General features: G+C 59.4%; 50 protein-coding genes (2 of these 50 running past the window's edge). 31 read left to right on the top strand and 19 right to left on the bottom strand.

From position 1 onward, the window contains the following. The 13 genes from FY528_RS14745 to FY528_RS14805 form a co-directional block, all read left to right on the top strand. Window positions 1-649, top strand: the 3' portion of a protein-coding gene (locus FY528_RS14745) for a PhoH family protein (RefSeq protein WP_262384012.1). Its footprint begins 458 nt before the window's first position; 649 of the gene's 1,107 nt are visible here — the last part of the coding sequence; its start codon lies beyond the left edge, outside the window; its stop codon occupies window positions 647-649. 160 nt (window positions 650-809) lie between these two features. Beyond that, window positions 810-1,244, top strand: a complete 435-nt coding sequence (locus FY528_RS14750) for a GNAT family N-acetyltransferase (RefSeq protein ID WP_149071800.1) — start codon at window positions 810-812, stop codon at window positions 1,242-1,244. Between the two features lie 157 nt (window positions 1,245-1,401). Beyond that, complete coding sequence (locus FY528_RS14755; RefSeq protein ID WP_149071801.1) at window positions 1,402-3,630, top strand: ComEC/Rec2 family competence protein; 2,229 nt, start codon at window positions 1,402-1,404, stop codon at window positions 3,628-3,630. A gap of 155 nt (window positions 3,631-3,785) precedes the next feature. Beyond that, window positions 3,786-4,598, top strand: coding sequence for an enoyl-CoA hydratase/isomerase family protein (locus FY528_RS14760; RefSeq protein ID WP_149071802.1), 813 nt, complete (start codon window positions 3,786-3,788; stop codon window positions 4,596-4,598). 154 nt (window positions 4,599-4,752) lie between these two features. Beyond that, window positions 4,753-5,256, top strand: a complete 504-nt coding sequence (locus FY528_RS14765) for a sterol desaturase family protein (protein WP_149071803.1) — start codon at window positions 4,753-4,755, stop codon at window positions 5,254-5,256. After that, entirely contained in the window at window positions 5,256-6,167 is a 912-nt protein-coding gene (locus FY528_RS14770; RefSeq protein WP_149071804.1) for a MerR family transcriptional regulator, read from the top strand. The genes FY528_RS14765 and FY528_RS14770 overlap by 1 nt, the downstream gene beginning before the upstream one ends. Before the next feature lie 253 nt (window positions 6,168-6,420). Next, on the top strand, window positions 6,421-6,936 hold the full coding sequence (locus FY528_RS14775) for a sigma-70 family RNA polymerase sigma factor (protein ID WP_149071805.1): 516 nt from the start codon (window positions 6,421-6,423) through the stop codon (window positions 6,934-6,936). Between the two features lie 226 nt (window positions 6,937-7,162). Further along, window positions 7,163-8,632: a bifunctional phytoene desaturase/3,4-desaturase gene (gene crtID, locus FY528_RS14780; RefSeq protein ID WP_149071806.1), complete on the top strand. Its 1,470-nt coding sequence runs from the start codon at window positions 7,163-7,165 to the stop codon at window positions 8,630-8,632. 99 nt (window positions 8,633-8,731) lie between these two features. Further along, window positions 8,732-9,574 (top strand): phytoene/squalene synthase family protein, encoded by an 843-nt coding sequence (locus tag FY528_RS14785; RefSeq protein ID WP_149071807.1) that lies wholly within the window; start codon window positions 8,732-8,734, stop codon window positions 9,572-9,574. 19 nt (window positions 9,575-9,593) lie between these two features. Continuing rightward, on the top strand, window positions 9,594-10,121 hold the full coding sequence (locus tag FY528_RS14790) for a hypothetical protein (protein ID WP_168682729.1): 528 nt from the start codon (window positions 9,594-9,596) through the stop codon (window positions 10,119-10,121). Between the two features lie 180 nt (window positions 10,122-10,301). Further along, window positions 10,302-11,150 (top strand): 4-hydroxy-3-methylbut-2-enyl diphosphate reductase, encoded by an 849-nt coding sequence (locus FY528_RS14795; protein ID WP_149071809.1) that lies wholly within the window; start codon window positions 10,302-10,304, stop codon window positions 11,148-11,150. A 10-nt stretch (window positions 11,151-11,160) separates the two neighbouring features. After that, window positions 11,161-11,910, top strand: a complete 750-nt coding sequence (locus tag FY528_RS14800; protein WP_149071810.1) for a fatty acid desaturase — start codon at window positions 11,161-11,163, stop codon at window positions 11,908-11,910. Between the two features lie 96 nt (window positions 11,911-12,006). After that, window positions 12,007-14,037: an ATP-binding protein gene (locus FY528_RS14805; RefSeq protein WP_149071811.1), complete on the top strand. Its 2,031-nt coding sequence runs from the start codon at window positions 12,007-12,009 to the stop codon at window positions 14,035-14,037. Here FY528_RS14805 and FY528_RS14810 read toward each other — a convergent pair. From FY528_RS14810 to FY528_RS14825, 4 genes are all read right to left on the bottom strand, one after another. Continuing rightward, on the bottom strand, window positions 14,018-14,752 hold the full coding sequence (locus tag FY528_RS14810) for a LytR/AlgR family response regulator transcription factor (RefSeq protein WP_149071812.1): 735 nt from the start codon (window positions 14,750-14,752) through the stop codon (window positions 14,018-14,020). The two genes, FY528_RS14805 and FY528_RS14810, sit on opposite strands and share 20 nt — an antisense overlap. Before the next feature lie 253 nt (window positions 14,753-15,005). Continuing rightward, window positions 15,006-15,386 (bottom strand): heavy-metal-associated domain-containing protein, encoded by a 381-nt coding sequence (locus FY528_RS14815; protein WP_149071813.1) that lies wholly within the window; start codon window positions 15,384-15,386, stop codon window positions 15,006-15,008. A 38-nt stretch (window positions 15,387-15,424) separates the two neighbouring features. Then, window positions 15,425-17,728, bottom strand: a complete 2,304-nt coding sequence (locus tag FY528_RS14820; protein WP_149071814.1) for a TonB-dependent receptor — start codon at window positions 17,726-17,728, stop codon at window positions 15,425-15,427. A gap of 98 nt (window positions 17,729-17,826) precedes the next feature. Continuing rightward, entirely contained in the window at window positions 17,827-18,273 is a 447-nt protein-coding gene (locus FY528_RS14825) for an HYC_CC_PP family protein (protein ID WP_149071815.1), read from the bottom strand. A 283-nt stretch (window positions 18,274-18,556) separates the two neighbouring features. On the opposite strand from FY528_RS14825, the gene mraZ reads away from it, so the two are divergent. The 13 genes from mraZ to ftsZ all read left to right on the top strand — a co-directional run bounded on the left by mraZ (window position 18,557) and on the right by ftsZ (window position 35,018). Continuing rightward, the gene (gene mraZ, locus FY528_RS14830; protein ID WP_149071816.1) at window positions 18,557-19,027 is read left to right on the top strand and encodes a division/cell wall cluster transcriptional repressor MraZ; all 471 of its coding nucleotides are present in this window, start codon (window positions 18,557-18,559) and stop codon (window positions 19,025-19,027) included. Then, window positions 19,024-19,956, top strand: coding sequence for a 16S rRNA (cytosine(1402)-N(4))-methyltransferase RsmH (gene rsmH / locus FY528_RS14835; RefSeq protein ID WP_149071817.1), 933 nt, complete (start codon window positions 19,024-19,026; stop codon window positions 19,954-19,956). Before mraZ ends, rsmH begins: the two co-directional genes overlap by 4 nt. Window positions 19,957-19,965: 9 nt before the next feature. Continuing rightward, the gene (locus FY528_RS21295; protein WP_187632137.1) at window positions 19,966-20,694 is read left to right on the top strand and encodes an FtsL-like putative cell division protein; all 729 of its coding nucleotides are present in this window, start codon (window positions 19,966-19,968) and stop codon (window positions 20,692-20,694) included. Further along, window positions 20,678-23,002 (top strand): PASTA domain-containing penicillin-binding protein, encoded by a 2,325-nt coding sequence (locus tag FY528_RS14845; protein ID WP_149071818.1) that lies wholly within the window; start codon window positions 20,678-20,680, stop codon window positions 23,000-23,002. The genes FY528_RS21295 and FY528_RS14845 overlap by 17 nt, the downstream gene beginning before the upstream one ends. A gap of 43 nt (window positions 23,003-23,045) precedes the next feature. Then, window positions 23,046-24,533, top strand: coding sequence for a UDP-N-acetylmuramoyl-L-alanyl-D-glutamate--2,6-diaminopimelate ligase (locus FY528_RS14850; RefSeq protein WP_149071819.1), 1,488 nt, complete (start codon window positions 23,046-23,048; stop codon window positions 24,531-24,533). Between the two features lie 119 nt (window positions 24,534-24,652). After that, entirely contained in the window at window positions 24,653-25,873 is a 1,221-nt protein-coding gene (gene mraY, locus FY528_RS14855; RefSeq protein WP_149071820.1) for a phospho-N-acetylmuramoyl-pentapeptide-transferase, read from the top strand. An 86-nt stretch (window positions 25,874-25,959) separates the two neighbouring features. After that, window positions 25,960-27,351 carry a UDP-N-acetylmuramoyl-L-alanine--D-glutamate ligase gene (murD, locus tag FY528_RS14860; protein ID WP_149071821.1) on the top strand — a complete coding sequence of 464 codons (1,392 nt, stop codon included), beginning with the start codon at window positions 25,960-25,962 and terminating at the stop codon, window positions 27,349-27,351. Window positions 27,352-27,411: 60 nt separating this feature from the next. After that, complete coding sequence (locus FY528_RS14865) at window positions 27,412-28,590, top strand: FtsW/RodA/SpoVE family cell cycle protein (RefSeq protein WP_168682740.1); 1,179 nt, start codon at window positions 27,412-27,414, stop codon at window positions 28,588-28,590. A gap of 42 nt (window positions 28,591-28,632) precedes the next feature. Continuing rightward, window positions 28,633-29,763, top strand: a complete 1,131-nt coding sequence (gene murG, locus FY528_RS14870) for an undecaprenyldiphospho-muramoylpentapeptide beta-N-acetylglucosaminyltransferase (protein ID WP_149071822.1) — start codon at window positions 28,633-28,635, stop codon at window positions 29,761-29,763. Next, on the top strand, window positions 29,760-31,190 hold the full coding sequence (gene murC / locus FY528_RS14875; protein ID WP_149071823.1) for a UDP-N-acetylmuramate--L-alanine ligase: 1,431 nt from the start codon (window positions 29,760-29,762) through the stop codon (window positions 31,188-31,190). The genes murG and murC overlap by 4 nt, the downstream gene beginning before the upstream one ends. After that, window positions 31,174-31,938, top strand: a complete 765-nt coding sequence (locus FY528_RS14880) for a cell division protein FtsQ/DivIB (RefSeq protein WP_149071824.1) — start codon at window positions 31,174-31,176, stop codon at window positions 31,936-31,938. The genes murC and FY528_RS14880 overlap by 17 nt, the downstream gene beginning before the upstream one ends. An 86-nt stretch (window positions 31,939-32,024) precedes the next feature. Beyond that, on the top strand, window positions 32,025-33,386 hold the full coding sequence (ftsA, locus tag FY528_RS14885; RefSeq protein ID WP_149071825.1) for a cell division protein FtsA: 1,362 nt from the start codon (window positions 32,025-32,027) through the stop codon (window positions 33,384-33,386). Between the two features lie 126 nt (window positions 33,387-33,512). Then, on the top strand, window positions 33,513-35,018 hold the full coding sequence (gene ftsZ, locus FY528_RS14890) for a cell division protein FtsZ (protein ID WP_149071826.1): 1,506 nt from the start codon (window positions 33,513-33,515) through the stop codon (window positions 35,016-35,018). Window positions 35,019-35,356: 338 nt separating this feature from the next. On the opposite strand, the gene FY528_RS14895 is transcribed toward ftsZ, so the two are convergent. The 9 genes from FY528_RS14895 to FY528_RS14935 all read right to left on the bottom strand — a co-directional run bounded on the left by FY528_RS14895 (window position 35,357) and on the right by FY528_RS14935 (window position 44,151). Next, window positions 35,357-36,472 carry a cytochrome-c peroxidase gene (locus tag FY528_RS14895; protein WP_149071827.1) on the bottom strand — a complete coding sequence of 372 codons (1,116 nt, stop codon included), beginning with the start codon at window positions 36,470-36,472 and terminating at the stop codon, window positions 35,357-35,359. Between the two features lie 139 nt (window positions 36,473-36,611). Next, a complete protein-coding gene (locus FY528_RS14900) occupies window positions 36,612-37,598 on the bottom strand; it encodes a hypothetical protein (RefSeq protein ID WP_149071828.1) in 987 nt (328 codons plus the stop codon). A gap of 37 nt (window positions 37,599-37,635) precedes the next feature. Further along, the gene (locus tag FY528_RS14905; RefSeq protein WP_149071829.1) at window positions 37,636-38,697 is read right to left on the bottom strand and encodes a cytochrome-c peroxidase; all 1,062 of its coding nucleotides are present in this window, start codon (window positions 38,695-38,697) and stop codon (window positions 37,636-37,638) included. Between the two features lie 3 nt (window positions 38,698-38,700). After that, window positions 38,701-39,474, bottom strand: coding sequence for an MbnP family protein (locus FY528_RS14910; protein ID WP_149071830.1), 774 nt, complete (start codon window positions 39,472-39,474; stop codon window positions 38,701-38,703). A 103-nt stretch (window positions 39,475-39,577) separates the two neighbouring features. After that, window positions 39,578-39,958 carry a hypothetical protein gene (locus FY528_RS14915; protein ID WP_149071831.1) on the bottom strand — a complete coding sequence of 127 codons (381 nt, stop codon included), beginning with the start codon at window positions 39,956-39,958 and terminating at the stop codon, window positions 39,578-39,580. A 67-nt stretch (window positions 39,959-40,025) separates the two neighbouring features. Further along, a complete protein-coding gene (locus FY528_RS14920) occupies window positions 40,026-40,553 on the bottom strand; it encodes an NADPH-dependent FMN reductase (RefSeq protein WP_149071832.1) in 528 nt (175 codons plus the stop codon). An 87-nt stretch (window positions 40,554-40,640) separates the two neighbouring features. Then, the gene (locus FY528_RS14925; RefSeq protein ID WP_149071833.1) at window positions 40,641-41,396 is read right to left on the bottom strand and encodes a succinate dehydrogenase/fumarate reductase iron-sulfur subunit; all 756 of its coding nucleotides are present in this window, start codon (window positions 41,394-41,396) and stop codon (window positions 40,641-40,643) included. A 132-nt stretch (window positions 41,397-41,528) separates the two neighbouring features. Then, window positions 41,529-43,463: a fumarate reductase/succinate dehydrogenase flavoprotein subunit gene (locus FY528_RS14930; protein ID WP_149071834.1), complete on the bottom strand. Its 1,935-nt coding sequence runs from the start codon at window positions 43,461-43,463 to the stop codon at window positions 41,529-41,531. 13 nt (window positions 43,464-43,476) lie between these two features. Further along, window positions 43,477-44,151: a succinate dehydrogenase cytochrome b subunit gene (locus FY528_RS14935; protein WP_149071835.1), complete on the bottom strand. Its 675-nt coding sequence runs from the start codon at window positions 44,149-44,151 to the stop codon at window positions 43,477-43,479. A 223-nt stretch (window positions 44,152-44,374) separates the two neighbouring features. On the opposite strand from FY528_RS14935, the gene FY528_RS14940 reads away from it, so the two are divergent. Then, window positions 44,375-47,284, top strand: coding sequence for a T9SS type B sorting domain-containing protein (locus FY528_RS14940; RefSeq protein WP_149071836.1), 2,910 nt, complete (start codon window positions 44,375-44,377; stop codon window positions 47,282-47,284). 115 nt (window positions 47,285-47,399) lie between these two features. After that, on the top strand, window positions 47,400-48,287 hold the full coding sequence (gene fabD, locus FY528_RS14945; RefSeq protein ID WP_149071837.1) for an ACP S-malonyltransferase: 888 nt from the start codon (window positions 47,400-47,402) through the stop codon (window positions 48,285-48,287). A gap of 132 nt (window positions 48,288-48,419) precedes the next feature. On the opposite strand, the gene FY528_RS14950 is transcribed toward fabD, so the two are convergent. The 4 genes from FY528_RS14950 to FY528_RS14965 form a co-directional block, all read right to left on the bottom strand. Further along, a complete protein-coding gene (locus tag FY528_RS14950) occupies window positions 48,420-48,761 on the bottom strand; it encodes a cupin domain-containing protein (protein ID WP_149071838.1) in 342 nt (113 codons plus the stop codon). Between the two features lie 69 nt (window positions 48,762-48,830). Then, window positions 48,831-49,226 (bottom strand): hypothetical protein, encoded by a 396-nt coding sequence (locus FY528_RS14955; RefSeq protein ID WP_149071839.1) that lies wholly within the window; start codon window positions 49,224-49,226, stop codon window positions 48,831-48,833. Window positions 49,227-49,339: 113 nt separating this feature from the next. Continuing rightward, a complete protein-coding gene (folK, locus tag FY528_RS14960) occupies window positions 49,340-49,822 on the bottom strand; it encodes a 2-amino-4-hydroxy-6-hydroxymethyldihydropteridine diphosphokinase (protein WP_149071840.1) in 483 nt (160 codons plus the stop codon). A 5-nt stretch (window positions 49,823-49,827) separates the two neighbouring features. Continuing rightward, window positions 49,828-50,688, bottom strand: coding sequence for an alpha/beta hydrolase family protein (locus tag FY528_RS14965; protein ID WP_149071841.1), 861 nt, complete (start codon window positions 50,686-50,688; stop codon window positions 49,828-49,830). Between the two features lie 281 nt (window positions 50,689-50,969). Here FY528_RS14965 and FY528_RS14970 point away from each other — a divergent pair, with 281 nt between their 5' ends. After that, window positions 50,970-51,959, top strand: a complete 990-nt coding sequence (locus FY528_RS14970) for a polyprenyl synthetase family protein (RefSeq protein WP_149071842.1) — start codon at window positions 50,970-50,972, stop codon at window positions 51,957-51,959. A 262-nt stretch (window positions 51,960-52,221) separates the two neighbouring features. On the opposite strand, the gene FY528_RS14975 is transcribed toward FY528_RS14970, so the two are convergent. Then, window positions 52,222-52,521, bottom strand: a complete 300-nt coding sequence (locus FY528_RS14975) for a hypothetical protein (RefSeq protein WP_149071843.1) — start codon at window positions 52,519-52,521, stop codon at window positions 52,222-52,224. 163 nt (window positions 52,522-52,684) lie between these two features. Between FY528_RS14975 and FY528_RS14980 the strand changes: the two genes are divergently transcribed. Both FY528_RS14980 and FY528_RS14985 read left to right on the top strand, forming a co-directional pair. Beyond that, on the top strand, window positions 52,685-54,085 hold the full coding sequence (locus tag FY528_RS14980) for a cytochrome P450 (RefSeq protein ID WP_149071844.1): 1,401 nt from the start codon (window positions 52,685-52,687) through the stop codon (window positions 54,083-54,085). Window positions 54,086-54,211: 126 nt separating this feature from the next. Beyond that, the gene (locus FY528_RS14985) at window positions 54,212-56,143 is read left to right on the top strand and encodes a hybrid sensor histidine kinase/response regulator (protein WP_149071845.1); all 1,932 of its coding nucleotides are present in this window, start codon (window positions 54,212-54,214) and stop codon (window positions 56,141-56,143) included. Window positions 56,144-56,147: 4 nt separating this feature from the next. Here the strand turns inward: FY528_RS14985 and FY528_RS14990 are convergent, their stop codons facing one another. Continuing rightward, on the bottom strand, window positions 56,148-56,850 hold the 3' portion of the coding sequence (locus tag FY528_RS14990; RefSeq protein ID WP_149071846.1) for an MBL fold metallo-hydrolase. It continues 422 nt past the right edge of the window; 703 of the gene's 1,125 nt are visible here — the last part of the coding sequence; its start codon lies beyond the right edge, outside the window; the stop codon is at window positions 56,148-56,150.

Raw genomic sequence — 56,850 nt, forward strand, 5'->3', positions numbered from 1 at the left:
CAAGGAGGTCAAAAAAATTATCATTTCCCGCCCCGTGGTGGAAGCCGGTGAAAGCCTCGGTTTTTTGCCCGGCGACATGAAGGAAAAGGTGGACCCCTACCTACGCCCGATCTACGACGCACTGGAGGATATGCTGCCCCCCGAGAAGTTTAAGTTCTACCTCGAGAACAAGACCATTGAAATAGCCCCGCTGGCCTACATGCGCGGCCGCACGCTCAACAATGCTTTTGTACTGCTCGACGAGGCTCAGAATACCACCCCTTCGCAGCTCAAGATGTTTTTGACGCGGATGGGCCCCTCGGCGAAGGTGATGGTGAACGGTGACCGTAGCCAGATTGACCTGCCCACCAAGCAAAAATCCGGGCTAAACCAGGCCTTGGATATTCTGCGCGGGGTGAACGGCATCGGGTTCGTAGAAATGAATTCGGAAGACGTGGTGCGTCACCGCCTGGTAAAGCAGATTGTGCAGGCCTACGACCGGTTTGATACGGAGCAGCAGAAAGAGCAGGCCAACCGGCCGCCCCGCGAGCATATCCCGTATCGGCGGCCGGGCGGCCCGGCTCAACCTACCGACCCAGCCAAACACCCCGATGCTCGCCGGGAAGACGATGGCATGCAGCAACTGCCCATCAACCACGAGCAAGCTTAGTCTGGTCCAGCACACGCTGACGAACAAAAACAACTGCCTGCTTTCGCGGGCAGTTGTTTTTGCTACCGATATACTTGCGGCCCCTTAGCTGCGGGTATTTGCCGCCAGCTAGCGAAGTATTCGTCAAATTCTTCCTTTATTCAGTACTCCTTAGTTTCCCATGCAAGCTTACCGCATCACTTCGCCTGCCGAACTCCAGGAGGCTTTTGCTATTCGCACGGCCGTTTTCGTGGACGAACAACAGGTCCCGCGCGAAGCCGAAAACGATGAACACGACCATACCGACGCCATTCACTACCTGGCCAGGGCCGATGATGGCACTCCTTGCGGGGCAGCGCGCTGGAGGCCCACCAACCAGGGCGTGAAGCTGGAGCGCTTCGCCGTGCTGGCCCCCTACCGAAGCCAGGCCGCCGGAGCAGCTCTGGTAACCCAAGTGCTCCAGGATGTAGCCGCCGCTTACCCGAATGCTACCGTGTATCTGCACGCGCAGCTGCCAGCCGTGCGCTTCTACGAGCGGCATGGCTTTGTGAAGGACGGCCCCCAGTTTACGGAGTGCGACATTGAGCACTATAAGATGCGGTGGCAGCGCCCGTAAAGCCGGTACAGAAACTTGAATAAAAAGCCCCGGGCAAAGCTGTCCGGGGCTTTTTGTTTCCCTGGGCTTGGCGCGCTGTGACTTGACTTGCTCGGTATTTTTCTACAGATTATTCCTCAGATAGTTAGCTATGGTTACAGCATAATCTTTGAACAATATGATACAATGGGCCCCATACGCCTTTGTGCGCCTGACGCTGGCACTGGCGGCTGGCATTCTTACCTATTTGTATTACGGGACCAGCCTACCCCCGCTTACCGGCCTGGTTATCGGGCTGAGTATCCTATATGCTGGTTTGCAGCTGTGGGCGGGCCGCAAGGCTTCACCCGCCCTACTCGATGGGCTGGGCTTGTTGGCGCTGGGAGTGGTCTATCTGGTTGGCTTGGCCCTCACGCAGCAAGCCACCGAAAGCCGGGCCCCAAATCATTTGCTACGATTCGGCAACCGCATCGAATTTTACCGCGCGGTGGTTGATGATTATACCGTAATCCGCCCGGCCACATACGCCTCCACCGTGCGGGTTTCGGCGGTGCGCGTAGCCGGGAAGTGGCAAGCGGCCGTTGGCAGTATTCGCGTGTCCATTCCCCGGGACTCAGGTAGTACGGTGCCCCAATACGGTGATGTATGGCTGGTGCGCGGGGCGCCTGCGCCCAGCAAGGCTCCGCTTAACCCCGGCGAGTTTGACTACCGCCGCTACCTGCAGTATCATCAGGTCTATCATCAGCAGTTCATTCACCCCGATCAATACCTGAAGCTCGGGGTGGATGTGCCCAGCCAATGGACGGCGCTGGGAATGCGCGCTGCCCGGGTTCTGGATGGCGTATTTCGGCAGTATGTGCACGCCAAGCGGGAATACGCGCTGGCCTCGGCGCTGGTGCTGGGTATCAAAGACGACGTAGACCAGGAAACCCGGCAGGCCTATGCTAATACCGGTACTACCCACATTATGGCGGTATCGGGGCTGCAGGTGGGGCTGTTGTTTGCGGCCGTTACCTGGCTGCTGAGCTTGTTGCCCGGGCGCCGCGGCCCGCTGTTTCGGTTTGGTACCGCGGGGCTGGGTTTAGCCGTTATCTGGAGCTATGCCCTGTTGACGGGCCTCTCGGCTTCGGTGCTGCGGGCAGCGGTGATGTTTACGTTCATTATTGTGGGGCGGGCTTCCGGCAGGCAGAGCAACATCTTCAACACCCTGGCCTTGGCCGCCTTTGCGCTGCTGTGCTACAACCCGTTCCTGTTAGTAGATGTTGGGTTTCAGCTGTCCTTCCTGGCCGTGCTCAGCATTGTGTACCTGCAGCCGCGCATTGTGGCCAGGCTGAGGGTAAGAGAGTTCTTCCTGGACCAGCAACGCCCCTGGCAGCCAAAGGCCGTGCAAAAATTCTGGAAAGCCAGCAGCTGGTTCGGGGACGTGGTGTGGCAGGCTACGGCCCTCTCACTCGCGGCGCAGGTAGCTACGTTGCCATTGAGCCTGCACTACTTTCACCAGTTCCCCCTGAGCTTTCTGGCCTCCAACCTGATTGCGGTGCCTATTTCCAGCGCGGCCGTGTATGTGGGGCTGGCTTTGCTGGTTGTGAAGGGCTTGGTAGCCGTTGTGGCCCTAGCGTTGCCAGCGGCGGGGGCGTGGTTGAACTGGCTGCCGCAAGCAATAGGCTTCGTGTTTGAGTGGATGATCTGGTTCTTCAACGAGTACATCTTCTGGGTGGGGCAGGCCATGCCCGGGGCCCTGCTCAAGGAAATTCACCTGTCGGCGTCGCAAACCTGGCTGCTGTTTGCCAGCATCATGGCCCTGCTGATTTTCTTCGAGGTCCGGCACCTGACTTGGCTGGGGGTAGTGTGCGCCCTGGCCGGCGTACTGGCCGGCAGCAAAGTGTGGGCTGCCCGCCAGCTGGCCGACGACCGAAAGCTGGTGGTATACAGCATTCCGCGCCGCTCGGTGCTGGGTTTCTGGCAGGGTCCCGCTGGGGACATCGTCATGGCCGATTCGCTGCCTCTCTCCGAGACGGAACGCACCTACCGCATTGTGCCCGGCAGTATTCAGCGGGAAGCACGACGGGTGCTGTACTTCCAGGGCTGGCCCCAGGCTCCTGTTCCCGCCCGGCGCCTGGGACAGTCGACTTTGCTGGTGTGGCACGGCCTGCGCGTTCTGCTCATCGACGGTAGACTAGCGGCGGCCCGCCAGCCTAGCCGGGCAGATATCATTATTTTGCGGCGCAACGCGCGGGTGTGGCCCGAGCAGCTGGCGGCGGCTTTTGGTACGGCTGCGCCCGTCGTGTTCGACTCTTCCTGTAAAGCCTGGTACGTAGCGCGGCAGGACTCAATCCTGCGGGCGGCTGGTTTCCGTACGTATGACGTCACGATGCGCGGGGCGTTCATCGTGGCGCCCCGGCGGTAGAGCGGCTTCTCAAACCTCTTAACCGAAAACTAGCGTACAAAGCGCCAGCGGGGTATTCAGACATAGCATCATTTTTGTTACGTTTGATTTGGCTGTGGTGCCTGCACCCGGCTTCTGCGTCGCTTCCCCTTACTTGCACGCCAGTAACAACGACCATGGACAATCTGCCTACTCAAGAGCTGGAGGCCCTGCGCTTCATCCAGTACGAATGCCGGGACGCCATCGGCTACATCACCCTCAACCGCCCCGAAAAGCGCAATGCCCTGAGTGCGGAAATGGTAACTGAGCTGAAGCTCGCTTTTACAGCCGCCGAAGAAGACGAGCACTGCAAAGTAGTGGTGCTACGCGCCAACGGGGCTGCTTTCTGCGCCGGCGCCGATCTGAGTTATATTCAGGAGTTGCAGGGCTTTGGCTACACCGATAACCTGGCCGACAGCACCCACCTCATGCAGCTCTTCCACCAGATCTATACCCTCAAAAAGGTGGTGATAGGGGAAGTGCAGGGGCACGCCTTGGCGGGCGGCTGCGGCCTGGCGGCTATCTGCGACTTCGCCTTCACCGTGCCCGAAGCCAAGTTTGGCTACACGGAGGTGAAAATCGGATTCCTGCCGGCTATTGTCAGCGTATTCCTGCTGCGTAAAATCGGGGAGGCCTGCACCAAGCAGCTGCTGCTGACGGGTGAAATCATCGGCGCCCAGAAAGCCGCCGAGTATGGGCTGGTAAATTTTGTGGTAGGGCGCGATGAGCTGGCCGAGCAGGTATACGCCTTTGCGCGCCGGCTCTGCACCGAAAATTCCGGCCAGAGCATGGAGGCTACCAAGGAAATGCTGGCCCGTCTCCCCGAAATGGCCCTGGAAGACGGTCTGCGCTATGCGGCGCAGATGAATGCCGAGGCCCGCGGTTCCGTGGACTGCCGCCGGGGTATAGCCGCCTTTTTGAACAAAGAAAAAATCAGCTGGGACCAGTAACCGCCCCAGACCTGCCCCAGGTACCGGCCCGATTTCACTTCGTAGGAGTGGAGTCGGGCCGGTATTTTTCTAACTTGCCCTACCAAAGGAGCGTTTTGTCGAGCTGAGTGGCGCCATTTTCATAACTTTTTAACCTCTGGCTGGTTACCAACTCATGACAATTCTGGCAGCCGTAGCCGTTACCGCGGCTACCTTTTTAGCAATGGAAGGCGTGGCCTGGGGCATGCACAAATTTGTGCTGCACGGCCCGTTGTGGTTTTTGCACCGCTCGCACCACGTGCGTCATCCGCACCGCTTTGAGCGCAACGACTTCTTTTTTCTATTCTACGGCACGGTTTCTATGCTGTGCATTCTGGCGGGTTCGGCTACGAAAGACTGGCCTTTCTGGGTTGGCATCGGTATTGCGCTCTACGGGTCGGTCTATTTCTTCGTGCATGATGTGCTGATTCATGGTCGCCTGCGCTTCTGGCGCAAGTCGCGCAATGCCTACCTGCGGGCCCTGAACATGGCGCACAAAATGCACCATAAGACTACCGGCCGCGACGGGTCGGAGGAGTTTGGGATGCTATGGGTATCACCAAAGTACTACACTCTGGCGTGGCGGCGGCCGGCTCCTGAGCGCCGAGTGACGAGTACCAAGCAGCAAAAGCAAGCCTAGTGGGACGGTTTTCGATCAGCGACCTGGAGCAGCTTTCCGGCATTAAGGCGCATACCATCCGCATGTGGGAGCAGCGCTACGGTATCTTACAGCCGGTACGCACGGCTACCAACATACGCACGTACTGCGACGAAGACCTGCGGCGCCTACTGAACGTAGCAACACTCTGCGCGCGCGGCCAACGCATCTCGCGTATTGCTCAGCTGGCCCCGGAGGAACTTAGCCGGGCCGTAATTTCCTGCTGCGACGACGCGCACGACTACTTCCAACAGGTAAACTCGCTGTTGGCAGCCATGCTGGCTATGGATGAGCGCCGCCTATGCTGCCTTCTCGACACGGCCATCCAGGAGCTGGGCTTCGAGGAAGCCATTATGCGGGTAGCCTATCCGTTCCTGCAGCGCATTGGTGTAATGTGGCAGGCCGGCTCCGTCAACCCTGCCCAGGAGCACTTGGTAACTAACCTGTTGCGCCAGAAGATGATGGCCGGCATTGATGCGCTGCCCCCTGTGCAGCCCCAAGAGGCCCGGCGGTGGGTGCTTTTCCTGCCGGAGGGAGAAATGCATGAGCTGGCTCTGCTATTTATGAGCTATGTATTGCGGGCCCGTAAACAGCACGTGCTGTACCTGGGCCAGAACCTGCCTACCACGGAGCTCGGGCCGGTGTGCGAAACCTACCAGCCGCATGCCGTGTGTACCGTGATGACGGCCATGCCCGAGCGTGACCGGGTGCAGGCGTTTGTAGAACAAGTGCATCACCTGTGTCCGGGCGTGATGGTGTACCTCTACGGTCCACTAGCCCAGCAGGAGGGGCTGCGGCTGCCTGCCAATACGGTGCGGGTGCGCCTGATGACGGATTTCCTGGCGTTGGCCAGCAGTTTGTGCACCTGTCCGGAGGCTGCCTCCGTGGCTTAGCCCGCTTTCGGGCGCTTTGCAACACCAGGTTCTGCCGCCTCATTTACTTCCGAAGCAGATTTCTGCCGGCTGCCAAGCCGGGAGCGGAATTTTATACGCTCAAAATTGTCCCTATAAATCAAGTGGTTACAGAATTAGGCGGCATTAAAATGCTCTAATACTCGGTTGTGGAAAATTTTCTTTTGTACAACCATGCGAGTTTCAATTCCTCTCGTATATTTGTTTAACTTTTTGCCACGAAAAGCTAAACAGTATGACCTCTTTGGAATTCACCAATCAAGTACAGAAGATTTCTTACTCGCTAAAGCCCGTGGCGATGAACCTGACTCGCGACGCTGACGATGCTAAGGATCTGGTCCAGGAAACCTTGCTGAAGGCACTGCTGAACAAGGACAAGTTCAAAGCGGGCACCAACCTGAAGGCATGGCTGTACACCATCATGCGCAACACGTTTATCAACAACTACAATAAGATAACGAAGCGCAACAGCAACATCGACAGCACGGAGTACTTCCAGTACTTCAACACGGATGAAAGCTACATCACCCACAACGGCGCTACCAGCGACTTTGTGGTCACCGACATCAACGAGGCCATTGCCGGTCTGTCGGCCGATTATCGCACGCCTTTTATGATGTACTACATCGGCTACAAGTACCTGGAAATAGCCGAGAAGCTGCAAATTCCGATCGGGACCGTAAAAAATCGGATTCACATTGCCCGAAAAGAGCTGAAAGACGTATTAAAGGTATACGCCCCCGGCGTGTAGGGAATAGGGAGAGAGTACAACCGCCCCGGGCGTATCACGGGCCGCGGGTGACGGAAGCGCAAGCTTCGTTGCTCGCGGCCCGGTTTGTTTCCGGCCGGCTCCCTGGTCAGCCGCTGCCGGCCCCACCTTTTTCCTGACGTACTTGCCCAACGGTTCGGCTTGAACGTGCATCTTCGTGCTTTGGTCCACGCGGTATTATTGCCTGATTTCTCTTTTCACTGCTTTTGTGAGTAAACACGTCATTGTTATCGGAGCTGGCTTTGCGGGGCTGTCCGCGGCCACTTCGCTGGCCCAGCAGGGGTACCAGGTTACGGTTCTGGAAAAAAATGAAGGCCCGGGCGGGCGGGCCCGGGTGTTCCGGGCTGCCGGCTACACCTTCGATATGGGCCCGAGCTGGTACTGGATGCCGGATGTATTTGAACAGTACTTCGCCCGTTTTGGCAAAAGCGTAGCCGACTATTACGACCTGGTGCGGCTGGACCCCTCGTACCAGGTGATTTTCAAAGGCCCGGAGGCGGTAGATATTCCGGCCCGGATGACGGAGCTCCGGGCGTTGTTTGAGCGGTTTGAGCCGGGCAGCGCTGTGCAGCTGGATGAGTTTCTGCGCCAGGCAGCCTACAAGTACGAGGCCGGCATCAACAAATTCGTGCACATGCCCGGACGCTCGCTGCTGGAATTTGCTGACCCCCGCTTGTTGGTAGATGCCGTGCGCCTGGACTTGCTGCAGAGCATGCACAAGCACGTGCGCAAGTTCTTCAAAGACCCCCGGCTGCTGGAGCTCGTCGAGTTTCCCATTCTTTTCCTGGGCGCTACTTCGGAGAATACCCCCGCGCTCTATTCCCTGATGAACTACGCCGACCTGGCCCTGGGGACCTGGTATCCGATGGGCGGCATGCACAAGATTGTGGAAGGCATGGCCCAACTGGCCCAGGAGCGTGGTGTGCGCCTGGAGTATAACACGCCTATCACGCAGATTGTGGTGGAGAAAGGCCGCGCCACGGGCGTGCAAACCACCAAGGGGTTTCGGGCGGCCGATGTAGTGGTGGCTGGCGCCGACTACCACCACGCCGAGCAGCAGCTGCTGGCTCCGGAGTGGCGCACCTACGACGAAAACTACTGGCAGAAGCGCACCATGGCGCCCTCCTCGCTCTTGTTTTACCTGGGTGTAAACAAGCGCCTGCCCAAGCTGCGCCACCATAATCTGTTCTTTGACGAGGACTTCAGCCTGCACGCCCATGAGATTTACGAGGAGCCGCAGTGGCCCAGCCGCCCGCTGTTCTACGCCTGCGCTCCTTCCCAAACCGACCCCAGCGTGGCGCCTGAAGGCTGCGAAAACCTCTTCCTGCTGGTACCGGTAGCCCCCGACCTGGACGACCCCGAGGAAACGCGGGAGCGGTACTACCACCTGCTGATGGACCGCCTGGAAAGCCACTGCGGCACCAGCATCCGGGATGCGGTAGTCTACAAGCGCAGCTACGCGCACCAGGAGTTTGGGCAGGACTACAACAGCTACAAGGGCAATGCCTACGGTTTGGCAAATACCCTGCGCCAAACGGCCATTCTCAAACCTTCTCTCAAGAGTAAGAAGGTCAGTAATCTGTATTTTACGGGTCAGCTGACGGTGCCGGGCCCCGGCGTGCCGCCGTCGCTCATCTCCGGCCAGGTAGTAGCCCGGGAAGTGCAAAAGGAGAATTAGTAATGGATAATTAAGAATTAAGAATTGGTAAAGCCGAAGCGACTTGTGGCGACACGAGTCCATTCTTCATGGCTAATTCTTCCTTATTAATTCAAGAAGATGGACCACATTGCGCTCTTTACGGAAACCAGCCGCGCCTGTAGCAAGCTCATCACCCAGCGCTACAGCACCTCCTTCACGCTGGGAATTCGGACCCTGGACTCCCGGTTTCACCTGGCCGTCTACTCTGTGTATGGCTTCGTGCGCTGGGCCGACGAAATCGTGGACACCTTCCACGGGCACGATAAAGCCGCGCTCTTTGCCGACTTCCGGCGTCAGACCTACGAGGCGCTGGAAATCGGCCTTAGTCTGAACCCGGTGCTGCACGCTTTCCAGGACGTGGTGCGGCGTTACGGCATCGACCGGGAATTTATCGAGGCCTTCCTGTTCAGCATGGAAATGGACCTCGACGACCGGAGCTACAATCAGTCCCTCTACGAGCAATACATCTATGGCTCGGCCGAAGTGGTGGGGTTGATGTGCCTGCGCATTTTCTGCGAAGGAGATGCGGCGCTGTTTGAGCGGCTGCGCGAGCCGGCCCGGCGGCTGGGCTCAGCTTTCCAGAAAGTGAATTTCCTGCGCGACATTCGTTCCGACTACGAGGAGCGGGGCCGCGTGTATTTTCCCGGGGTACAATACGAGCGGTTCACGGACGAAGTAAAGCGCACGATTGAGGCCGATATCCGCGCCGATTTTGAGGCTGGCTACGCGGGCATCGTGCAGCTGCCGCGGGCCGCCCGACTGGGCGTGTACCTCGCTTATGTGTATTATTTAAAGCTTTTTCACAAAATTCGCCAGCTTTCCTCGGCCAGTATTTTGGGCGAGCGGGTGCGGGTGCCGGACAATACCAAGCTATTGTTGCTGCTGGGTTCGTATTTTCGCTACCGCCTCCGGGCTATCTAGCCACGAACCTTGTCTGCCGGTGACATTTCCCCGCTTTCTTTTTCTCATCCTGCTCCTCACTTTTTCCACCCCCGTGTCCCTCGAAGCCAACCCTTACGACGTAGCCCAGCTACGCCGCCATTACCAGCAGGCGGCGGCCAGCAAAGAAGCCGGCGAGAAATTTCACAAGCTCATGGCCTCCTATACCCAGCAGGATGCCGTGGTACTGGCCTACAAAGCAGCCGCGGAAGCCATTCGGGCCCGGGATGCGTCGATGTTCAACAAGCTGACCTACGTGCAGAACGCCAGCAAGCAGTTTGAGCAGGCCGTAAAGCTGGACCGTGACAATGCCGAAATCCGGTTTCTGCGGCTGAGCGTGGAAAGCAACCTGCCCGGCTTTCTGGGCCTGAGCCAGCACGTGGACGAAGACCGCGCCTTTCTGGTGAGTACGCTTCTAAAGCACCCTAACTCTGGCCTTGATGCGGAGTCCTTTGGGCTGGTACGCAACTTCCTCGTCGACCGGGGGCACGTCTCAGGTCCCGAGGCCGAAAAACTAGCTCGCTTGTAAGTGCTCGGCGGGGAGTTCGTGAAATTATCTGAAAACGGCCCAACTATTCGCTGGCGGTGTTGTTAGCATAGGAAAGGACCTATTGTCGAGCTGCTGCCCGGAAAGAAGCCGACGAAAAATTCCTATCTTAAGCAAACCAGGTCTATTTCCCTGTTCGTACAGACAGTTCCTCTGTCAGCTATGCCGTACCACCTGAGCGTCCGTATCGACCCCAACTCCGGCTTTTGCTTTGGCGTCATCTATGCCATTCAAATGGCCGAAGACCTGCTGGATGAGCAAGGGTACTTGTATTGCCTGGGCGACATCGTGCACAACGATGAGGAAGTGGAGCGCCTGGAGCAGCGCGGGCTGCGCATCATCAACTATGAGGAGCTGGCCGCCCTGCGCGACGAGGCGGTGCTGATTCGGGCGCACGGGGAGCCGCCCAGCACCTACCAGATGGCCCTGGAAAACAACCTGACGCTGATTGACGCTTCCTGCCCGGTGGTGCTCAAGCTACAGAACCGCATCAAAACCAGTTTCGACCGTAAGGACCGGATTTACATCTACGGAAAGCACGGTCATGCCGAAGTGCGCGGCCTGTTGGGGCAGACCGGGGGCGAGGCCGTCGTGTTTGAAAACCTGGACGAATTGCTCGGCCACGAGCTGCCCAGCAACCTCACCCTGTACAGCCAGACTACCAAAAGCACCGATTCCTTCTACCGCATCAAAAACGAGCTGGAGCAGCGTGGTTACCAGGTAAATGCCAACGACACCATTTGCCGGCAGGTAAGCAACCGCGACAAAGACCTGCGGCGCTTCGCGGCTCAGTTTGACCAGATTGTGTTTGTTTCCGGCACGAAAAGCTCCAACGGGAAAGTTCTGTTTCAGGTGTGCAAGGACACCAACCCGGCAACTCACTTCATTTCCAAAACCGATGAGCTGCGCGCTGAGTGGTTCCGGCCGGGGCAGTCGGTGGGTATTTGCGGGGCTACCAGCACGCCCATGTGGCTGATGGAGCAGGTGCGGGATGCCCTGCTGGCCCTTTAGCCCGCTTTCTATGCAAGTTTCTGTTGCCAGTTCCCCGGCGCTGCCCACCTCACCCGCGCGGCGCCTCCGTCCGGAAGCGCTGGGTTACAAGGGAGTGGTAGCTGCCAGCCTGATTATCGGGGCCTGGGCGAGCTTGCTGGTCTTCCTGTTGGTGTTTTATCGGCCGGACTGGCAAACGCCCTGGCCTTATCTGTTGGTACTGGCGCAAACCCACCTGTACACCGGCCTCTTTATCACGGCGCACGATGCCATGCACGGCGTGGTAAGCCCCCACCGACGGTTGAACGACGCCCTGGGTCTGCTCACGGCCGGACTTTTTGCCTTCAACTGGTTTCCCCGGATGCTGCCCAAGCACCATGCCCACCACCGGCACGTGGCCACCCCCGACGACCCCGACTACCACGACGCACGGCATCCGGGTTTTGTACCGTGGTTTATTCGTTTTGCCTGGAACTACGTGACGGTGTGGCAAGTGCTGCTGATGGCCGCCACCTACAATGTTCTCAAGCTGTTCTTTCCCGCCGAGCAGGTAATAGCCTTCTGGATGATACCCGCTGTGCTGGCTACCTTGCAATTATTCTACTTTGGTACGTATCTTCCTCACCGGGGAGAGCATGCCCCGGATAATCCGCACAAATCCCGCAGCCAGCTGCGGCAGCACGTATGGGCCTTTGTGAGCTGCTACTTCTTCGGCTACCACTACGAGCACCACGACCAGCCGTTTTTACCTTGGTGGCGGCTGTGGCAAGCCAAGCGGTAGCAACACCAGTTGAGCATAGGTTGAGTAGTAATGATATAGTAAATATACTATATTTATAAGGCCCGCTTAGTACGTGGTCGATGATACCGCTGCTTTATGTTTTGTACACTTCGCGCCTGCCTGCTGCTGTTGATGATGCCTTGGCTCTGCGCGAATGGCGGGTGGGCTTATGCTGCGTGGCAGCAACCGCCGTTTCAGGGCCGACTCGTGCGAGTTACGCCCGAAGAACAGCAGGCTACGCCCCAGCCTTTACCCTCTCCTGATCCGGCCGAGTCGTTGCGGGTAGCCCGCCGCCAGTTGGAACTGCCCATGCAGGCCCCGCTGCGGCCCCAGGCGCACATGCGCATGGCCAGCGCCCTACTGGATCTGCGGCGCTACCACGAGGCGCTAGAACATGCCTTGCTGGCTTTGCGCCACAGCCAAGCCGGCAACGATGCCCGCAACACGGCGCACACCTACGATCTGCTTGGGCGTGTACAGGCCGCCCGCGGCGACAGTGGTCGGGCTCACCAGTGGTACCAGCGGGCTTTGCAGACGTTTACGCAGCTAGATGACCCCTGGAACCAGGGCGTAGTGCACGAGCATCTGGGTGATTTATATGCCAGCCAGCACGCCTGGCTGCAGGCAGCAGAAAGCTACCGCCAGGCCAGTGCCATCTGGCAGCAACTTGCGCAGCATTCGCGGGCATCCATTGGCTTGCACGCCGTGGGGCGTATGTACTTAGCGCAAGGAGCCTATAATCGGGCGCTGCACTATTTGCAGCAAAGTGCCCGGGGTGGACGGCAACTGCACGACAGCGTAGCGGTGGGTTATGTATTGCACTCTATGGGACAGGTATACGCCGCCGCAGGCAACAGCACGGCCGCCCGGCAGCAGTATTTGCAGGCGCTGGCCATGGTACCCCGGCGCCAGCCCCCTATGCTGCTGGCCATGCTTTACGAAGCGCTGGCCGATATCAACGACTCAACGGGGAACCTGGCCGGAGCCCGGCAGAACGTGGAGCAGGCCGTTTCGTTAGCCCTGCAAAGTGACGATAAACGGCGCCTGAGCAACCTGTATCTGCGGTTATCGGAGCTGCACCGGCGCCAGGGCCAGTACCGGGCCGCCTTCACCTACCTGACGCGGCATATCCAGCTAGCCGACAGCGTAGCGGCCGAGCAGCGCCAAGCTGAGGTGGCCGAAATCCGGATGCGGTACGAAACCGAAAAAAAGGAGCAGGAAATCATTGTCCTGCAAAAGCAGCGGCGACGGCAGGAAGCCAACCTGCGGCGGCAGATGTGGTGGCGTAACGGGCTGGGTTTGGGGGCCGTGGTATTGCTGGTGCTGGCCGGCGCCCTGTTTCTGGCCCGGCGACGGCAGGCGAGCATCAACCGCCTGCTCACGCGCCAGAACCAAGCTATCCAAAGTCAGAAAGAAGAACTCAACCGGCTCAATCGTAGCAAGGATCTGCTGTTCTCAGTGATTTCGCACGACCTGCGCGCTCCGCTCAGTTCCCTCTACACTCTATTGACGCTGCTTAATATGGGCGGGGTGCCCCCCGAGCGCCTGACAACGCACATGGAGCGCCTCACCCGTACGCTCAATAGCACGCTGGGTCTACTGGATAACCTGCTGAACTGGGCCATGGCGCAGATGCGTGATGAGGGCGCCCAGCTTAAAATTTTGGCGTTGGAAAGCATTGCCGCAGAATGCGTGAGCCTGCTGGCCCTGGATGCTGAGCGCAAACAGGTCCAGGTTCAAAACACACTGCCCGCCTGCCTGGTGAAAGCCGATGAGAATATGTGCCGCCTGATTTTGCGTAATCTGCTGGGTAATGCCATTAAATTTACGTCTGAAGGAGGAATTATCACCCTCTCGGGACGGCGGCGGGCGGATACATGGGAGATTTCGGTAGCGGATACGGGTGTCGGTATTGCCGCCGCCGATCAGGAAAAGCTGCGCCAGGCTACCATTGGCTATACCACGCCTGGCACGGACCGTGAAGAGGGTACGGGGCTGGGACTGCGACTGTGCCGGGAATTTGCCGAGCTCAACGGCGGACAGCTCACGTTTGAGAGCGTAGTTGGGCAGGGCTCTGTATTTCGCTTTACGCTGCCAGCAGCGGAGGCTAGTGCTGGCGCCGGATAAGCGCCCGGTGCACGATGCGCGCCGTTACTTGGTCGCGGTAGGTATGGCCCAGCGGGAGGGCCTGGGCGCCCACGCGCACTTCCTGGTTGCTGACGGAGTCGATGAGGGCTGCATTTACCAAGTACGAGCGGTGCGTACGCACAAATAGCCCCGCAGGCAGCTGCTCTTCCAGGTTTTTGAGGTTCACCAGCGTAAGGTGGGTGCGCCCATCGGCCGTGTTGATCTTGGTGAAGTCTTTTAGGGCTTCCATGTACAGCACATCACGGTAATGGAGCCGCACAAACTGGGCATCGGTACGAATAAAGAATGAGCCCAGCTCGGGCAGAGTTTCGCCCGAGGCGCCATTCGGTAAGGTAGTCTGCAGCAAGCCGGTTACTTTGTTTACAGCCCGCAGAAATCGGTCCAGGGTAATAGGCTTAAGCAGAAAATCCACCGCATCGAGGTTAAAGCCTTCCATGGCGTATTGCGGATGAGCCGTCATGAGCACCACCATGGGCGGATGCTGTAAGGACCGTACCAGATCAAGGCCGCTCAGGTGGGGCATTGTCACGTCGGAAAAAAGCACCTGTACTTCGTGGTGGAGCAGGTAGGCATGGGCCGCTACGGGGTCGTTGAAGGCCGCTTTTACGTCCAGCACATCCGTAAGGGCAGCGTAGGCCTGCAGCAGGTCCAGCACCAGCGGGTCGTCATCGAGTAAGGCGCAGGATATTTTCATGGCGGCGAAAAACGACGAGACGAGCAGAAGGTAATAGCGCGGTAGTATAAGCAAATGGTGCTATTAAATATAAAAATAAAGCTAGAATATACAGCAGCTTAGCAGTCAGAAAGTGGCCGCTGGCAGAGGAAAATGGCCCTAGGCAGCCTGCTACTTGGAAACAGCAGCCGGTTGGCCCACAAAATCAAAAGCCTGCATGTAAGGCGCCTAAGCTGCCCTGCATGCAGGCCTTCGGTGGTAGGGAGAAGCAGAACTACTCAGCGCCGTGCACGGCATTGGTTTTCTTGCAGCACTCCGGCAGGCGGGTGTAGGCCCGCTCGTCAGCGGGGGCCGCGTCGGCATCGTAACCGGTTTGCTGCACAGCGGCGCGGAGCTTTTCAGCGGAGGTTTTATCGGCCCGGTAGGTTACCGTAAGCACCTGCGAGGGCACATCCAGCACCGCCGACTGCACCCCTTTTTCGTAGGCTAGTGCCTTTTCCAGGCGGGCTTTGCACATATCACACACGGCCGAGGTCTTGATTTTAAGCGACTCAGCGGAGTTTTTGGCTTTCGCGGCGGGCGTTGTCTGGGCCTGGGAGAACTGCGCGCTCAGGAGCAGGGCCAGCGTACACAGCAAGGTTGAGAAGAATTTCATAGAAAGTCAGGAAAAGGTAAAGGCAGAGAAACAGAAACTTACTGGAGCTGGAACCGCAAACCGGCGTAGGTAACCCGGCCCACAACGGGCCCCCAGACCATAGCGGCATCAAAGTTCGGGCCGAAGGGGTCAGATGCTCCAATAATAGGATTGGCCTGCCGATAGTTCAACAGGTTTTCGGCGCCGGCATACACTTCCCAGCGCTTAAAAGCCCGCGTCACCTGGGTGTTAAACAGCACGTAGCGCGAAGTAAACTGCAGATCGGAAGCTGTAGGGGCCGCGGGGGCAGGGTCGTGCAGCGGGTCGTAGCCGTGGCCGGGGCCAGTGGCCAGGGGCCGGCGCCCAAACCACTGCCCGGTCAGATCGAAGCGCCATTTATCGAAGGCCGTAGCGTAGCTAAGGTTGGCAAACAGCCGGTGCCGGGGCGTCAGGAACTTAGGCAGCAGGTTGCCAGCGTAGCTGGTTTGCACGTCCAGGAATTTGTAGGCTGCTTTAGCCTGTAGGCCTTTCACCGGCTCAACCTGTACTTCCGTCTGCAGGCTCCGTGAGAAAGAGCGGCCATAGAGGTTCAGCAGCACGAGCTGGTTGGGAGAGGAGTACATATCCGCCACCACCTGGTTCTGAAATTCGGTGTGGTAGTAGTCGGCTACAAAGGTGGCGGGGCGGCCAGCTACGGTAAAGTACTGCGTGAAGGAGCCGCCCAGGTTCCAGGCTTTTTCCGGTGCCAGGTTCTGACCGATGATGAACTCCCGCGAAGAAACCAGCATGCCCGTGTTTTCGGCCAGCGGGTTGGCTACGCGCGTGCCGCGTCCGGCCGCCAGACGCAGAATGGTGCTGGCCGTGGCGTCGTACTTCACGTTGAGGCGCGGGGTTAGAAACCAGCCGTACAGGTTGTGCCGGTCTAGTCGGAGGCCACCCACCAGCGTCAGGTTTTTGGCGTTCTGGTAGGTATACTCGGCAAAAGCCCCCGGCACCCGTTCCCGCCGAAACCGGTTTTCGCGGGCGTAGCGCTGCTCGGGCGTTTCGGGAAGCGTGGTAAGGCCCGTCCTGTATACTTCGTGGTAGTTGTCGTGCAGGTAGCTGAGCCCCAGCCGGTAGGTGTGGGCGGTAGTACCCAGAATGCTCTGGAAAAGCAGCGTGGCCTGTCCCGTGTTTTGGGTGCCGTCGTAGGTGCGGCGGCCGTACTGCGAATCAAAGCGGTAGGCCGTGCCATTCAGCAGCAGGCCCAGGTTTTGGTAGGGGCGCGAAGGCCAGGTGTAGGAGGTTTTGTTGAAGCCCGTATACCGCGTAGCCGTCATGGTGGTGCCGTAGTAGCTGCCGGATACGTCCGGGCGGTAGTCTACCTGTCCGCCCTGTCGGGTTTCGCGCAGGGCCCCCACGCCCAGCTCAGCTACCAGTCCTTTCTCCGATTTGTATTTCCATTTGTTCAGGACGTTGTACTGCGTAGCCAGCGGCAGGTCCAGAAACTGGTCGCCGTTGCGGTCTACGCGGCGGCCCAGGTGGTCGGAGTGAAGCAGCAGAACAGTGCTGCCACGCTTGCCAACCGGGCTCGACACGTTCAGGTTCAGGTCGAATTTACCCAGGTCGTTGCCGTAGGCGTTGAACAGCAGCCGGTCGGTTTTGTCGGGCTCCTTCAGGCGCACATTCACCTGGCCGGAAATTGACTCGTAGCCATTCACCACCGAGCCCATGCCCTTGATGATGTCGATGCTCTCAATCCAGGTGCCCGACAAATACCCCAGCCGGTAGGGCGTGGCCAGGCCGCGCAAAGCGGGTTGGTTGTCCACGGTAAGCAGGGAATAAGCGCCATCCAGCCCGAGGAGCTGAATTTGCTTGGCCCCCGAAACAGCATCGGTGGTCGAAACCTCCACGGCCGCGTTGGTTTCAAAGCTCTCGGCCAGGTTGCAGCACGCCGATTTGGTCAGGTCCCGGCTGGTAATCACCTGGGAGTTGGTGGGCGTCAGGGCCGAATAGGCTTGCGTCCGGCCTTCCACTTTCACTTCCGCCAGCTCGGTTGCGCGCCGCAGCGCTACACGTAGAAAAGGTGCCCCTTCCGCCCCAACTACCAGCGTATCGGCCCGGTAGCCTAAGAAATTTACAATTAGTCGGCCCGTGCCGGCCTGGGCTGGGCGCACCAGGGAGAAGAGGCCTTGCTCATCGGCCGAAGTGGCCTCAGTAGTGCCCAGCCAGCGTACGATGGCCCCGGGTAGGGGAGAGGCTGAAGTGGCATCCGTTATCTGGCCCCGCACGGGCGCCAATGCGGCCGTTTGCGCCAGCCCCTGCGGAATAGCAAAGAAGAGGGCTGCGGCCCAAAGCCCGCAATACCCGAAAAAACGATTCATAGTCTGGGAAGAGCATAACAGGTTTCTACCTGACGCCTCCGGGCAGGAAGCGCCTGAGCGGGCCGGGCATAGGGCCGCGGCCGCCAGCAGAACCACTGCTAGACTACCAGAAGACAAACAAAGGTGAGCAGCTGCCGCCCTGCGGGTCGGGGAGGCGAAGCATCCGCCGCGTGCCAGATAGCTGCCTGCGCCAACACCGACGGAGCCAGCGGGGCTTGGGGCCACGCGCTGGCGGGCTGCCAGTCGAGGAGGGCCAGGGGCACGAGCTTTAAGACTTTTATACCCGCTGTGGGCAGGTCCACCTTGTGGTGCTGGGCGCTGAACTCGCAGCAGGTTTTCTGCAGCTTGGTCTTCGAGTGCTGCCCCGATTCTGCAACCGGCATGGCCGGGGGGCAACCGTGCTGCGCCGTGCTGAAGACGACGTGCGCCGTATGCTTCCCGCTCACCCGGCACGTATGCTGCTGCACGGCCAGGCCCACCGAGGAGGTGAGCACCAGCAGGGCAAGCCAGACGCTAAAAAGCCGATGAGCAAGCGGGCGTTTCATGCAGGCAAAGATACGGCAACTTCGGCAGGGTTGCGTGCAAAAAGCCAAAGCCAACGTGGCAAATTCGGGCCTGGGCCGCCAGCTTTCCGGAGCCTGACATTCTGACAAATCGGGGCAAATGCTTGATCGGGCCTTTTGTAGATTAACCATTTTTTAGGAAAAAAAGCGCGAATAGAGGGTAAAAATGCGGTTTTAGAGAAGTGGTAGAAAATGGTAAATGGTGGTTGCCTTTTGCTTGGGGTTACGTACTTTTGCTAATACCCTCCCCGTGGCCTGGCTTTCTATGAATCTTCTCTCTGGCGAATACGAGTGCAAGCTGGACCCGAAAGGGCGTCTGGTGCTGCCCGCCAAGGTGAAGGCCAGCCTGCCCGAATCGTCGGGCAACCAGCTGGTGTTGGTGCGCGGTTTCGAGCCCTGTCTGGTGCTGTACCCGCGGGCCGCCTGGCGCGTGATTCATGAGAAAGTAATGGCGCTGGACGAGTTCAACGAGGAGTACCGGCAGTTCCAGCGCAACTTTTTTCGGGGCATGACGGAGGTGGAACTCGATACCATTGGCCGCTTTGGCCTGCCGCGCACCATGCTGCGCTACGCCGGCATCGAGAAAGAGGCCATTATCGTGGGCATGGGCAACCGCTGCGAAATCTGGGACCCCACCCGCTACGACGACTTCCTCATCAAAGACCAGCAGAGCTTCTCCAAGCTCGCCCAGAAATTCCTGACCACTGAAACCGGGCCAAGCCCCTTGGCCGCATGAGCACTCCCGAAACTTACCTGAACGATGCCGCCTACCACCGCCCGGTGATGCTGCGCGAGTGCCTGGAGGCGCTGGATCTGCGCCCAGAGGGCCGCTACGTCGACGTCACGTTTGGGGGTGGGGGCCACTCGGCCCGCATGCTGGAGCACCTGAGCACCGGCCACCTCTACAGCTTCGACCAGGATGCCGATGCCGAGGCCGAAGCCGCCCAACTGGCGCGCCCGCAGTTCACCTTTATTCGCAGCAACTTTCGTCACCTGCACCAGGAGCTGTCCCGCCACGGAGCCTTGCCCGTTGATGGCCTGCTGGCCGACTTGGGCGTTTCCTCGCACCAGTTCGATACGCCTGAGCGCGGTTTCAGCACTCGCTTCGATGGGCCGTTGGACATGCGCATGAACGCCGAGGATGGCCCCAGCGCTGCCGACGTGCTCAACGAATACAGCGAGGCCGACCTGCACCGCATCTTCGGGATGTACGGGGAAGTAACCAACGCCCGCACCCTGGCCAGTACCGTGGTGAGCAGCCGGCGCGGCGCGGGCATCCAAACCATTGGGGAACTGAAGAAGGCCATTGCCAGCTGCACGCCGCGTGGTAAGGAAAATAAGTACCTGGCCCAGGTTTTTCAGGCCCTGCGCATCGAAGTAAACGACGAAATGACGGCCCTGCAGGAAATGCTCCAGCAGACGGCCGAGGTGCTGCGCCCCGGGGGGCGGCTGGTGGTGATGAGCTACCACTCCCTGGAAGACCGGCTGGTGAAGAATTTCCTGGCCAAGGGGAAGTTCTTCGGCGAGGTGGAAAAAGATTTGTTTGGCCGCACCAACACCCCTTTTGAAGTTCTGACCCGCAAGCCCGTGGAGGCTTCCGAGGAAGAGGTGGCCCTGAACAGCCGGGCCCGCAGTGCTAAATTGCGCGTTGGAATTAAGAAGTAAGATTGTCCCATGGCCGTAAATACTGTTCGTCCATCCGCTAAGCCCGTCCGGAGCAATGCCCCGCGCGAAGTGGTGCCCGCCCCGGAGCCCGTGCGCCTGCCCGAGCCCGCGCAGCCTGAGCCCGAACCGGAGGTGCGCGAGCAGCCCCAGCGGGAAGAAGGCCCGCGCAGCACCTGGAGCGTGTTCTCGCTGCTGGACCGGGTTTCCAGCATGGATGGCTTGTTTCGGGACGGGTTGCCGGTGCGGTATCTACCGCACGTGCTGTTCGTGATGTTCCTGACGCTGGTCTACATCGGCAATACGCACTACGCCCTGCGCATGAACCGCAGCATCCAGAAGCTGAAGCTGGAAACCGAGGACCTGCGCGCCGACTACACCACCCTGAAGTCGGACTACATGGAAGCCAGCAAGCAAAGCGAAGTGGCCCGCAAAGTAGCTGCCTACGGATTGGTAGAAAGCTCTTCGCCGCCCTTCCGCATTACGGTGCCCGCCGGCCGCCTCGACGAAGCGGAGCTGGAGCGCGTGCCCCTGGTTTCGGCCGACTCGGTAGCGGCCCAGGCCATTGCCGACTCCGCTGCCCGGGCCCAGCAGGCCGCTGGCCCCCTCAACGGTACCGCCGACGATGAGCTGGTAGGGGCTCCGCCCGCTCCTGTAGGCGTGCCCACCACCGAGGCTGGCACCGCACCGGCTATTTCTTCCCCTCGTTCTGCCCCGCGTAGCAATGAAAGGAAACGTTAAAAAATCGATAGTCACCCGGGTTCGGCTGGCCTTCCTGGGGGTGGCCCTGTTTTCCATGGCCATTGTGGTGAAGGTGTGGCAAATCCAATTCAAGGAAGGGGAGCGGTGGCGCGCCCTGGAGCAGGAGCGGCGCATTGTGTACCAGCCGGTATTTGCTACCCGCGGCAACATCTACTCCGACAATGAAAGCATTATGGCGACCTCGCTGCCTTTCTACCGGGTGGCCTGGGACCCATCAGTGGTCAGCAAGGAAACCTTTGAGAAGGATATCGACTCGCTGGCCCTCAACTTGTCGCAGTTCTTCGGCGACAAATCAAAGAACGAGTACTACCGCAAGCTCACCAACGCCTACAAAGCCAAGCCCCAGGTACGCTACCTGCGGCTGAACTCGCGGCAGATCAACTTCCAGCAGAAAAAACTGCTGGCTACCTGGCCCATTTTCCGGGCGGGCAAAAACCGCGGCGGGGCCATTTTTGAGAAAGTAGACAAGCGTTTCCGGCCGTTTGGCGGCCTGGCTCAGCGCACCATTGGCTTCGTGAATGAAGACAAAAACGGGGCGGGCCTGGAGTACACCTTCAACCAGCACCTGGCCGGCAAAGACGGGGAAGCCCTGTTTGAGCGCCTGCCCGGCGGCAATAAGCCCATCTACGACGGCACCGAGGTGAAGCCCGTGCCTGGCTACGACGTGAAGACCACGCTCGATATCAACCTGCAGGACGTGGCCGAAAATGCCTTATACAAGTCCCTGGTCGACAACAACGCGCAGTACGGCACTGTCATCCTGATGGAGGTGAAGACCGGCGAAATCAAAGCCGTAGCCAACCTGGGCAAAGTGGCCGAGGGCGTGTACCGCGAAGACTACAACTACGCCATTGCCGACCAGGGCCGTACCGAGCCAGGTTCCACGTTCAAGCTGGCTTCCATGATGGCCATTTTCGAGGAAAACCCCGAACTCTCCCTCGAAGACATGGTGGATACCGGCAACGGCCGCATGTACGTGGGTGGGGCCGTGAAAACCGACTCCCACGGCTACGGCAAAATCACGGTGAAGCAGGTGTTTGAGAAATCCTCCAACATTGGCGTGGCCTGGCTGGCCGATCATACCTTCAGCAAAGACCCCAGCAAGTACACCGATTACCTCAAGCGCTTCGGCCTCGATAAGCCCCTGGGCTTCCAGATGGCAGGGGAGGCCCGGCCGTATATTAAAGACCCACGCGACCGGAGCTGGAGCCGCACCTCGCTCACCACCATGAGTATTGGCTACGAGCTGAAGCTGGCCCCGCTCCAGACGCTGGCGTTCTACAACGCCGTAGCCAACGGGGGCGTGAAAGTGCAGCCCATCATCGTCAAGGAAATCAAGCAGGCTGACAAGGTGCTCGAGCACTTCGAAACGAAAGTGCTGAATCCCAAAATCTGCTCCGACGAAACCCTGGCTAAGGTGCGGGCCATGATGGAAGGCGTCGTAACGGAGGGAACCGCCCGCGGCATCCGCTCCGAGGACTTCACCATGGCGGGCAAAACCGGCACGGCCTGGAAGTTTAAGAACGGCGCGTATACCAAGGTGTACTCCACCAGCTTCTGCGGCTATTTTCCCGCCGATAAGCCCAAGTACTCGTGCATTGTAGTGGTGGACTCGCCCAAGAAGGGCCGCATCTACGGGGCCGACGTAGCCGCGCCGGTTTTCCGCGAAGTGGCTGACAAAGCCATGGCCCGCGACGCGGCCAGCCAGCGCCCCCTGCTGGCCCGGGCTCCGCAGAAAAAACAGCGCGTGCCCACCATCGGGGTAGGCATGCAGGATGAGCTGCAACTCGTGACCCAGCACATGGGACTCCCGTCGCAGGCGGCGGCCAGCGCGGAGGATTGGGTGCGCGCCGATACCGGGCAGGGCGCCAAGTCATTAGCCTGGCAGGAGCACCCCGTGAAGCGCGGCCGCGTACCCAGCGTGGTAGGCATGAGCCTGCGCGACGCCCTGTTCCTGCTGGAAAACCGCGGCCTACGGGTGCGCCTGAATGGTAGTGGTCGGGTGCGGGCCCAGTCTATTGCGGCGGGCATGCCCCTGCAGCGCGGCACTACCGTTACGCTCACCCTGCAGCCCATTGGGCAAACGTCGGCACCGGCGGCCCCGGTGGCTGCCCCCGAAATGCCCGACCTGGCCGAAAACAAGCTGATTACCCCCGCCGAGCCCGACCCCGCCAAGGTGAAAGCTGCCTTGCTGGAGCGCCAGCGCAAGCTGCGCCAGCAGTTGAACGGGGGCACCGAGCAAGCCCAGGCCCGCACGGCCGAGCCCACCAAATCCAACCGAAAATAACGCTTACCTCCGGCCGGCGCGCAGCCGCCGGCTTGTTTTGCTCATGCCTGATCTGACAACGCCTTCTCATTCGCTTTCTTCTTTGCTGATCGGCTTGCCGGTGCTGGCCGTGCACGGCCCCACCAGCGTGGCCGTGCACGGCCTTACGCTCGACTCACGACAGGCGGCACCCGGTACGGTGTTCTTCGCCCTGCGCGGGGCTACCGTCGATGGGCACCAGTTTGTGGGCAAAGCCGTGGAGCTGGGAGCTAGTGCCGTGGTGGTGGAAGAGCTGCCGGCTGAACTCAATCCCGCTACCACCTACGTGCAGGTAGCCGACAGCGCCGAGACGATGGCCCGCGTGGCAGCGGCCTTCTATGGGCACCCCTCACGCCAACTAAAGCTGGTAGGCGTGACGGGTACTAACGGCAAAACCACCTGCGCTACGGTGCTGCACAAGCTGTTTCGGGAGCTGGGCTACCACGTGGGCTTGCTGAGCACGGTGCAGAACCAGATTGACGAGGAGGTAATTCCGGCTACGCATACCACGCCCGACGCTATTCGCCTGAATGCCTTGCTCTCCCGCATGCTGCAGGCGGGCTGCACGCACGTGTTTATGGAGGTCAGCTCGCACGCCGTGGTGCAACACCGCGTGACGGGGCTGCATTTCACGGGCGGCGTGTTTACTAACATCACTCACGACCACCTCGACTATCACGGCACGTTTGACAACTACCTGAAAGCCAAAAAAGGCTTTTTCGATGCCCTGCCCAAGTCGGCCTTTGCCCTCACCAACGCCGACGACAAGCGCGGCCCGGTGATGCTGCAAAACGTGGCCGGCCGCCGCGAAACCTACTCCCTGCGCGGGCCCGCTACGTTTCGGGCCCGGCTCATTGAAAATGCCGTGCACGGCCTGCACCTCGAACTCGACGGGCGGGAAGCGCAGTTTCGGCTGATTGGGGTGTTCAACGCCTACAACCTGCTGGCCGTGTACGGGGCGGCGGTGCTGCTGGGCGAAGACCCCACGGAAGTTCTCACGGTGTTGTCGGGGCTGACCTCGGCCCCGGGGCGCTTCGAGCCCGTGGTATCGGCCAGGACGCGTGTAACCGGCATTGTAGACTACGCTCACACGCCCGATGCGCTGGAAAACGTGCTGCAGACCATTGCCGATATTCGGCAGCCCAGCCAACAGATTATCACGGTGGTCGGCTGTGGGGGCAACCGCGACGGGGCCAAGCGGCCCATTATGGCCAACCTCGCCTGCCAAGGGTCGAGCCGTGTGGTTTTGACCTCCGACAACCCCCGCTTCGAAGACCCCAACGATATTTTAACCCAGATGCAGGCCGGCGTGAAGCCCCAGGACCTGGGCAAGGTGCTCACCATTGCCGACCGGCGCGAGGCCATCAAAACGGCCTGTGCGCTGGCCGGCCCCGGCGACATTGTGCTGGTAGCGGGCAAAGGCCACGAGTCGTATCAGGAAATCAAAGGCGTAAAAACTGATTTTGACGACAAACGCGTGCTGCTGGAAATGTTTGAGCTGCTGGGCAAATAAGCTGCCCGCCGTAACTGAATAATCCCAAATCAGCAGAAATACAACCTTGAACCACTCACCAAAAAGCGGAACCTTTGTAGTCCGGCTTTTCCTCTCCCTGACCTGCTGACCTCGACTACATGCTTTATTACCTCTTCACCTACCTCTACAAAACTTACCATATCCCCGGCACCGGCGTGTTCCAATACACCACGTTCCGGGCCGCTATGGCGGTAGTCACGTCGCTGATCATTGCCCAGTACTTTGGTAAGCCGCTGATCAAGGCCTTACAGCGCCGCCAGATTGGGGAAGGCATCCGCGACCTGGGGTTGCAGGGGCAAATGGAGAAGAAAGGTACCCCTACCATGGGCGGGCTCATCATTCTGTTGGCCATTCTGGTGCCGGTGCTGCTGTTTGCCAAGCTCGACAACATCTACATCGTGCTGATGATTCTGAGCACCGTGTGGCTGGGGCTCATCGGGTTTATTGATGATTACATCAAGGTAGTTAAGAAGGATAAGGAAGGTCTGGCCGGGCGCTTTAAGGTGCTGGGGCAGATCGGGTTGGGCCTGACGGTGGGTTGGGTGCTGTTTTTCAGCAACGAGGTAACCGTGCGCCAGTACCTGCTGCCCAACGGCGACCTGTCGGCGGTGGATGCCAGCACCGTGTACCAGGACGTGAAGCTGATGATTACCACCATCCCCTTCGCCAAGAATAACGAGCTGAACTACGGCAACCTGTTCAGCTACGCCGGGCCTTACTTCAACGGGCTCTACAGCCTCCTCTACATTCCCATCGTCATCCTGATTATTACGGCCGTGAGCAACGGGGCCAACATCACCGACGGCCTCGATGGGCTGGCGGCCGGCACTTCGGCCATCATCGGTATTACGCTGGCTATTTTCTGCTTTGTGAGCGGCAATGCCCTGCTGGCCGATTACCTAGATATCATGTACATCCCGAACTCCGGGGAACTGGTTATTTTCTGTACGGCCTTCGTGGGGGCGTGCGTGGGTTTTCTCTGGTACAACAGCTACCCCGCCCAGGTATTCATGGGCGACACCGGTTCCCTGGCCATTGGCGGCATCATTGCGGTGCTGGCCCTCATTGTGCGCAAGGAGCTGCTGATTCCGGTGCTCTGTGGTATTTTCCTGGTCGAAAATCTGTCGGTGATGGTGCAGGTGAGCTGGTTTAAGTATACCAAGCGCAAGTACGGGGAAGGCCGCCGCCTGCTGCGCATGTCGCCCCTGCACCACCACTACCAGAAGCTGGGCTACCACGAAAGCAAAATCGTGTCGCGCTTCTGGATTGTGGGTATTATGCTGGCCGTCATCACCTTGGTGACTTTGAAACTGCGCTAAGATTCAGAACGGAGAAAGGCGAGCCTAGAACTTAGGCTCTTGCCTTTCTCGCTGAACGTCTTCTAAGCTCTAAGCTCTGACTTCTCATGTCTAAGAAAATCGTAATCCTTGGTTCGGGCGAAAGTGGAGTAGGGGCGGCGCTGCTGGCGCAGGCCAAAGGCTACGACGTGTTCGTGTCAGACGGCGGCCCGCTGAAGCCGGCTTACCGGGAGAAGCTGGACAAAGCCGGCATCCGCTACGAGGAAGGTCAGCACACCCTGGCTGAAATCCTGCAGGCTACGGAAGTCGTCAAAAGCCCCGGCATTCCGGAGAAGGCACCCGTGGTGCAGGCGCTGCGCGAAAAGCAGATTCCCATTATCTCGGAAATTGAGCTGGCCGGGCGCTACACCCGGGCCCGGTGCATCTGCATCACGGGCACCAACGGCAAAACCACGACCACGCTGCTCACCTACCATTTGCTGAAGGAAGCCGGCCTGAGCGTGGGCCTGGCCGGCAATGTGGGCTTCTCCCTGGCCGAGCAGGTGATTGAAGACCCGTTTGACTACTACGTGGTCGAGCTGAGCTCCTTCCAGCTCGACGATACCCACGATTTTCAGCCCTGGGTGTCGGTGCTGCTCAACATCACTCCCGACCACCTCGACCGGTACGACTATTCCCTGGAGCTGTACGCGCAAGCCAAGCTGCGCATCATGCGCAACCAGGACAGCGCCGGCTACTTTATTTACAACGCCGACGACGAGAACATCCAGCGCTATTTCCAGGCGGCACTACGCCCGGTGCAGCAGCTGCCCTTCAGCTTGCACCGCCGACCCGACTACCACCTGGCCGGGTACTACACCGGGGAAGCCAGCGTGTGCGTGGATCTGCAGCCCGGCTACTACAGCAAAACCGAGGAAATCAGCACGGCGGCTTCTCCGCTGATTGGGCAGCACAACCGGCAGAATATGCTAGCCGCGTTGCTTTGTGCCCGGGTAGCGGGCGTAGAGGCCTCTCAGATTGAAGCAGCGCTGGCTACTTTCCACAACGCCGACCACCGTCTGCAGCCCGTGGGCGACATCAACGGGGTGCGCTTCATCAACGACTCCAAGGCCACCAACGTGGAAGCCGCCTGGTACGCCCTGGACGGCATCCGCCAGCCCATTGTATGGATTGCGGGCGGTACCGATAAAGGCAACGACTACACCACGCTCATTCCTTTGGCCCAGAACCGGGTGAAAGCACTTATCTGCTTAGGTGTAGACAATGCCAAACTGCGGGAAGCTTTTGGACCCGTAGTGCCGCATCTGGAGGAAACCCAAAGCGTGGCGTATGCCGTGCGCCAGGGGCTGGAGCTGGCCCAACCCGGCGACGTGGTGCTGCTCTCGCCCTGCTGTGCCTCCTTCGACCTGTTTAAAAACTACGAGGACCGCGGCCGGCAATTCACAGCCGCTGTGCAGGCCCTTGCCGACGACCAGACCCGGGAGGAAGCCGGCGAGTAGCCAAGCTTTTCCTGAATCAGCCGAATTCCGTTATCCACTCAACCACTCATTCACCGCCGGATGGACATTATCAAAAGCTGGCTACAGCGCAATTTGAAGGGTGACCCAGTGCTGTGGGGAATTGTTATTCTGTTTTCGCTCATTTCCATTGCAGTAGTGTACTCGGCTACGGGCACGCTAGCCTACAAAAAAATGGGCGGCAACACGGAGTACTTTCTGGTGAAGCACACCGGACTGATTTTCGTGGGGCTGTTCTTTATGTGGCTGGCTCACCGCATCGACTACCGGCACTACTCGCGCCTGTCGTTGTACGCGCTGCTGGTGTCGGTGCCCCTGCTGTTGTTCACCTATTTCATGGGGGGCGAAATCAACGGGGCTTCCCGCTGGATGACCATTCCGGTAATCAACCAAACCTTCCAGCCCTCCGACCTGGCCAAGCTGGCCCTGATTTCTCACGTGGCTTCCATGCTCAGCCGTCGCCAGCAGCACGTCGATGATTTCAAAACCACGCTGCTGCCCGTAATGCTGTGGGTAGGGTTGATCTGCGGCATCATCATTCTGAGCAATACCTCCACGGCCCTGCTGCTGTTTGGTACCTGTCTGCTGCTGATGTTCATCGGCCGTGTACCACTCAAGCAAATGACCGTGATGGTGGCCATTGGTATTGTGGTGGGGGGCATTGGGCTAGCTTCGGGGCAGCGCTTCCAAACCGTGCAGTCGCGCATTGCCAGCTTTACTGATAAGAGCAAGCCTGTGCCTTTTCAGCTGGAGCACAGTTATATAGCCATTGCCACGGGCGGCGTCACGGGCAAAGGCCCAGGCAAAAGCACGGAGCGTAATATCCTGCCCCACCCATACTCCGACTTCATTTATGCCGTTATCATTGAGGAATATGGGTTGCTGGGTGGAGTTGCCGTGCTGTTTCTCTACCTGGCCTTCCTGTACCGCGGGCTGATTACGGTGATGAACAGCTACGGGGCCTTTGGCGGGCTGCTCTCGGCCGGGCTTACGTTCAGCCTGGTTTTGCAGGCCATGGTGAACATGGGCGTAGCTGTGGGGCTGGGCCCCATTACCGGGTTACCGCTGCCGCTGCTGAGCATGGGGGGCACGTCCCTGATCTTTACCGGTATTAGCATCGGCATCATCCTAGCGGTGAGCCGGGGCGAGCGGGAAGTACGCCCCATGGTAGGGGAGCCCGCCGATACCGCCCGCATTCCCAAGAAAACGGCGCTGGCCTAAGTAGTTGCTCGCCGCGAAAGAAGGCAGAATACCTGAACCTGAATGTCAACCTTGACTCCCCATACTTCGTCCTCCCAGCCCTACCGCGTCATCATCAGCGGTGGAGGCACGGGCGGCCATATTTTCCCAGCCGTGGCCATTGCCAACGAGCTGCGCCGCCGTTACCCCGACGTGGAAATTCTCTTCGTGGGGGCCAATGGCCGCATGGAAATGACGCGCGTGCCCGAGGCCGGCTACCGCATTGTGGGGCTCGATATCATGGGGCTGCAGCGGCGGCTCACGCCCAAGAACCTGCTGTTTCCGGTGCGGGTGTTCCGGTCGGTGCGCAAGGCCGGTAAGCTGCTGGAAGAATTCCGCCCCGATGCCGTAGTAGGGGTGGGGGGCTATGCCTCGGCCCCGGTGCTGCTGGCCGCTACCTCGCGCAATATTCCCGCCCTCATTCAGGAGCAAAACTCCTACGCCGGCCTCGTAAACAAATTGCTGGCGCGGCGCGTGAACAAAATATGCGTGGCCTACGGAGGCATGGAAAAGTTCTTTCCGGCCGAAAAGCTAGTACTGACGGGCAACCCCGTGCGGCGGGAAATTGCCCTGGGCGACCGGGCCGAAGCCCTACAGTTCTTTGGACTAGACCCTGCCCGCCCGGTGTTGCTGGTAGTAGGGGGGAGCCTGGGCGCCCGTACGCTTAACCTGGCCACGGCGGCAGCCCTACCACGCCTGCAGGCCGCCGGCGTGCAGCTGCTGTGGCAGACCGGCAAGCTGTATTACCCCACGGCGCAGCAGGAAGCCGCCGCTTACAGCAGCACAGGGCAGCACGCGCTGGAGTTTGTGCAGCGCATGGACCTGGCCTACGCCGTGGCCGACGTGGTTATTTCGCGGGCTGGGGCCTTGTCGGTGTCTGAGCTGTGCCTGACGGGAAAGCCCTGCGTGCTGGTGCCTTCTCCCAATGTGGCCGAAGACCACCAAACCAAAAACGCCCGTGCCCTGGTCGACCAGGATGCCGCGCTGCTCGTGTCGGATGCGGAGGCGCCAACCCGGCTTTATGAGGCCGCCCTGGCCTTGCTAGGCCAGCCCGACCGCCAACAGCAGCTTAGCGCCAACATCCGCCGGCTGGCGCACCCGGAGGCTACCGGCGCCATTGTCGATGAACTGGAAAAACTGATATCCCGCCGATGAATCCCGTTGCATCCTTTCCGTATGTCTATTTTCTGGGCGTGGGTGGCATTGGCATGTCGGCGCTGGCGCGTTGGTTTGCCGCCAACGGCCACCAGGTAAGCGGTTACGACAAAACGTCGACCCCGCTCACCCAGGCCCTGGAAGCCGAAGGCATTACCATTCACTATGACGACGCAGTAACGAGCATTCCGGCCGTGGTGCGCGAAAACCGCGAGCAGACGCTGGTGGTGCTCACGCCAGCTATTCCCAAAAACCATCAGGAGTGGGCTTGGCTACGGGCCGAGGGCTACGACATTCGCAAACGTAGTCAGGTGCTGGGCGTGCTCACGCAGGGCCGCCGCACCATTGCTGTGGCGGGTACGCACGGCAAAACTACCACCAGCAGCATGGTAGCGCATTTGCTCCACCACAGTGGGGTGAACTGCGCGGCCTTCCTGGGCGGTATCTCCGTGAACCTGGGCTCTAACCTGTTGTTGCCCGCTGCTGGCCCCGATGCCGATAAGGTGCCTGTGGTTGTGGAAGCCGATGAGTACGACCGTTCTTTCCTAACGCTGCGGCCCACCGTAGCCATCGTGACCAGCACCGATGCCGACCACCTCGACATCTACGGCGACAAAGAGGCTCTGGTAGAATCGTTTCGGCAGTTTGTGCGACAGATAGAGCCCGGTGGCACGCTCATCATCAACCACACGGCCGACGAGAGCGTAGCGGCAGCGGCTCCGGCCGGCGTCACAGTAGTACGCTATGGCCTTACCGCCAGCCAAGGCCCCGAGCTGTATGCAGCCAGCATCAGCGCGCAGGGTCACCAGTTTCATTTCGACCTGCACAGTGCCCAAGCCGTAGTGAGCAATCTGGAACTGGCAGTGCCAGGCTACCACAACGTGGAAAATATGCTGGCGGCCGCCTACGTGGCGCTGCTGCACGGGGTAGAACCAGCTATGCTGCGGGAAGCCGTGGCCGCTTACCGGGGCGTGAAGCGGCGGTTTGAGTTTGTCGTAACCACCCAGAATAATATTTACGTGGACGACTATGCGCATCACCCGCGGGAAATAGAGGCTTTCCTGCGCTCTTTACGGGCGCTCTACCCGCAAAAACGGTTGCGTGTAATTTTTCAGCCGCATTTATTTTCTCGTACCCGGGATTTTGCTGCGGGTTTTGCCGAAAGTTTAAGCATTGCGGATGAAGTGCGCTTGCTGGATATTTATCCAGCGCGGGAGTTACCTATTGATGGAGTTTCTTCCGAAATAATTTTCCACGATATTACTTCGCCATCTAAACTCCTGCAAACCAAGGAAGAAGTAGTGCGCGACGCCCAAACGGATACATCTTTCGACGTGCTGGCAACCGTTGGTGCCGGTGACATTGATCAGTTGGTGCCGCGCTTAAAAAATATTTTACAAAACCGTTGGAATGGATCTGAAGCGTAAGGCTAATAATTTACTTTTCGCTACCGGCTGTCTGGTACTGTTTGCCGCGCTGGCGGTATTTGCCGGCGTGCGGCAAATGCAGCGCCCGGTAGGGCAGGTTGTGGTTTCCATTGGCAACGAATTCAATAATTATTTCATCAGTGAGCGGGAAGTAACGAGCCTGCTCACCCACAACGGGCGGCAACGCCTGGAAGGAGCCGAGCCCGAAGAGCTAAACTTAAAAGCCCTCGAAACGCGCCTGAAAGCTCATAGCTTCGTAAAGGACGCCCAGGTATACCGCGACCTGGCGGGCAACCTGCACGCCGACGTGCGCCAGAACCGGCCCATAGCCCGCCTGGTACACGCCAATACCCGTCTCGACAGCTATATCGATGCAGATGGGCAACACCTGCCGCTCTCCTCCCTGTTCACGGCGCGAGTAGTGCCCATTACGCGCCAGGGAAATCAATCCTTGCAACCTGCATTTTTTCAGGATTCCACGGGGCGCCGGTATTTGGATTTCCTCCGGTACGTGGATGAGCATCCGTTCTGGCGGGCACAGGTGGCAGAAGTATTTATTGGGCCTAATGGAAAATTATCATTTACACAACAGGTTGGTGACCAGCGTGTAGAATTTGGCTTTCCCGAGAATATTTCAGAAAAATTTGCGAAACTAATGGTATTTTACCGGCAGATACCGCCTGTATTGGGCTGGAATACGTACCACCGCGTCAACGTCGAATTCAAAGATCAAATTATTTGTGAGTAAGCTTCTGCTTGCTTCTACGCCTCAAATAGGCGTTTTTTGCAAAACATCCTCCCCCCGAACCCTCCAACTTCACTCGCCTCCGTCTCATGCAACACGATAAGATTGTAGTCGGCCTCGACATTGGTACTACCAAAATATGCGCGCTGGTAGGGCGCAAAAACGAGTTCGGCAAGCTTGAGATTTTGGGCATGGGCAAAGCCGTGTCCGAAGGCGTAGTGCGCGGCATTGTGTCGAACATCGACAAAACCGTGGATGCTATCAAGAAAGCCATTCGTCAGGCCGAAGAGCAGTCCGGCATCAATATTGGCGTGGTGAACGTGGGTATTGCCGGTCAGCACATCAAGAGCCTTCAGCACAACGGCAGCATCACCCGTGCTTCGCAGGACAGCGAAATCACGCAGGACGACGTGAACCGCCTCACCAATGATATGTACCGGCTGGTAACCCCACCCGGCTCCGAAATCATCCACGTGATGCCCCAGGACTATAAGGTGGATTACGAGGAGGGCATTATGGACCCGGTGGGCATGTCGGGTGTGCGGCTGGAAGGCAATTTCCACATCATCACGGCGCAGAGCACGGCCATCAACAACATCAACAAGTGCGTGACCAAGGCAGGGCTGGAAATCGACAACCTGATTCTGGAGCCGTTGGCGTCGAGCATGTCGGTGCTGAGCGAGGAGGAAAAGGAAGCTGGTGTGGCCCTGATTGACATTGGCGGCGGCACCACCGACTTGGCCATCTTCAAAGACGGCATTATCCGCCACGCGGCTGTGCTGCCCTTCGGCGGCAACATCGTAACCAGCGACATTAAGCAAGGCTGCCTGGTGATGCAAAACCAGGCTGAGCAGCTCAAGGTGAAGTTCGGTAAGGCCATTGCCGAGGAAGCTTCCGAGTACGAAATCGTGAGCATCCCGGGCCTGCGCGACCGGGCCCCCAAGGAAATTTCCCTCAAGAATCTGGCTTACATCATTGAGGCCCGGATGGAGGAAATTATCGAGCTGGTGTACGCCGAAATTCAGCGCACGGGCCACGGCGACAAACTCGCCGCCGGCATTGTGCTGACGGGCGGCGGCTCGCAGCTGCAGAACCTGGTGCAGCTGACCGAGTACGTAACCGGCCTCGACACCCGCATTGGCTACCCCAACGAGCACCTGGGCAAAAGCAAGATTGAAGCGGTAAAGTCGCCGATGTATGCTACTACCGTGGGCTTGGTGCTGTCGGGCTACCGTTCCCTCGATGAGCGGCAGAACCGGAACAGCTACGAGGAGGAGGTATACCGTCAGGCTCCGGAAGTACGGCCAGTGGCCAGCCAGCCCGCTGCTCCGGCAACGCCACCGGCGCCATCCGAGCCGAAAAAGCCTTCGGGCGCTGGTAAGTTCTTCCAGGATATTATCAGCCGCACGAAAGGGTTGCTCATCAACGATTTCGACGACCAACAGTACTAAAGTCAGTTAATGATTAAGAATTAATAATTAAGAATTGAGTTGGCGGAGCGCTGCTGATATGTTGGGGTGCCAGCTCTCAATTCTGATTCTTGGTTCTTAATTATTAATTATTAATTGACACTCGTCATGGATTTCAAATTCGATATTCCTTCCCAATCTAAGTCCATCATTAAGGTGATTGGCGTGGGCGGTGGTGGCTCCAATGCCGTAAACCACATGTTCAGCCAAGGCATTAAGGACGTAGAGTTTATTATCTGCAACACCGACAAGCAGGCTCTGGCTTCCTCGACGGTGCCTAACCGCCTGCAGATCGGCATGGACCTGACCGAAGGGCTGGGTGCCGGGGCCAACCCAGAGCGTGGTAAGCAAGCAGCCATTGAAAGCCGGGAACAGATCCGCGAGCTGCTGAGCAACGGCACCAAAATGGTGTTTATCACGGCGGGTATGGGCGGGGGTACTGGTACTGGCGCAGCCCCTGTTATTGCCAAAGTGGCCAAGGAGCTGGGTATTCTGACGGTGGGCATCGTGACGGCGCCCTTCATGTTTGAAGGCAAGAAAAAGCGCCAGCAAGCCGAAATGGGTATCCGGGACCTGAGCGACAACTGCGACACGGTACTGGTAATTCTCAACGATAAGTTGCGCGAGATTTACGGCAACCTGCCCATCCGCGCGGCCTTCGCCAAGGCCGATAACGTGCTGAGCACGGCTGCCAAATCCATTGCGGAAATCATTACCGTAACGGCCGACGTGAACGTGGACTTTGAAGACGTGAAAACCGTCATGAAGGACTCGGGAGCGGCCGTAATGGGCAGCAGCATCACAGAAGGGGAGAACCGGGCCCGCCGCTCGGCCGAAGAAGCCCTGGCCTCGCCGCTGCTCAACAACACCGACATCCACGGGGCGCAGAAGATTCTGCTCTCCATCATGTCGGGCGACCAGGCCGAGCTGGAAATGGATGAGCTGACCGAAATCACGGAGTACATCCAGGACAAGGCCGGCCAGAACGCTGAAGTTATCTTCGGCCACGGTATCGACCCAACCCTGGGCCAGAGCATTCGGGTTACGGTTATTGCTACCGGCTTTGCCCGTGATGCGCACAACATCACGCAGGTAGCCTCGTCTTCTACTTCGTCGGAAACCCTTCCTGCGCCCGACCCGCAGATCAATATCTTCGATAAAGACCGGCAGGATGCTCCGGCGCCTACGACGGTAATTCCTTCTTTCGGAATGCCGGTGCCAGTAGCTTCGGTGCCCGCAGCTCCGGAGCCGCCGAAAGTAACCTTTGATCTGGAAACGTCGCCATATACGTACGAGCCGCCGGTAGCGGCTCCGTCTACCCCGGCGCCTGAGCCCATTGTGTTTCAGCATCCGGTACCCGCTGCGCAGCCCTTAGCTTCCCGCCCGGCGCTGGATGCCCGGGCCGAGGAGCGGCGGCGGCGCTTGCAGGAGCTTAGCAACGGCTTGTCGAACGAAGCAATCAAGGACCAGTTGGATACGCCTGCCTATCTGCGCCGCCAAGTAAAGCTAGAGAATGTAGTGCCTTCCAGTGAGCGGAATATTTCGCGCTTCAACTTGTCCGACGACAACGAGCTGCTGGGCGACAATCGGTTCCTGCACGATAATGTAGATTAGGTTCTCTGGAACCACACCTTCTTAAAAAGAAAACCCCGCTGGGACATCTCAGCGGGGTTTTCTTTTTAAGAAGGTGTGAGTTTAAGGCTTGACGGGCTCAACCAGGAGGGTACTTGCAATGGTATCGGTGGTTGCCACAAGCCTAGTTGGTTCAGCTATTTCGCGGTCCACAGAGAGCGGGCGCGTAACGGCATGGCTACACGCTCCGAATAACGGAGAAAGCAGCAACAAAAGGTAGAAGATGCGTTTCATTATGCGCCTGATACGAAAGGTTAATCAGGGAGTTACTAGCTAGTAAAAATATAACGCATTTAAGTAACTATATAGTTCCGTGAAGATTAGGGTTGAAACGGATTACTAAAACGTGGGTCTTTGATAAAAGCCGAATCGGTGAGAGTGCGCAGAAAGGCTATTAGCTGCTGCTTCTCCTTGGCCGTCAGATCCAGCTTGGTTCCATTGGGGGTATTGGAAAGTAAAAGGTTGGGGTCGAGGAAAGGGCTGGCGCGCTCCACGTGCTCGTTGTAATGGTCTACCACGGCTTCTAGCGTCTGGAAACGGCCATCGTGCATGTAGGGAGCCGTAAGTGCAATGTTGCGCAGGGATGGTGCCCGGAACTTGCCCTGATCTGCCACTTGGCCAGTAATGCCTCCACGGCCGGTGTCAGCAAATGCGGCGTCCAGGCCATTGTTGAAGAACTCTGGGGAGCTGAAAAGGCCTGTGGTTTCGAGGTGGCAATGGTGACAAGCCGCACCCCGCACAAAAATGCCGCCTACTTCACCCGGATGACTTCGAAAAAGCAGCGCCCCCATCTGTTCGTCGCGCGTCAGGTCGGCTTCACGGCGGAGGTAACGGTCGTAGCGCGAGTTGGCCGAAAGTAAGGTGCGCTCAAATTGGGCCAGAGCTTTCAGCAGGTTGGCTTCGGTGATAAGTCGGCTGCCAAACGCCTTTTCAAACAGGGGTGGGTATAGGTCTGTCTGCTGGAGCTTGCGCACACCTTCGCCCAGCGTTTGGTGCATTTCCACGGGATTTTCGAGGGGCAGCCGCGCCTGATCTTCGAGGCTTCGGGCCGCGCCGTCCCAGTTAAGGCTAAACTCCCACAACACGTTGGCCAGCGACATGGTGGAGCGCTGGTGCTGCTGGCCATCTACACCCAGCGCCCGGGCCCGGCCATCGGTAAAAGCCTTGCTTTGCTGGTGGCAGCTACCGCAGGAAAGAGTGTTGTTGCGGGAAAGCCGCGGCTCGTAGAATAGCATGCGCCCCAGGGCTACGCCTTCTACAGTGAGCAGGTTATCCGCCGGTATTGCCGGCTTGGCTGGCAACCCTCCCGGAATCTGCAGGTCGTAAGGCGTAGCGCTGAAGGGCGTGGGGGACGGCGGATCCGGCTCGCACCCACTGAGTAGGGCTGATACCGCGGCAACCACCAGCCAGCAGCGCCAAAAAGAAGAGAAGCCCATACGCGGCGCCGTGCTTGGTTGAGGCAAAGAAAGATAGTTTTAAAGCTGAACACTGGGGTGCGCCTGCCTCGTTCACCGCGACGGGAGCGAAGCCACTCCGAAGCTGGACAGCCTGGTTGGCAACTAAACGCTTGGGGTGCTAAAACAAGTACTTGGTTTGCTTAAAGCTATAGCCCAGGGCCAAGACCAGCCGGCCGGCGCTGGCGGGGTGGTCAGTAGTAGCGGTATATACCGGAAACTGTGCACTGGCATTCAGCGAAACGTTCTGGTAGTACACATCAATGCCAGGGCCCAGCAGCGCATTGTTCATGGCATGCTCCCCGGTGAGGTGGCCTTCGAAGGTTTCTCCTTTGGTTTTCTCGTAGAAAAACTGCGCCGAGGGATACACCTGCCAGTTGCCCTTGAGCGGGAGGCGGTAAAACAGGTTGGCAAAGGTGCTGGAACTGGGGGCGGTGCTTTCCTGGAAGGCATTGCGGGTGGCCCGGCGGTAGCTGGTATTCAAACTAATGCCGACGTTCCGGTAGCTGCCAATGTAATTGGCGTAAACAAAGCCGTCGGTGGTGCCGGTCCCCGGCTGGGTAAGCGTAGGGTAGCGTCGTCCTTCCGCGTTGCGCCGGCGAAAGTCCCCGGTGGGCAGCTTGGTCCCGCCTCCCACAATCAGGCGGCTTTGCATTCCCGCTGTTTCAATGGCGCGCAGCAGATGGTAGCCGGCAAATAACGTCACGTCGCCCAGGCCCGACTGGGTTAGCTCCCGGCCATTGGCGTAGGAAGTATTCATGGCAAAAGGCACAAAGGCGTTCAGCTCCACACGCTGGGCCAGAAAGTACTTAGCGCGCAGCTCGGCTACCCGAAATACCTCGTAATCGTGCGCATCGCCTTTATGGGCGTGGCGGTAATTGTCGTCACGGTTCAGAGCAGCCGGAAAAAAGGGCCGCACGCCTGCGGGAAAAAAGCGGTGCTGTTGCCCTAACTGCTGGTAGCCATTGAAGGCCCGGTAGCGGTGCATCAGGGATATGCTGCTTTGGTTGTCGTAGGGAGTGATGCCCATAAAGCAGCCGCAGATGTCGCAGGCCCGGCCCCAGAGGGGCAACAGGCCGGCTAAAACAAAAAGAAACTGTCGTTTCATGGCAGGAAATGCAGAAGGAGGTTGCGTAGAGCGGCTCTTAGCGGGGTTTTTCGCTCAGGCGTGGGTCGTGTAAGAATTGCTCATCGGTGAGCGTCGCCAGGAAAGCCAGCAGATCGGCTTGCTCCGCGGAAGTGAGCGGAATACCCAGCCGGCCATCGGACTGGCGCAACAGCGGGTCAAGCGTGGCCGATTCGGTGACTCCGTGGTCGTAGTGGGCCAGCACCTGCGGCAGGGTCTGAAAGCGGCCGTCGTGCATGTAAGGGGCCGTGCGCGCCACGTTCCGCAACGAGGGCACCTTAAAGCGTCCTCGGTCCCTGGCTTGCCTTGTGATATGAGCGCGCCCCGAGTCCAGGGCAAAACCGCCGGCAAGCCCATTGTTGCGGAAAGATTCGTCGGTGAATAGGTCAGTGCTATGGCAGGCGCTACACTTTTGCCGCAGGAGAGTCAGGCCGCGTACCTCAGCCGCCGAAAGGGTGCCACCGGCCTCGCCGCGGGCATAGTGGTCGTAGCGCGAGTTGCTGGACGTGAGAGCCGCCGTGAACTGAGTCAGCGCCTTCAGGAACTGCTGCGAGTCAATGGGCTTTTTTCCGTATACCTGGGCAAACTGCTGCACGTACTTGGCGTCGGCATTAAGCGTGCGGAGCACGTTTTGCAGGGTCTCATCCATCTCCACGGGATTGGTGAGCGGGGCCAGTGGCATGGTTTCGAGGTGTTTGGCCCCACCATCCCAGAGCAAGTCCCGGCGCCAGCGCAGGTTCTGCAACGGAGGCGCATTGCGCGTACCCAGGCGGTTGTCTACCCCGTGGCTGACGCGGTGGTCGGCGTGGGCAAAGGCCGCAAACTGCTGATGGCAGCTGCCGCAGGACACGTCCTTAGTGCGCGACAGTTGCGGGTCATAAAACAGGGCGCGGCCCAACTCGAAGGCGGGGAGCGTGGGCGGGTTTGCTTCGGCGGCGTAAACGGGAGCCGGAAAGTTGCCCGGCACAGTTACGCCAGGCACTTCCGCTACGGGAGTTGCCGTTTCTGCCTGCCCACAAGCGGCCAGCCACAGGCTGCCCGCCAGCGCTAAGGCTGTCAGCTGGAAAAGTCGTGGCCACATACCTTAGTTGGTATGCACATGGTCGACGGTGAAGAAACCGGCCCGCTGGTTGTCGGCGATTTTAACTGCATCGGCCCCGCCCATCACGTTCGGAGTCGTTGCAAAGCGAATCGTGTTGGGCCCGGTAAACAACCGCAACACATCTGCTTTGAGATGTACGGCTGGGTTACGGTCCTTACGGATGGGAATGGTGATGCCCCGTAGCGTAGGCGAAACCGAGCGAATCGTGTTGTTGGGCTTTTTAAAGCCTCCAATGTGAAATACCAGAGCCTGATTAGGGGCCTGCGGCGAGGTGCCTTCCAGCTTGGTGAAAATATAGCCGTAGTCCCAGGTCCAGAACATATTGTTGATCGGGTCGAGGGCCCCGGTTTGCGCGCCCGATACGTTACGCGTGCTATCCACGCCAATGGTGAATGATAGGGAGGTATAGTCGCCGGAGGGAATATCCGCCAGCGTAAAGAACTTGGATTCCGGGTCGGCTTCGTCTACCAGAAAGTAACTTTCAGGCACCAGGTAGCTTGAGCCGTCGGTCTTGCCCAAGGTGAAGTTGGACAGGTAATACTTGAGCCTAGACACGGTAAACTTGTCGCCGGCCGCCGTGGTGTAGGTGGTATTGAAGGCTAGGGGCTCGGTGCCCGCTACGTGGTCAATTTCGACATCGAGCGTACCAGGCTGGGAGGGAGCGGGGTTTAAGTTGGTATCGGTATCGTCGGTGCAGGCGGTAAAGAAGCTGGCAAATGCCAACAGGCATAGCAGAGGAAAGCTGCGAAGGAACATACAAAAAACGTTAGGCGGAAAACTGGAAATGCAGCCGGTAGCGCCTTTTCGGAAAAGGGCGCACCTGCGAGGCAAGAGCCCATTAAGCTCTTGCTGACGAGTTTCAGGCGCGTAACGTGGGTGGGTGAAAAATGGCCTGTACCAAAGCCAAGGCATAGCCATTGGCCGGCAGCGGGGCAAAGAGCACGGGCCGCGGGTACGTGGGTAGGGGAGAGGGTAGGAAGCGGGCCAGTGGTGGCAGCACTTCATATTTGAGCTTGGCCACACCTGCCTGCGGACCTTTACGCTCGGTATCAGAGGCCTTGCGCAGCTGCTTGGCCAAGTGACAGCGCCCGTTGCACCGCATGCGGGGCTTGTCCTTGTTCACGCAAAACAAGCGCGTAATCTGGTCCTTCTGCAACTGATAATTCACTACCAGCAACTCCCGATTAAACGTCTGGAGCAACAGCAGGAAGCACAGAAAATAAGCCAGAAAGCGCGTCAAGAAAGCAACCGGATAAGACCTGAGGTGCGCAAAGGTAGGAACGCGGGTGTAATACTCACGCCCGCGGCTACCAGCTCACCAGGGCCGCCGCCTGCTCCCGCAGTAATTGCAGAAACAGCGGGTGCGGGAGCTCCCCGGTTTTGGTGAGGTGAGCGTCGATGCCGGGGAGGCGTACGCGCGCGGGCAGTACGGTGGTGCCCAGGTACATCAGGATATCGGTGAGGTGGTTGAGTGCCAGGATGCCACCCTGCTGCCCGGCGGAGAGGCCCACCAAAGCTGCCTTTTTGCCGCGGATGCCGCCGGGGTAGGGCAGGCCGTCGATAAACGTCTTCAGTACCCCCGGGAAGGAGCAGTTGTACTCCGGCACCACAAATACCAGCTTATCTGCCTGCTCGGCCAAGTGCACGAGGCGGTTGAACCCCGCGTGGCGCCCGGCGTTGTGGTACAAGGCCTCCGTCATAAAATCGGTAGGTAGTTCGGCCAAGTCCAGCAGCTGATGGGGGGTCTGTAGCTCGTCCAGCAGAGAAGTATATAAGCTGGCTACTTGTCGGGCCCGGGAGTTCGGGCGGTTGGTGCCGGATATAACGGTTATCATTTACGAAGCCTGATGCGTGCAAAAAGAAAAGGCGAAACGGGTTACCGTTTCGCCTTTTCGGAAATCCTGGTATGTAACCGGCAAGGGCTACACAAGGTTATTGGATGTAGCCTTGGCGGCCAGGAACTCCCGGTTCAGAATAGCAATATTCTCCAAGGAAATGCCCACCGGGCACTCGGCGGCGCAGGAGCCAATGTTGGTACAGGCACCAAAGCCTTCTTTGTCCATCTGCGCTACCATGTTCTCTACACGGGCTTTGCGCTCTACATTGCCCTGGGGCAGCAAGGCCAGCTGGCTTACTTTAGCCGAAACAAACAACATCGCCGAAGCATTTTTGCACGAAGCTACGCAGGCCCCGCACCCAATGCAGGTAGCAGCCTCAAATGCGCGGTCCGCAATTTCCTTGGGAATCGGAATCTCGTTGCCGTCGGGGGCTCCCCCTGTATTGACGCTCACGTAGCCACCAGCCTGAATGATGCGGTCAAAAGCGGAGCGGTCTACGCTCAGATCTTTGTTAACGGGGAAGGCATTGGCACGCCAGGGCTCGATGGTGATGGTGTCGCCATCCGAGAACTTGCGCATGTGAAGCTGGCAGGTAGTAGTGCCTTTCTCCGGGCCATGGGCGCGGCCATTGATAAACAGGTTGCACGAACCACAGATGCCCTCGCGGCAGTCGTGGTCGAAGGCTACTGGCTCGTCGCCTTTGCGCAGCAGGTCTTCGTTGAGTACGTCCAGCATTTCCAGGAAGGACATATCCGGGGATATATCCTTTACTTTATATTCCACGATGCCACCTTTGGCAGCGCGGTTTTTTTGCCGCCACACCTTCAGGGTGAGATTCATCGGTTTGGCGTTGGGGTTACTTCCGGCCATATGGTTGGCTATTAGCTATGGGCTGTTAGCTGTTAGTTTCTCGTTCTGTCACCCCGTCGGACAATGCCAACGGCCAACAGCCAATAGCTAACAGCCTAAAAATTACTTGTAGCTGCGTTGGGTGAGCTTCACATTTTCGAAATGCAACGGCTCCTTGTGCAATACTTCGGGCTGGTTGTCGCCCATGTACTGCCAAGCCGCCACGTAGGCATACTCGTCGTCGTTGCGCTGGGCCTCGCCTTCTTCTGTGGCATATTCCTCGCGGAAGTGGCCGCCGCAGCTTTCGTTGCGGTCGTAGGCGTCGTCTATCATCAGTTCGCCCAACTCCAGGAAGTCGGCTACGCGGCCGGCTTTTTCCAAGGTCTGGTTAAGCTCCTCGTTCAGGCCGGTAATTTTCAGGTCACTCCAGAACTCGCGACGCAGCTTCTGAATTTCCGCCTTGGCAAATTCCAGGCCTTTGGCATTACGGGCCATGCCGCAGTATTCCCACATAATGTGGCCCAGTGCCTTGTGGAAGTCGTCGGGCGTGCGGGTGCCATTGATGCTCATCAGCTTCTCGATGCGGGTCCGCACGGCCGCCTCGGCTTCCTGGAAGGCAGGATGCTGGGTGGTTACCGGCTTCGGGGCCGTTTTAGCCAGGTAGTCGCCAATGGTATAGGGAATCACGAAGTAGCCATCGGCTAAGCCCTGCATCAGCGCCGAAGCCCCCAGGCGGTTGGCGCCGTGGTCGGAGAAGTTGCACTCTCCCGTAGCGTATAGGCCCGGAATGGTGGTTTGCAGGTTGTAATCCACCCACAGGCCGCCCATGGTGTAGTGCACGGCCGGGTAAATGCGCATGGGCTGCTCGTAGGGGTTTTCGCCGGTGATTTTGGCGTACATATCGAACAGGTTGCCGTACTTCTGGGCTACCCAGTCGGCACCGTTGCGCTTGATGGCATCGGCAAAGTCGAGGTACACGGCCAGGCCCGAACCACCCACACCGCGTCCTTCGTCGCACATCTGCTTGGCGTTGCGCGAAGCTACGTCGCGGGGCACGAGGTTACCGAAAGCGGGGTATTTGCGCTCCAGGAAGTAGTCACGCTCTTCTTCGGGAATGTCCTGTACCCGAATCTGACCCGCGCGGAGGCGCTCCGCTGTTTCCTTGGTAGCCGGCACCCATACGCGCCCGTCGTTGCGCAACGACTCCGACATCAGCGTCAGCTTGGACTGGTAGTCGCCGGATACGGGAATGCAGGTAGGGTGAATCTGGGTGAAGCAGGGATTCGCAAACAGGGCGCCCTTCTTGTGTGCACGCCACGGGGCCGTCACGTTGCAATACTTGGCGTTGGTGCTCAAGTAGAACACGTTGCCGTAACCACCGGTGGCCAGCACTACCGCGTGGGCGGCGTGGGTTTCGATTTCGCCGGTAATCAGGTTGCGGGTGATAATGCCCTGGGCTTTGCCATCAACCACTACCAGATCCAGCATTTCCGAGCGGGTGTACAGCTTTACCTTGCCGTAGGCTACCTGACGGCTCAGGGCCGAGTAAGCGCCCAGCAGGAGCTGCTGCCCAGTCTGGCCGCGGGCGTAGAACGTGCGGCTTACCTGTGCACCCCCGAAGGAGCGGTTGGCCAGTAGCCCGCCGTATTCGCGGGCAAAGGGCACGCCCTGGGCCACGCACTGGTCGATAATGTTTACCGACACCTGCGCCAGCCGGTACACGTTGGCTTCGCGGGCACGGTAGTCACCACCTTTGATGGTATCGTAGAACAGACGGAAAACAGAGTCGCCGTCGTTCTGGTAATTTTTAGCGGCGTTGATACCGCCCTGCGCCGCAATGGAGTGAGCCCGGCGGGGCGAATCGTGGTAGGTGAAGGCCTTCACGTTGTAGCCCAGCTCGGCCAGTGAAGCCGCTGCAGAAGCGCCGGCCAGGCCGGTGCCCACCACAATGATGTCGTACTTCCGCTTGTTGGCGGGGTTGACGAGCTTCACATCGAACTTGTGCTTTTCCCACTTCTCGGCCAGGGGCCCTTCGGGAATTTTGGAATCCAGGATCATCGGGTGGACGAGGTTAGGATTTAAAGAAGAAGAAGTACACGGGCATAGCGGCAAACAAAGCACACACTATGATGGAAAAGCCGAAGCCCAGTGCTTTAATGGCAGGAGTGTACTTGCGGTGGTTGAGGCCCAGCGTCTGGAAGGCGCTTTGGAAGCCGTGCAGCAGGTGGTAGCACAAAGCCACCTGCGCCACCACGTAGAGAGCTACATAGAAGGGGTTGCGGAAGGCTTGGACCACCAGACCGTAGGCGTCTTCGTTGCCATTGGCGTCGCGGGGTACATCCATAAACCGCAGGGAACCGAGAAAGTTATACAGGTGTACTACCAAAAAGAACAGCACGATGCTGCCCAGCAAGGCCATGCTGCGGGAGTACCATTTGCTGTTCTGCTCAATGTGGTCGGACACGTAGTTGCTGCCCCGGGCCGCCCGGTTTTTGGCGGCCAGAGCCAGGCCCTGGTAGATATGGAACCCGAAGCCCAGTACCAGCACCCATTCAATGGTGCGGATAATGGGGTTGTGGCCCATGAACTCGGAGTAGGCATTGAAGGCTACGCCGTTGTCGTCTTTAAACAACTGCAGATTGCCGACTAAGTGGACGACCAGAAAAGAGCAGAGAAACAAGCCCGTTACGGACATGATGATCTTGCGGCCGATGCTGCTGGAAAACGTATTACTGATCCAACTCATAGAAACTACTGAAGGGTTTTGGGTAGGGCGGTTGTATCGGTCAAAGGTAGGTGCCAACCATGTACGAAACAATCCGGCCGAAACGTTTGCATCTATCCTCGGCCGTTCTCGTAACACGCGCTAGACGGGGAGATAACCGCGCTACGCACAATTTTGTTAGGTTTCCGTCGTAAATACTCCGACCTTCTTTGCTGGCTGCCAGTCAGCTGTATGGCCTTCCTTTATGAATAGACTCTTACTTCCGGAACAGTGGCGTCGGCTATGGGCGGTAGGGCTGGTCCTGCTGGCCGCCCTGGGTGCCCGCCCGGCCCAGGCCACTCACCTACGCGCCGGGGATATCCGAATCATTGCCGATACCACCGCCAACCCCGTTACGGGCCGGTATTTCTTTACTCTGATTACGTACTCCGTAACCAACCAGCCCGCCTCCACTGATGACCGGGAAACCATCTTCTTCGGGGATGGTACAACCAGCGGACTTGATGCTATTGTACGGGAAAGCCAGACGCCGTTAGCCAATAATATCAGCCGGAACGTGTACCGGTTTTCCCATATATACAACGCGCCCGGGGTGTATACGCTGCACTACATCGGCGAAAACCGCAAAACCAATATCCGTAATATCAACGGGGGAGCATCGGTCAACATCAATATGTATCTCTCCGCGACGGTGATTGTGAACCCAGCGCTGAGAGGCAACCGTTCCCCTGTGTTGAGCGCGCCGCCCATCGACCAGGCCGCTATCAGGCAGGTGTTTCTGCACAACCCCGCCGGATCGGATGCCGATGGGGATAGTCTGGCTTATAAGCTGCGCGTGTGCCAGTGGGTACCGGGCGGCGTCGCCAGCGTGCGGAATAATACCCCCGTTCCGCAGGATGTCCCCGTCTACCGCTACCCCAACGACCAGGCGGCTTCCGTTTCGCCTGGTGGGGTGCAGGTGCCGTTCGGGGGGCCGCCGGCCCCGCAGGTTGGGCAGCCCGCTACGTTTACCCAGGACGTGGTGACGGGCCAGATTGTGTGGAACTCCCCCAGTACGGCCGGTGATTATAACATTGCGTTTGTGGTGGAGGAATGGCGCCGGGTGGCGGGTGCCCGCGCCGTGAAGATTGGGGAAATACTGCGGGATATGCAGATTACCGTGGCCCCCACCGATAACCTGCGCCCTATCCTGACGCTGCCACGCGACATCTGCATCATTGCCGGTGACTCAGCCCGGGGCGTGGTGCGCGCCACTGACCCCAATGGCGACCCTATCGACCTGACGGCCTTTGGCGGGCTGCTGGCCCGTACGCCCGTGCTCCAGCCCACAGGCTACGAGCGGTTCCGGGCTACGTTCCGGCAGAAGCAGCGTACGGCCCCTGTAAGCGGGGTCTTCCGCTGGCGCTCTACCTGTGCCGATGTAGCCGAGCAGCCTTATCAAATCGTCTTCCGGGCATCGGATAATCCTGCTGCCAACGAGGTGCCCCTGATTGACCAGGGCGTCTGGCGCATTAAGGTGGTGGGGCCGCCGCCGGAAAACCTAAAAGCTACTCCGCAGGCCCTGGGCATCAACCTGACGTGGGACCTGTATGAGTGCCAGAACGCCAGCCGCATCCGCATTTTCCGGCGCGAAGGCTCCGGCAACTTTGAGCCTGACACCTGTAACCCCGGCATACCGGCTTCGGCTGGCTACGTGGAAATCGGGGACGTAGCTAAGAATACGACCGAGTTCCGCGACGATAATAACGGACGGGGCCTGGAGCGCGGCAAAACGTTCTGCTACCGTATCTACGCCGAGTTTCCGCTGCCGGCCGGGGGCAAGAGTCTGGCCTCGGCAGAGGTGTGCGCCAAGATTGAAGGCCGCCCGATTCTGCTCACCAACGTGACGGTAGAGCGGACCGGCGTTACTGATGGCGCCATCAAAGTAGTGTGGACCAAGCCAGTGCTGGCCTCGGGCGCTTTCTTTACGCCTTCCGGCTACCGGCTGTACCGTAGTGAGGGCATCAATTCCAACCCTACCCAGCAGGTGGGTGCTACCATTCGCAACCTCAACGATACGGTGTATGTGGATGCCAACCTGAACACCCAGGAACTGGCCTATACCTACCGCATTGAGTTCTTCAGCAGCAAAGTGCAGGGTGGAACCGAGGAAATTCTGGAACAACCTCTGCCGGCTTCGTCGGTACGGCTGGAAGGTGCGCCCACAGCTACCAGTGATGGCATCAACCTGACGTGGCAGTACCAAGTACCCTGGGACAACACGGTGCGGCCCACCCGCATCTACCGTCGCGACCCCGGGGCGGCCACCTACACGCTCCTGACGACGGTGCCGGGTGGTGCCACCGGTGGTACCTACCTCGATAAAGGTACTCTGGATAAACCTCTGAAGAAAAGCCAGGAGTACTGCTACTATGTAGAAACTAACGGGGAGTACAAAACGCCGCCCATTGGCCCCCTGCTGAACAAGAGCCAGGAAAAATGCGTGTTCCTGGCCACGGTGCCCTGCCCGCCCATTCTCACGTTGCGGCCTACTAACTGCGACAGTCTGGCCGCGCTGCCGTACTTCCCCAACCTTTCCAACACGCCCTACAACAACCGCCTCTCGTGGACGCTGGACGAGAACAACCCGGCCGACTGCAGCACCGACATTGCTTACTACCGCATCTACTTTAGCGCCACCCAGTCGCAAAACCTGGCCGATTTCCAGCTAATTGACTCTACCACGGTCAAGAGCTTCGTCGACCGCGACCTGGCTACGCCGGCGGGTTGTTACTACGTGGTATCGGTGGATAAGAACAAGCGGGCCAGTGCGCCCAGCAATATTGTTTGCCAGGATGCCTGTTTGTTCTTTGTGCTGCCCAACATCTTCACGCCCAACGGCGACGGCACCAACGACACCTTCCGGCCCAAGGTGGCCAGTCCCATCATCCGCACCAAGTTCACGGTGTTCAACCGCTGGGGCCGCAAGGTGTACGAAGGAGACAAGAACCCGCTTATTGAGTGGAATGGCACCGATAAAGCCACTACCGAAGGCCTGAGCACGCCCAGCTCCCGGGTGGTGGATGGCATTTACTACTATTTGGCTGAGGTAGAGTTTGCCGACTTTGCCCGCACTAAAAAGACCTACAAAGGCTGGGTTGAAATTGTGCGGTAAGCCAGTTGCCGTCCCAACAAGTCTCCAGCAAAGCCCGCTGCCATCTGGGAGCGGGCTTTTTTGTGTTTCGGCTATCTTGCCGCCCCATCCATCTTTCCCCTTGATTTTTCACTGTATGAAAGCCGTTATTTTCCCCGGTCAGGGCAGCCAGTTCAGCGGCATGGGCCGCGACCTGTACGAGCAGCACCCCGAGGCCCGCAGCCTCATGCTGCAAGCCAATGATATCCTGGGCTTCTCGCTCACCGACGTCATGTTTACGGGTTCTGAGGAGGACCTGCGCCGCACCGACGTGACGCAGCCCGCCATTTTCCTGCACTCGGTGGCTCTGGCGGCGGTAGTGCCTAACCTGCAGCCGCAAATGGTAGCCGGACACTCCCTGGGCGAGTTTTCGGCGCTGGTAGCGGCCAAGGTGCTCAAGTTTGAGGATGCCCTGCGCCTGGTAGCCCAGCGGGCCCAGGCCATGCAGGCTGCCTGCCAGGAGCAACCCGGCACTATGGCCGCCATCCTCGGCCTCGATGATGATACTACGGCCCGCATTTGTCAGGAAATTTCCGCTGCCGGCAACGTAGTGGTAGCTGCCAATTACAACTGCCCCGGTCAGCTGGTGGTGTCGGGTTCTCAGCGAGGCATTGAGCTGGCCTGCGAGCAGCTGAAAGCGGCCGGGGCCAAGCGTGCCCTGCCCTTGCCGGTGGGCGGCGCCTTTCACTCCCCGCTGATGCAGTCGGCGGAGGCAGCCCTGGCGGAGGCCATTGCCCGCACCACATTCTCGCCCGGCATCTGTCCGGTGTACCAGAACGTAGACGCCGCTCCCCACACCGACCCCGACGAAATTCGTGAGAACCTGGTGCGCCAGCTCACCGCTCCCGTGCGCTGGACCCAGAGCGTGCAGCGCATGGTGCAGGACGGCGCTACCGAGTTTGTGGAGTGCGGCCCCGGCAAAGTGCTGCAGGGCCTCGTCAAGAAAATTGCCCCGGAGGCAGCTGTGGCCTCAGCAGCCGTGTAGCTTCTTGCTGCCAAAACCCCAAAGCGCCCTGCCGGACAGTTCCAGCAGGGCGCTTTGGGATAGACGAATACTTAAAAGAAGTTCTTTCTGAGTTCATACCGGCAGAGAGCAAGCCTTTACGTTCCTACATTCTTAGCTGTTGATTACCTCCTGCAGGCGCTCCACCTTGTCTTGCTTAGATAGGGTAAGCCGGACCACCGAGTTTTCTTCCGCCGTCAGGTCGTGCGGAACATTGCCTTCCAAGAATATGATGGCGCCGCTTTCCATGGTCTGCGTAGTGCCGTGTACACCAAGCGCAATCCGGCCTTCCAGAACGTGAATCAAAATGGGATAGGGCGTTTTGTGCTCCTTCATTATCTGCTCGGCCTTCAGCAGGATGCGGATTTCCTTGGAAAAGGACGTCTCCAGTAAAACTTTCGTTTTAACCCGGTTTTCGTCGAATGCTAAATCTTCGTTAAATGAGGCAGTGTTCATGGGAATAATGGGATGGATGCTTGAAGAGAATTTGCCGTAGCCCAAAGCAACAGGGCAGTAGTATAGGTCTTATTCTACCATTTCCGGAGGCTCCAAGTCAAACAGCTCGAACAGCTCGACCAGGGGGAGGGTGCTGTGGGGAGGTAAGTTTATCGTAGCAAAGCAGTTGAAATCAACTTGCCAAAAACCGCCCTGCCGCATAATCTCGTCGCCCAGCAGCCGGTATTCCGATTCTTTGTAACGTGGGGAAAGCACAAAGCGCCACGTAGTATATGCCGAAGGCTCGATGATGGACACCACCTCGTGCGCGCCACTCTCCTGCAGGACTGTTCCGAATGTCGTTCCGTAAGTCAGCCGGTCATCGACTATGTCATTCTCAACGGCCCGGTATACCCTATCAGCCACTGGTTCCACGGCCAGGGTGGTAGTGGTTTGCTCTTGAGCGTTATAGATTCTTATTTCCATGCTGGGTATGCTGTCCTTACACGATGTGCGCCTACTAAAGCTGCGCCGCGAACTGCTCGCTTAGGCGCCAACTTCTTTCTTGCCACGTCCCGCTTAGCCGGAACGGGCCGGCACTAGCCTACCCGCTCCACCGCCAGCGAATCGGGGCAGGCAACGAGCAGCTCAGCTACGGTGCACTGCAGCTGCGGGTGCACTGCTTCCGGGGCAATTTCGAAGAGCGGCACCAAAGCAAACCGGCGCTCCGGCAGGCGGGGATGCGGCACTTGCAAGGCAGGCGTATCCAGCACCTGGTCGCCGTAGAGCAGAATGTCCACGTCGAGGGTGCGGGCATCCCAGCGTACGTGCCGCTCGCGGCCGGCGCGCTGCTCAATGGCCAGGCAGGTGGCCAGCAGTTGCGCCGGCGTAAGCAGGGTGCGCAGCCGCACGGCCTGGTTTAGAAACGCCGGCTGGCTGGTGAGGCCCCAGGCGGCTGTTTCATACAGGCTCGAAACTGCCTCCACGGTGCCGGCGGTTTCCTGCAGGTGCTGTACCGCCGTACGCAGATACTCGGTCCGGTTGCCGAGGTTGGAGCCCAGTAAAAGGTAAGCCGTAGGCATGGGCACTACAGCACGCGCCGCAAAAAATCCAGGGTAGCCTTGGCGGCCTGCCGGGCAGCTTCGGGCAGCTCGGCCACGTTCCACGGGTGGGCGCCTCCGAAGTTGTGCGTGACCCCGGGCAGCAGGGCCAGCTCGGCGGCTGGATACCACTCCTTGAGCTCATGGGCGCGCCGTACGGGCACGGTTTCGTCTTCGTCGCCGTGCACCACGAGCAGGGGGCGGCCACCGAGCTTGCGGCGCACGTTGTGGCGGATATCGAGACGCAGGCGGTTCTGGTGGTAGTCTTCCACAATTTGAAAGTACAGGGGCAACTGCTGGCCGGTGCGCGCATTTTCCACGTGAAAAACGCCCTGCTGCTGCCACTGCTGTAGCAGGGTCTCGGGCCAGCCGGGGTTTACATCGTTGATGGCAGCCCAGGTGACCACGGCGTGCACCCGGGCATCTTCGGCCGCTTTCAGGAGCACCAAGCCACCGCCGCGGCTATGCCCAACCAGGGCCAGGCGTCCGAGGTCAACTTCGGCCGCCGGCAAAAGGGCCGGCAGCTGGTCGAGGAGGGCCCCAATGTCGTCCAGCTCCAGGGAAAAGTTGTTTTGCCCAAAGGCTTCCAGGTCTTCCAGGTCGCCGGTGCCCCCCACCACGAGGCCGTTGTGGGAGAGGTTGAGCTTGACGAAGACAATGCCCCGCCGGGCAAACCAGTCGGCCAGCAGGTTGAAGTGCCCCCAGTCCTTAAACCCCTTGAAGCCGTGCACGAAAACCACCACCGGCTTGGGCTGCCCATCGGGCAGCAGGCAGGCATCGGCGGTGAAGGGCCGGGAATGGCGCGGACTGGACAGCTGAAAATGCAGTTGGACGGGCTGGTCTGGCATAGCGGCGAAGATAAGCAGGGGGCCGGTCATTACGGGCAGGGCCGGGCCAGCCGGCCTTAAGGCGTTGCGCAGGCCCGGAGCAGGGTGCGGGGGGTAGGACCGCAGTGCTGCGTCCCGCGCCCGGGTAAGACTGGTGCTGGTTACCTTTCGGGGCTTGGCGGGTTGTTTAGGCGGAGGCAGCAGTGGCAGGCGCGAAATGGCCTGCGTCCGCGCCCTGTTAATGGCTTAACCGCCTCATTTCTCCTTTTTACCCGTATCATTGCAGCGCCCAAAATACCCGCATGAACGTTACGCTGGACCAGATACAGGCGCCTATTGCCGCCGAAATGGAGGAGTTCGAGAAGAAATTCCGGCAGTCCATGCAAACCAAGCAGCTGCTGCTCGACAAGATCATGGGCTACATCGTGAAGCGCAAGGGCAAGCAGATCCGGCCCATGTTTGTGTTTTTTACCGCCAAAATCAGCGGAAACCAGTCCGAGGGTCCACTGCCGGAAGCTTCTTTTCGGGGCGCGGCGCTTATTGAACTGCTGCATACGGCCACGCTGGTGCACGACGACGTGGTGGACGAATCCAACTACCGGCGCGGCTTCTTTTCCATCAACGCCCTCTGGAAAAACAAGATTGCCGTGCTCGTGGGCGACTACCTGCTGAGCAAAGGCCTGCTGCTGAGCCTGGAAAACGACGACTATGACCTGCTCAAAATTGTGAGCAACGCCGTGAAGGAGCTTAGTGAGGGCGAGCTGCTGCAGATCGAAAAAGCCCGCCGCCTCGATATCACGGAGGACGTGTACTTTGACATTATCCGCCAGAAAACGGCTTCGCTGATTGCTTCCTGCTGCGCCGTGGGAGCGTCCTCCGCCGGGGCCGACAAGGAAACCGTAGAGCGGGCTCGCCTGTTCGGCGAGAAAGTAGGCATGGCCTTCCAGATCAAAGACGACTTGTTCGACTACGGCACGGCCGAAATCGGCAAGCCCGTGGGCATCGATATCAAGGAGAAAAAGATGACGCTGCCCCTCATCTACGCCCTGCAGCAGGCCGACTGGCTAACCAAGCGCCGCGTCATCTTTAACGTGAAAAACAACGAAGGCCGCAAAGACCGGGTGCAGCAGGTTATCGATTTTGTGAAGCAGTCGGGCGGGCTGGAGTACGCCATCCGTACCATGGAGCGGTACCGCGACGAGGCGCTGGCGGTGCTGCACACCTTCCCGGCCTCCGCCTCGCGCACCTCCCTGGAGCAGCTGATCAACTACACCATCGAGCGGGAGAAGTAAACCACGGATTCGGGCCGATTTTTCGGATTTCACGGATTTTGTGGACGATATCAGCCTTGGCAATCAGGCAGCAAAAAGCCTCACACTTTGTGCGAGGCTTTTTGTCTTTTGTCATCCTGAGCGGAGCGAAGGACCTTATCACGCCGGCACGAGGCCGTTCGACAGTAATACCGCCGTGCAAAGGTTCTTCGCTCTGCTCAGGATGACAGACAATTACTGCGAATCGTCCGCGAAATCCGAAAAATCCGCTCGAATCCGTGGGTTAGGCTTTCACCTGGTAGGCTACGCTTTCGGGCTTCACGTCCGACACCTCGAAGTGTACGCCGTCGAAGGTGCTTTTTACCGTGATTTCGTGGGTCATGTCGCAGCCGGGGCATTTGATTTCCTCGGTTTCGAACTGGCCGTCGTCCTCCGTGGAGTTGGCCAGGTGGTCGGCGGCGGGCACCCCGATCAGGTCGGTGAATACCTCCGTCTGACAAGAATTACATTCGAATTTAAGCCCTACCGTGCGGCCTTGCAGCTCGTCGAGGGGGGCTGGCGTATTTTTTTGCTGAATCCACATAAGAACCGGGTGTTTGGTTGGAGAAAGGATGGGAGGTGAGGCGCCAGGGCCTACAGGCTGTACGCGGGGAGGGTAGGGTGGGGTTGTGTTTGCGGTAAAGGCGGAGGAAAGCGAACAAGGAAACGTGCGTACCTTCCCTTCAGAAACCATTGGCTTTCCCTGCATGAGCACGCAACCTGCCCAGGCCCTTGCCGAGCCGCTGTCCGGCCCAATTCCGTGGGTGCCGCGCTGGCGCACCCTCCGTTCGCTGCTGGCTATGGCTCGCAACCCCATCGACAACCTCGACCAGGTCCACCTGCGCCTCGGCGACACGGTAGGCATTCACCTGGGCGGCATCCGGCCCACCATCGTCACCCGCGACCCGGCCCTGGTGCAGCACATTCTGCAGAAAAACCACCGCCGCTACCTCAAGTCCGACCTTACGCACGGCCTTATTCGCTACCTGGGCCGCGGCCTGCTCACCAACGAAGGCGCCGACTGGCTGCGGCAGCGCCGCCTGATTCAGCCAGGTTTCCACCGCCAGCGCCTGGCTGGCCTTACGCGCCTAATGCAGGCGGCTGCCGAGGAATGGACCCGGGAGTTGCGCCTGCGCACGGCCGCGGGGCCAGCCGTGGTAGATATTCACGAGGCCATGACGCGGGTGGCGTTTCGCATCATTGCCCAGGCCACCTTTGGTACCAGCATGAGCGAGCAGGAGCGGGAGCGGTTGTCGGACATGCTCACCCAGATACAGGCCTTCTACGTGCGCACCATCCGGCAGCCCTACCTGCACCCGTGGTTTCAGCTGGCCGGCCGCTACCGCCACCACGATGCCCTGAGCCGGGAGCTGCGCGAGCTGGTGCGCGGCTACATCCGCCAGCGGCGGGCGGCCGGCGCCAGCCCCGGGCAAGACGACCTGCTGCAGATGCTCCTGGATGTGCGCTACGAGGATACCGGGGAACCCATGACGGAAGACCAGCTGCTGGACGAAGCCAACATCCTGCTGCTGGCGGGTCACGAAACCTCCGCCAATGCCCTGAGCTGGCTGTTTTACTTGCTGGCGGGTCATCCCCAGGTCGCAGAAAACGTGCGCGAAGAGCTGCGCCAGGCCGGCCTGAGCACCCAGGCTCCCGCGTTTGAGGACCTGGCCCGACTGCCGTACTCCATGCAGGTCGTTCAGGAAACCATGCGCCTTTACCCGCCCGCCTGGATTCTGGACCGGGTAGCGCTGGAAGCCGATGAGTTTCGGGGCCAGCCCATTCCCAAGGGGACGCTGTTTTCGATTTACCTCTACGGCCTGCACCGCCACCCCGGCCTCTGGCCCGAGGCCGACAGTTTTCGGCCGGAGCGGTTTGCCCCCGATGCCCAGCCACCCGTGCCGGCCTACGGCTATCTGCCGTTCGGGGGCGGGCCCCGTCTGTGCATCGGCAACCATTTTGCGCTGGCCGAAATTCAATTGGTGCTGCTCGAAACGCTCCGGCACTTTGCGGTAGGGCCGGTGTCGGCCGCTGCCGTGGTGCCCGTGCCGCTGGTTACCCTGCGTCCGCAGCCCGGCCTGCTGGTGGAATTCAGCTCCCTGCCCTAACACTTCGGAAGGTTAGGGGTTGAAAACGGGCTGCTTGCTCCACAACAATGGAAGCTCGATCTTTGGGCATATGTTGGGGCAGGCTGCCGCTTCTGGTCCAAGGTGCTGTCTTTTGCCTGCTTATCTATGTCCACCCCGCCCAGTTCCCCCGAGTCCCTGCCCACCAATCTGGCCGATGCCCAGGCCGAGATTCTGGCCTTGCGCGCCGCTTTGGCTGAGCAGCTCACCATAGCCCGCATTCCGGCGCAAAACCCCAATCCCTCTTATCGGCTGGGGCCCAATCGGCAGCGGTTGTTTGCCAACCCCGCCGCCGATGCGCTGGCGGCTTCATTACCTGCTGACGTGCAGGAAGAAGGCCGCGTCCAGGCGTTTGGCTGGGCCGCAGAGGCGCTGACGAGCGGCCAGCCAATAGAACGGATGCTGAAGCTGGGTGAACGTCAGTTTGCCGCGTACATCGTTCCTTTCCCCGAGGAAGAATACGTGAACATGTATTTGGTGGAGCAGACGGCCCAGGTAGCTGCCCAACAGCGGCAGGCGGCCCAGGAAGCCTTTACCCGGCAGGTGCTCGACGCGGTGCCGGTACTTGTGTACGTGCGTGATGCGGCCGGCAACTATGTGTTCCAGAACTCGGCTACGCGGGAGCTGGCCGAACAGCTGGCCAACAGCCAGCCCACCGCCGAAATAGCCAGCCACCAGGCCCGGCAGCTCGCCAGCTACGATGCCGCCGATGCCAGCGTACTGGCCTCGGGCCAGCAGGTAGTAGTGGAAGACGAAATGACCTTGCCCGATGGGAGGCTGCGCTACCTGCACACCATTAAGCAGCCCCTGCGCTGGGATGATGGCCCCACCCACGTGCTGGGCGTAAGTGCCGATGTGACGGACCTAAAGCAGGCCACGGAAGCGGCCAAGGCAGCGGCCAAAGCGCGTGAGAATTTCCTGGCCAACATGAGCCACGAAATCCGTACGCCCCTCAATGGCGTGCTGGGCATAGCCGCTCAGCTGGCCAAAACACCCCTGAACACCCGCCAGCAGGAGCTGCTGGGTATTATCCGCAACTCGGGCCGCCACTTGCTGGGCGTCATCAACGATGTGCTGGACATGGCCAAGATTACCTCCGGCAAGCTGGAGCTGGAGCAATCGGCCTTCAACCTCTGCGACTCCATGGGGCAGGCCATCCAGCCCCTCATCTACCAGGCCCAGGAAAAAGGTATTACGGTGGAAGGAACTCTGCTGCGCGACTCTTGCCCGTATCCCTGGGTGATTGGGGATGCGCACCGGCTCAACCAGATTCTGATGAACCTGGTCAGCAACGCGGTAAAATTCACGCCTGCCGGGGGCCATATTAAAGTAGGCGGCTACGCCCTGGCCGAAACCGGGGAGGAGCTAACCGTGGAGTTCCGGGTAAGCGACACGGGTGTGGGCATAGCCCCCGATAAGCTGGGCCGCATCTTCGAAAACTTCACCCAGGCCTACGCCGATACTACCCGGCAGTTTGGCGGCACCGGCCTGGGACTGAGCATCAGCCGGGCGCTGGTGGAACAGATGAATGGTACGCTCACCGTGACCAGCGAAGTAGGTAAGGGCAGCACGTTTGCCTTCCAGCTCACGCTGCCCCGCGTGGCGGTGCCCAAGCCGGCCGATGCCCCGCCCGCCCACACCACCTACGATACCGGCGCATTGCGTGGCAAGCACTTGCTGCTGGTAGAAGACAACGACATCAACCGGTTAGTGGCGCGTATGCTCCTCGAAGACTGGGGCGTGACCCTGGAAGAAGCGGAAGATGGCGTGGAGGGGCTGGCCTGCATCACCCAAAACACCTACGATGGAGTGCTACTGGATATTCAGCTGCCCGGTCTGAACGGGCTAGAGGTGACGGCGGCCGTGCGGGCCCTGCCCGACGCACGCAAAGCCCAGGTCCCGATTCTGGCGCTGACGGCTAATGCCTTCCAGAGCGACACGGAGGAGTACCTGGCCGCTGGCATCAACGACGCCATTGCCAAACCCATCGACGACGCCGTGCTGTTTGCCAAGCTTACCCGGCTACTGACTGCTACCTAGGCTGTTACTGCCACCAGCGTACCTGGGGCAGGGGGCCAGCGTCTAGGGTTACTGGCTGGCCTAGCTGGGGTGTGGTGATAGGCAGCTGGCGGCGGGCGGCTTCGGCGGTAGCCCGGCGCACGGGCTCATTCCAGGCGTGGTGAGCTTCCGTGAAGGCACCCCAGTGCACCGGCAGCATCAGCCGGGCCTGCACGTCGAGGGCAGCCTGCACGCTTTGCTCGGGCATCATGTGAATTTCGGACCAGTCGGCATCGTACTGGCCGCACTCCATCAGGGCCAGGTCGAAGGGACCGTGCTGCCGGCCAATGGCGGCAAAGTGCGGGCCGTAGCCCCCGTCGCCGCTGTAGAACACGCGCTTGGTGGCTGATTTCAGTACCCAGGAGCTCCAGGAAGTGGAGTTGCGGTTGGTGAGGCCCCGGCCCGAGAAGTGCCGCGTGGGCGTACTCACAATGGTAAGCCCCGGCAGCTGCAGCGAGTCGCCCCAGTCCATTTCGTGGATTTTGGCGGGCGCCACGCCCCAGGCCAGCAGGTGGGCCCCCACGCCCAACGGCACGTAGAAGTTAGCCGTCTTATCCTTTAAGCGGCGGATGGTCTGGTAGTCGAGGTGGTCGTAGTGGTCGTGTGAAATCAGTACGGCATCGATGGCGGGCAGCTGCTCGGCCGTTATGGCCAACTGAGGGTTGTAGCGCTTGGGCGTCACCCAGCTC

It is taken from the genome of Hymenobacter lutimineralis (genome assembly GCF_008271285.1).
Classification (GTDB): domain Bacteria; phylum Bacteroidota; class Bacteroidia; order Cytophagales; family Hymenobacteraceae; genus Hymenobacter; species Hymenobacter lutimineralis.

What these genes read in the sequence shown, in the direction of transcription:
- FY528_RS14800 (WP_149071810.1), top strand. Translation starts at nt 11,161, where the DNA reads ATGCAAGTTTCTGTTGCCAGTTCCCCGGCGCTGCCCACCTCACCCGCG.
- fabD (WP_149071837.1), top strand. Translation starts at nt 47,400, where the DNA reads ATGAAAGCCGTTATTTTCCCCGGTCAGGGCAGCCAGTTCAGCGGCATG.
- FY528_RS14845 (WP_149071818.1), top strand. Translation starts at nt 20,678, where the DNA reads ATGAAAGGAAACGTTAAAAAATCGATAGTCACCCGGGTTCGGCTGGCC.
- ftsA (WP_149071825.1), top strand. Translation starts at nt 32,025, where the DNA reads ATGCAACACGATAAGATTGTAGTCGGCCTCGACATTGGTACTACCAAA.
- FY528_RS21295 (WP_187632137.1), top strand. Translation starts at nt 19,966, where the DNA reads ATGGCCGTAAATACTGTTCGTCCATCCGCTAAGCCCGTCCGGAGCAAT.
- FY528_RS14760 (WP_149071802.1), top strand. Translation starts at nt 3,786, where the DNA reads ATGGACAATCTGCCTACTCAAGAGCTGGAGGCCCTGCGCTTCATCCAG.
- murC (WP_149071823.1), top strand. Translation starts at nt 29,760, where the DNA reads ATGAATCCCGTTGCATCCTTTCCGTATGTCTATTTTCTGGGCGTGGGT.
- FY528_RS14785 (WP_149071807.1), top strand. Translation starts at nt 8,732, where the DNA reads ATGGACCACATTGCGCTCTTTACGGAAACCAGCCGCGCCTGTAGCAAG.
- FY528_RS14935 (WP_149071835.1), bottom strand. Translation starts at nt 44,151, where the DNA reads ATGAGTTGGATCAGTAATACGTTTTCCAGCAGCATCGGCCGCAAGATC.
- FY528_RS14775 (WP_149071805.1), top strand. Translation starts at nt 6,421, where the DNA reads ATGACCTCTTTGGAATTCACCAATCAAGTACAGAAGATTTCTTACTCG.
- FY528_RS14900 (WP_149071828.1), bottom strand. Translation starts at nt 37,598, where the DNA reads ATGAAACGACAGTTTCTTTTTGTTTTAGCCGGCCTGTTGCCCCTCTGG.
- FY528_RS14985 (WP_149071845.1), top strand. Translation starts at nt 54,212, where the DNA reads ATGTCCACCCCGCCCAGTTCCCCCGAGTCCCTGCCCACCAATCTGGCC.
- FY528_RS14930 (WP_149071834.1), bottom strand. Translation starts at nt 43,463, where the DNA reads ATGATCCTGGATTCCAAAATTCCCGAAGGGCCCCTGGCCGAGAAGTGG.
- FY528_RS14895 (WP_149071827.1), bottom strand. Translation starts at nt 36,472, where the DNA reads ATGGGCTTCTCTTCTTTTTGGCGCTGCTGGCTGGTGGTTGCCGCGGTA.
- mraZ (WP_149071816.1), top strand. Translation starts at nt 18,557, where the DNA reads ATGAATCTTCTCTCTGGCGAATACGAGTGCAAGCTGGACCCGAAAGGG.
- FY528_RS14965 (WP_149071841.1), bottom strand. Translation starts at nt 50,688, where the DNA reads ATGCCAGACCAGCCCGTCCAACTGCATTTTCAGCTGTCCAGTCCGCGC.
- FY528_RS14955 (WP_149071839.1), bottom strand. Translation starts at nt 49,226, where the DNA reads ATGGAAATAAGAATCTATAACGCTCAAGAGCAAACCACTACCACCCTG.
- FY528_RS14865 (WP_168682740.1), top strand. Translation starts at nt 27,412, where the DNA reads ATGGACATTATCAAAAGCTGGCTACAGCGCAATTTGAAGGGTGACCCA.
- FY528_RS14940 (WP_149071836.1), top strand. Translation starts at nt 44,375, where the DNA reads ATGAATAGACTCTTACTTCCGGAACAGTGGCGTCGGCTATGGGCGGTA.
- FY528_RS14825 (WP_149071815.1), bottom strand. Translation starts at nt 18,273, where the DNA reads ATGAAACGCCCGCTTGCTCATCGGCTTTTTAGCGTCTGGCTTGCCCTG.
- FY528_RS14815 (WP_149071813.1), bottom strand. Translation starts at nt 15,386, where the DNA reads ATGAAATTCTTCTCAACCTTGCTGTGTACGCTGGCCCTGCTCCTGAGC.
- FY528_RS14925 (WP_149071833.1), bottom strand. Translation starts at nt 41,396, where the DNA reads ATGAATCTCACCCTGAAGGTGTGGCGGCAAAAAAACCGCGCTGCCAAA.
- FY528_RS14880 (WP_149071824.1), top strand. Translation starts at nt 31,174, where the DNA reads ATGGATCTGAAGCGTAAGGCTAATAATTTACTTTTCGCTACCGGCTGT.
- murD (WP_149071821.1), top strand. Translation starts at nt 25,960, where the DNA reads ATGTCTAAGAAAATCGTAATCCTTGGTTCGGGCGAAAGTGGAGTAGGG.
- FY528_RS14975 (WP_149071843.1), bottom strand. Translation starts at nt 52,521, where the DNA reads ATGTGGATTCAGCAAAAAAATACGCCAGCCCCCCTCGACGAGCTGCAA.
- FY528_RS14765 (WP_149071803.1), top strand. Translation starts at nt 4,753, where the DNA reads ATGACAATTCTGGCAGCCGTAGCCGTTACCGCGGCTACCTTTTTAGCA.
- murG (WP_149071822.1), top strand. Translation starts at nt 28,633, where the DNA reads ATGTCAACCTTGACTCCCCATACTTCGTCCTCCCAGCCCTACCGCGTC.
- FY528_RS14810 (WP_149071812.1), bottom strand. Translation starts at nt 14,752, where the DNA reads ATGAAAATATCCTGCGCCTTACTCGATGACGACCCGCTGGTGCTGGAC.
- FY528_RS14950 (WP_149071838.1), bottom strand. Translation starts at nt 48,761, where the DNA reads ATGAACACTGCCTCATTTAACGAAGATTTAGCATTCGACGAAAACCGG.
- FY528_RS14795 (WP_149071809.1), top strand. Translation starts at nt 10,302, where the DNA reads ATGCCGTACCACCTGAGCGTCCGTATCGACCCCAACTCCGGCTTTTGC.
- mraY (WP_149071820.1), top strand. Translation starts at nt 24,653, where the DNA reads ATGCTTTATTACCTCTTCACCTACCTCTACAAAACTTACCATATCCCC.
- FY528_RS14755 (WP_149071801.1), top strand. Translation starts at nt 1,402, where the DNA reads ATGATACAATGGGCCCCATACGCCTTTGTGCGCCTGACGCTGGCACTG.
- FY528_RS14920 (WP_149071832.1), bottom strand. Translation starts at nt 40,553, where the DNA reads ATGATAACCGTTATATCCGGCACCAACCGCCCGAACTCCCGGGCCCGA.
- FY528_RS14910 (WP_149071830.1), bottom strand. Translation starts at nt 39,474, where the DNA reads ATGTTCCTTCGCAGCTTTCCTCTGCTATGCCTGTTGGCATTTGCCAGC.
- FY528_RS14805 (WP_149071811.1), top strand. Translation starts at nt 12,007, where the DNA reads ATGTTTTGTACACTTCGCGCCTGCCTGCTGCTGTTGATGATGCCTTGG.
- FY528_RS14980 (WP_149071844.1), top strand. Translation starts at nt 52,685, where the DNA reads ATGAGCACGCAACCTGCCCAGGCCCTTGCCGAGCCGCTGTCCGGCCCA.
- FY528_RS14750 (WP_149071800.1), top strand. Translation starts at nt 810, where the DNA reads ATGCAAGCTTACCGCATCACTTCGCCTGCCGAACTCCAGGAGGCTTTT.
- FY528_RS14970 (WP_149071842.1), top strand. Translation starts at nt 50,970, where the DNA reads ATGAACGTTACGCTGGACCAGATACAGGCGCCTATTGCCGCCGAAATG.
- FY528_RS14820 (WP_149071814.1), bottom strand. Translation starts at nt 17,728, where the DNA reads ATGAATCGTTTTTTCGGGTATTGCGGGCTTTGGGCCGCAGCCCTCTTC.
- ftsZ (WP_149071826.1), top strand. Translation starts at nt 33,513, where the DNA reads ATGGATTTCAAATTCGATATTCCTTCCCAATCTAAGTCCATCATTAAG.
- FY528_RS14850 (WP_149071819.1), top strand. Translation starts at nt 23,046, where the DNA reads ATGCCTGATCTGACAACGCCTTCTCATTCGCTTTCTTCTTTGCTGATC.
- rsmH (WP_149071817.1), top strand. Translation starts at nt 19,024, where the DNA reads ATGAGCACTCCCGAAACTTACCTGAACGATGCCGCCTACCACCGCCCG.
- FY528_RS14905 (WP_149071829.1), bottom strand. Translation starts at nt 38,697, where the DNA reads ATGTGGCCACGACTTTTCCAGCTGACAGCCTTAGCGCTGGCGGGCAGC.
- folK (WP_149071840.1), bottom strand. Translation starts at nt 49,822, where the DNA reads ATGCCTACGGCTTACCTTTTACTGGGCTCCAACCTCGGCAACCGGACC.